This window comes from Edaphocola flava, assembly GCF_004118155.1.
Taxonomy (GTDB): Bacteria; Bacteroidota; Bacteroidia; order Chitinophagales; family Chitinophagaceae; genus Edaphocola; species Edaphocola flava.
In genome coordinates, this window is record NZ_SAIQ01000001.1 from 460,599 (window position 1) to 518,269 (window position 57,671).

Consider the following 57,671-nt stretch of genomic DNA (forward strand, 5'->3'; position numbering starts at 1 on the left):
CAAGTCATCCGGCATATTGACCCAGTTTGCCGAAAACACATCTGACAAGCAAATAGCTTTGTATCTATAAAAATAACTGTTATGAAAAAGATGATCCTTTGCGCCTGGACCGCGCTATATAGTATATCCTGCATTGGCGATGTTACTGCACAACAGCAGCAACGCAGACCGGTAAGCAGTTTTGACCGCCCGGTAGCTGCCCGTAAAACCAGGATACAGGTGGCTATTCTGCTCGACACCTCGGGCAGTATGGAGGGCCTTATTGAACAGGCTAAATCCCGTCTATGGAATATTATCAACAGCTTAAGCACCTTACGTTTCCAGGGGCAGCAACCGCAGATAGAGATTGCTTTGTACGAATATGGTAATGATGGTATCCCTGCCTCTAATCAATACGTGCGCATGATCAGTCCGCTGACAACAGATCTGGATCTGATCTCTGAAAAACTATTTGCCCTGCGCACTAATGGTGGTGAGGAATATTGCGGTGCCGTGATCCGTAAAGCAACCCAGCAACTGGCATGGTCGGACAGCCGTAATGATATACGCCTGATCTATATTGCCGGTAACGAACCTTTTACCCAAGGAGGTGTTTCGTATAAAGAAGCAATCGGTCTGAGCAACAGTAAAATGATCGGAACCAATACGATATACTGCGGCGATTATACGGAGGGCATCAACAGTTCATGGAAAGATGGTGCTTTAAGAGGCAACGGTGAATATTTCAACATCAACTCTAATGAAAAGATCCGTTTTGTGGCCACTCCTTATGATGATGAAATTGCACAATACAACGATCGCCTGAACAGTACTTATGTACAATATGGCGCATCCGGTGCGATGAAAAAAGATATGCAGATGAATCAGGATGTAAATGCCTACAACGTAAGCCAGTCCTTAAAAGTAGAACGCAGCATCAGTAAGTCCAAAGCGGCATATAACAACCAGTCATGGGACCTGGTAGACCGTATGAAAACGGACAAAGGAGCGGTTAAAACACTGGAGAAAAAATATCTGCCTAAAGAACTGGAAGGCAAATCAGAGGCGGAAATAGAAGCATACGTTGTGACCAAAACGAAAGAGCGCGAGGCCTACCAGGACAAGATCAATACGCTGGCGAAACAACGTCAGGCATACATCGATAAGAAGGCTGCAGAAAATACGGTGACCCAACAAGACGATCTGGGTACTGCTATCAACAATTCTATTATGAAACTGGCGAACAAGAAAGGCTATACGGTAGATAAAAACTAATAGCCGGAGCAGTGCGGGAGTGCGGGGCTATGTATTACAGCATACCGATTGTCTCCCGCATTATTATTCCCATTATACTTTAAACCCTTATTATTTATCTGCATGATCAAAATCAACTTATTACTACTCTTGTCCATTTGCTCGCTCGTATGCTTTGGGCAGCACAAAAACCACACGCAACAGCTGGATAGTATTTTCGCTACACTACATGCCCAGCATCAGTTTAACGGTTCGGTACTAATTGCGGAAAAAGGAAAGGTGATTTTGGAAAAAGGCTATGGCTATAGTAACGAACGGACAAAAGCACTGAATACTGCACAAACAATTTTTGAACTGGCTTCCTGCTCTAAACAATTTACCGCTACTGCCATTGTACTGCTGAAGCGGGAGGGCAAGCTAGACTATAAGGACCCGATCTCGAAATACCTGCCGGAACTGGGCTTCTGGAACAAGGTTACGATTGCAGACCTGCTCCGCCATACCAGTGGTCTGCCCGAATTTCTTGCAGATATGGATAATAATCAGGATAGCACTAAAATTGCGACCAATGCAGATGTGATCCGGTTTTATGCACAGCGAAAAGATACGCTCAGGTTTGAGCCCGGCAGCAGGCACCGTTACTGCAACACCAACTATGTACTGCTCGCCAGTATCGTAGAACGGTTATCAGGCAAGCCCTTTGCGGGTTTCCTTCAGCAGCGCATATTCAAGCCCCTGCACATGGACCACACATTTATTTACAACCGCAAACAGCGACCACGCACGATAAAGAATATTGCAACGGGCTATGCCTGGGCCACCGGCTCTTTCAGAAAAATATCTTCAGACCAAAGGGAGTCCGGAGACTATTTTGTACGCACAGTTGACGGTGTGACTGGTACGGCAAAAGTAAATTCGACGGTAGGCGATATCTATAAATGGATAACAGCGCTTAAAAACAATACCTTCCTCACCAAAAGTGAATTTGAAGAAATGACGGCAGTCACACAAACCAGCTCTGGACAGGATATTGCCTATGGATTCGGGTTTATGCTGTCTAAAGGAGCAAACAGATTTTCGTTCGGGCACAACGGCAGCTGGGATGGTTTTGCTACCCTCATCTTCCATAATATGCTGAAAGATCGCACCGTGATCATCCTGCAGAATTTCAAAATGGGAGCTTTCCCTTATAACAATATTGTGCAGGTATTGGAAGACAGTCCGCAGGAAATGGAGTTTCATAAAAAGATCACCCTACCGGCGGCTACGCTACAACAATATACGGGCGTATACCAAACGGCCGATACCAGTGCCGGCGCAGAAGCCCACTCCATTACATACCTGGATGGTCACTTGATATACAACACCACCAGGAATACCTGGGACATGCGCTTCTATCCCATTTCGGAAACAAAATTCCAGGGCATCCGCCAAGCCAGCAATGATAGCTATTTACAATTTACACCTATGGAAAACGGAGACCTGAAACTTGAATTATTACAAGGCGGTAAAGTCATTGACAGCGGTATCCGCAAAAAATAAAACCCCAATCCTACCACCATCAAAAGGGCGCTCACAGAGCGCTCTTTGCTTTTGTATATTGTACAATAAATAAGGGCTTTCCAGATCGGAAAGCCCTTATTTATTGTATTATATCAAATCTGATTAGATATCCAGTTTCGCATATTTAGCATTCGCTTCGATAAACTCGCGGCGTGGTGCTACTTCTTCACCCATCAGCATCGCAAATACGCTATCAGCTTCTGCGGCACTATCAATGGTTACCTGTTTCAGCGTACGGCTTGCAGGATTCATCGTTGTTTCCCAAAGCTGCTCTGCATTCATCTCACCAAGACCTTTGTATCGCTGAATGTTTACGCTGTCTTCTTTACCACCTGCGGCCAGTTTTATAACCGCTGCTTTACGTTGGTCTTCATTCCAGCTATACATCTGATCTTTACCTTTCTTCACTAAATACAGAGGTGGTTGCGCCAGGTATACATACCCCTGCTCTACCAGTTGCTTCATATAGCGGAAGAAGAACGTCAGGATCAGCGTAGCGATGTGTGAACCATCGACATCGGCATCCGTCATGATGATTACTTTATGGTAACGCAGTTTGGTCAGGTTCAGCGCTTTAGGATCTTCTTCAGTACCTACAGTTACACCAAGTGCTGAATACATATTCTTGATCTCCTCATTTTCGTAGATCTTATGTTCCTGCGCTTTTTCAACGTTCAGAATCTTACCTCTTAATGGCAGGATGGCCTGGAATGTACGGTCACGGCCTTGTTTGGCGGTACCACCTGCCGAGTCCCCTTCCACAAGGTATAACTCACAGCGTCCCGGATCTTTATCAGAACAGTCAGCCAGTTTGCCCGGCATACCACCGCCGGTCAGTACGCTTTTACGCTGTACCATTTCACGGGCTTTTTTGGCTGCGGCACGTGCCTGTGCGGCCAGGATCACTTTGTCAATGATCAGTTTGGCCTGCTTTGGATTTTCTTCCAGGTAATGCTCCAGTACTTTGCTTACTGCCCCATCCACGATGCCGCTCACTTCTGAGTTACCCAGCTTCGTTTTGGTCTGGCCTTCGAACTGTGGCTCCGGCACTTTCACCGAAATGATTGCACTTAAACCTTCACGGAAGTCATCGCCCAGGATTTCAACCTTTGCTTTTTCAAACAGTTTATTCTTATCACCATACGCCTTAAACACACGCGTAATGGCTCTTCTGAAGCCGGATACGTGGGTTCCGCCTTCAATAGTATTGATATTATTTACATAAGAGAAGAGATTCTCGCTGTAAGAGCTGTTATACTCCAAAGCGACTTCTACCGATACAAATGCTTCCTGGTCGAAGCCCTGCATATATACCGGCTCAGGAATCAGCACATCTCTTTTCGCATTTTTATCCAGCAATTGAATGAACTCTACAATACCACCCTCACTGAAAAATACTTCTGTCTGAGGGGTACCGTCGTCATCAACTTCCCGCTCATCGGTCAGCGTAATGCTGATGCCTTTGTTCAGGAAAGACAGCTCGCGTAAACGTGCTGCAAGGATATCTCTGCTATAAGTAGTGGTAGTGGTAAATATGGTAGGATCCGGCCAGAAATGCTGCTGGGTACCACGCTTGTCGGAAGTACCGATCTCCCGTACATCATATTGCGGAATACCGCATTTATACTCCTGCTCAAAAATTTTCCCTTCACGGAAAACCGTTGTATGCATGTGTGTACTTAATGCATTCACACAGCTTACCCCTACCCCGTGCAAACCACCGGATACTTTATAGGAGTCTTTGTCGAATTTACCCCCTGCGTGCAGTACGGTCATTACGATCTCCAGGGCAGATTTACCTTCTTTCGCATTAATGCCCGTAGGGATACCACGGCCATCATCTTCTACGGAAATAGAGTTGTCGGGATAGATAACGACTTTGATATTTTTACAGTGTCCTGCCAAAGCCTCATCGATGGAGTTATCCACGACCTCATAAACCAGGTGGTGTAAGCCTTTCACACCCGTGTCCCCGATATACATTGAAGGGCGCTTACGCACCGCTTCCAAACCTTCCAATACCTGTATGGAATTGGCATCATATCCGGGCTGAACGGTCACATTTTCGTTGTTTTCCAAGCTCATTTGTGTGTTTTATATTTCCTTAAAACCGGGCCGCAACGGCCCTTCTTTGCTAATATGCGAAGATACGATTTAAATAGCAAAAAAAGACCATACTTATCCCCAAAACAAGCATAAAATGTAGATAAGTCTTTATATGTAAATACGGCCTGCCCCGAAGCAAAAAATATGCCCGAAATTGTTGCGTTTACAGTACATTTGTCGCAATTATGCTATACATTTATAGCTACATTAGGTAAATATACATATATCAAAACGCGTAAACACGATGTCTATAACGATCAGACCGATACATACCAAAGCCGATATTAAGAAATTTGTGCAATTCCCCTTTGATCTTTATAAAAACAACCGCTATTGGGTTCCCCCGATAAAGGATGATGAAGTAAAATCGCTGATGCCGGAAACCAACCCTGCCATGAAGTACTGCAAAACGTCTTTCTGGCTGGCTGAAGACAATGGCAAAGTGGTAGGTCGTATAGGAGCAATCATTAATCCGGCTGCGAATGAAAAGTTCAATGAAAAGATGTGTCGCATTACCCGACTCGAATTCATTGACAATCCTGCTGTCTCTGCATTATTACTGAAAACAGCGGAGCAATGGGCTCTGGATCAGGGCATGGATGGTGTACACGGGCCACTGGGCTTTACCAACCTGGACCACCAGGCTATGCTGATCGAAGGATTTGATCAATTACCTTCTATTGCATCGGAATACCATATGGATTATTACAAAAAGCATATGGAGGCGCAGGGTTATGAGAAGGAAATAGACTGGGTCGAGTTTAAACTGAAAGTACTGGAAGCGATTCCGGAGAAGGCCGTGAAACTGAATGACCTGATCAAGAAAAGATATAACTTAACGGTAAGAAGCTTTAGCAATAAAGATGAGTTAAAAACCGTAGCATTGCAGGTGTTTCACCTGCTGAATACAGCTTTTGACGAACTGTTCAGCTTTGTACAAATGCCGGATGATGTACTGCAATTCTACATCGGTAAATACATCGAGGTACTGAATCCGAAATTCGTGAAAGTGGTAGAAGATCCTGATAAAAATATTATTGGTTTCATCGTAAGCTTACCCTCTTTAAGCGAAGCGATGCAGAAAGCAAAAGGAAAACTATTCCCGTTTGGCTTTGTGCATATCATGAAGGCTCTGAAAAAGCCTAAAGTTGCGGACCTGCTGCTGACGGGCATTCACCCGGACTGGCAGGCACAGGGCGTAAGCGCACTGCTGATTACAGAGCTGCAACAGATCATGATTGAACATGGTGTGGAGTGGGTAGAAACGACCGGTATGATTGAGACCAATGAAAAAGCAATCAATCACTGGAAAAACTATGAGCATGTGCAGCACAAACGCAAGCGATGCTTCAGAAAAATGTTACGCTAAACGAGAGCACGTCCAATGCCCAATTCTATAAAATACCTGTCTCCGAAGATGATCTGCCTGCTGGCAGCATTTATACTGGCTTCTTCCCTTTCGCTCCTGTCGCTGGCGATAGATGGTGAATGGACGCTGCCGGTCATTATTTTCGGAGTTACTTTTGTATTGTCCTACCTGGTGTATAATTACTTCCTGCAGATCTTTATCGGCAGGAGACTGAAGCTGATTTACAAATTCATCTACAATACCAAGGCGGGTAAAAAGGAACAGTTTTTCTACGATAAAATTCTGCCGCAAAAGACTATAGAGCAGGTAGAGCATGATGTAACCAAATGGGCGGAGAAAAAGAGTACCGAGATTGAGTTGCTGAAAGTAAATGAGCAGTTCCGTAAAGAATTCCTGAGTAATCTGACGCATGAACTGCGTACGCCTATTTTTACCGTACAGGGCTATGTCCATACCTTACTGGACGGGGCCATTGAAGATGAAAATGTAAACCGCAAATTTCTTAAAAATGCCAGCAAGGGCCTGGACCGCCTGGTGCAGCTGGCCAGTGACCTGGAGCAGATTTCTGCACTGGAAGCGGGTAATAATCCTTTGATTTATTCTAACTTTAAGATCATGAACCTCTTTAAGGACACTTACGAGGAGCTGATGCTGAAAGCCAAGGAGAAAAACATTCAACTGCTGTTTAAAGATGATGCGGATGAAAACCTGCTGGTGCATGCCGATCGGGAAAAGATACGCCAGGTGGTCGTGAACATTATTGAAAATGCGATCAAGTATGGCAATCAGAATGGCACCATCACAACCGGCTTCTGGGAGCTGGATCAGAAAAAAATTTATGTAGAGGTTTCGGATGATGGTGTGGGCATTGAGGAACAGCATTTAAACCGCATTTTCGAACGTTTTTACCGTACCGACAAAAGCCGTAGCAGTGCGATACCGGGAACAGGATTAGGACTGGCTATTGTAAAACATATTATTGAAGCACACAGACAGATTATTAATGTAAGAAGTAAAGTTGGTGTAGGCTCCTCCTTCGGGTTCAGCCTTGCCAAAGGCAAACATTAAACGCTATGCAAAATCCAAACATGAGACAGAAAGACATTATGCAGTTCCTGGCCTACCGCCTGGTGGTTATCAGCATTATTGTACTTATGCTCACCTTTGGCAAAAGTGTATTGCTGCCCCTGGCTATGGCCACTATTTTCGCCCTGGCTATGGCTACTCCTACAAGATACCTGGAAAAGAAGGGACTGAGCCGCTCCTGGGCTGCTACCATATGCCTGCTTCTTGCGTTACTGGTATTGAGTGGCGTATTCCTTTTCATCTCTGCACAGGTGATCAATTTCCGGAACGATTTTCCGCAGCTGGAGCATAAGTTTAACGAACTGATCGTCGATGCCCAGAACTTTATACAGGACCGTCTGCATGTTTCTCCAGCGGTGATACAGGAGAATATTGATCCCCTGCTGAAAAAATTACTGAATGAAACGCCTAATGTAGTTGGCAGTATGATTTCATTTTTCTCCAGCTCTATGCTGCTGGGTGTCTTTACCTTTATCTATACTTTAATGATACTGATCTATAAAGATAATATAGGCACCTTTCTGAATGTCAGTTTTCGTCATCTGGAAGGCGGTGCTGTAGCGCAGATCATCAATAAGACACAAAATGTAATCAAAGGCTACCTGAACGGTCTGCTGATCGAAATGCTCATTGTGGCTTCCTGCCTGGCCCTGGGCTTCTCAATTGTGGGGGCGAAGTATGCTATTTTACTGGCGGTGATTTCAGCGATGATGAATGTAGTGCCCTACCTCGGATTTATTACAGCAGCCATCATCAGTGTGATCATTACTTTTGCAACCAACTCTCCGCATGCGGCCATATGGGTCGGCATTATTTCTATTATTGTACACCTGATCGACAGCAATATCATCCTGCCGGTACTGGTAGGTAACAAAGTCAGCATTAATGCGCTGGCTACGATCGTCAGTGTATTTATCGGCAGCCTTATATGGGGCATTCCCGGCATGTTCCTGGCGGTACCAACAGTAGCTATTTTTAAAGTTATTTTCGACGAAATTCCCAATCTTCATCATTGGGGAGTCTTGCTGGGCGGACGCCCCAAGCCTCCTAAGCTCAAGAAGAAGCCCGTGGTGAAGGCTTAATTACAACATTCCCCTTACCCTTTAATTATCTCATTCATGGCTATACATAAGCCCGGGAAGAAAGATATTGACAATACCGGACTCAACAGCAGGGCTACGACCAAGTATGCCCGTTTTATCAATAAGGATGGTAGCCCCAATGTCGTATGGCGCGGCTCCGGCATCCTGGATCGATACAGCATTTATCACTACCTGATCAATATCCCTAACTGGAAGTTTATCCTGCTGATTTTCGGATACTATATGCTCATCAATCTGCTGTTTGCAGGCATATACTACGTAGGCTGCCAGAACCATCTTTTAGGGCTAATCAAAGGCACTCCTTTCGAGACCTTTGAAGAGGTATATTTCTTCAGCTCTCAGACGCTGACTACGGTAGGATACGGGCGCATAAGCCCGGAAGGCTTACTGACCAATACCATTGCCTCTACCGAGGCCCTGATCGGCATCCTGACCCTGGCGATTATAACCGGTCTTCTTTATGGCCGTTTTGTCAAGCCCAAGGCTTATATCCGTTACAGTGACAATGCCGTAATCGCTCCTTTCCAGGATGGCAAGGGACTGATGTTTCGCCTGCTGCCAATCAAGAATGCCCGACTGAGTGAGGTAATTGTAACCCTGACGGCGAGTATGATGATTGAGGAAAACGGCAAAACCATCAATAAGTATTACAGCCTGCCTATGCAGTTCAATACCATCAATTCTTTATACCTGAGCTGGACGATCGTGCATCCTATTAATGAAGACAGTCCGATCTGGGGTATGAGTATGCAGGAGCTGGAGGAAGCTGATTTTGAATTTATGGTCTATCTGAAAGCTTATGATGAAGATTTCTCCAACACGGTTATATCCCGCACCAGCTATACCTTTGATGAGATCCTGAATGGCTCAAAATTCATCCCGATGTATTATGATTCTGAAGAGGGAGAGGGAACGATTATAGATGCCAGCAAACTGAATGATTATACAGAGACCCCTGAAAGCAGGATATAAAGAGAATGATATACAAAACAAAAATTCGCGCTCCATGGAGCGCGAATTTCGTTTCCAATAAATGTGCTCATTTTTTGGATAAATTCAACCGATTATTATCACTCAAAACGAAAGAAACTGATGGCAAGAAGCCTGCATTGTTCTATTTAACTATAATCCATAGGTGTTGGAATATATGCGCAAAGACTTTACTTCATCAAACAAATAATCGAATGCAGCTACCATCACAGACTGCCTGAACAGGCGGTTATAAGACAAAGGATATAGCATCCATAAACTACAACTACTACCAAGCCGGACGCTATACCTTTATCTTGTTTCTTCTAATAATCATTCACTGCTATCATTTTTCACAGGTGCAGCTGACATTATAATACATACCTTAAACGATAAAATTTCTAAGCACCCGCACTCCTCAAAGCTTCGGCTTAAAAAGCTATATCATATACATTTCAATAGCGATCTTCTCTGTGTCAGGGATGTAAAAAACACAATCTATTCATGCACAAAAATCAGGTTATTATACTTTCTGTACAATAACCTGATCAGACTATTTTAAGTACTGAATCTGATAATGTCTCTAATATATTTATGGTAGTAGGGCTATGATAGAGGTTGCCCTGTTAGCGGGTAGCAGCAACCTTCTACAAGAGCTATCTTAATGATTGCAGAAGTGGTAAAGACTGGAATAAAAAAAGCTCCGGTAATATACCGAAGCTTTTTTGCTCTCCCTTCAGGACTTGAACCTGAGACCCCCTGATTAACAGTCAGGTGCTCTAACCAACTGAGCTAAGGAAGATTGTTTTCCCCTTTTGGGACTGCAAAGATAAAACAGTTTTTGAATTCTGCCAACAGATTTGAAAAGATTTTTAAAAAATATTTTCGTGTAAATCCAGGCCTGGCAATGGATTGGTCCAAAAATAAAAGGCTTCAACTTTCGTTGAAGCCTTTCGCTCTCCCTGCTGGACTTGAACCAGCGACCCCCTGATTAACAGTCAGGTGCTCTAACCAACTGAGCTAAGGAAGATTCTATTTCCCTGTTGGGATTGCAAAGGTAAAAAACGAATTTGATTCTGCAAAATTTTCTTTAAAAAATCTAAAAATTATTGCGGGTACTTATTCTTATAAAACTCCTGGTATTTAGCCCAATCTTTATCGGTAAATAATTTGATGATATTGTCCGCAGAAACCATAATTAATTCATACTCATTAACCGAAAAGTCACGGAACAGGTTAGACTGTTTTTTAAGATTGCTGATATATGCTTTTGCAGCTGCAGCATTCTTAAATTCTTTTACGACCAGGATATTTTTCTGCCCGTCAAGCGGGGTCAGAGAGGTGGCCAGTTCATTCAACCCTTTCTGAGACTTATGGTAATCTTTAAGTCCTGCACGCAGGCCCACCAGCCTGTTCTGGTCTCCTGTAGCGGCTATCAGTACATAATGCAGGTTAGCAGGTGCATAGCTGTATGCAGCAGGCACATTGTCTCCGGCCATCACCTGCGGGCCATTAGCACCAGCGCTTGCCGATGCTGCAGGTTGCTGCGACATTGTCTTCTTCACATACTGTTGGAGGGATTTAGCCCAGGCAGCGGTCTCATCGTTAGGATGCTGTGCAATAAATCCGGTCAGTAAAGAGTCGGCTGTCTTATAGTCCCCCTTACCGGCTATTGATGCGATACGCACCAGTGTATAACGGTTAGCAAATGGTGCATAAGCGTTGGGATAAAGGGATTGTGCACTGTCGGCATTGCTCATTGCCAGTTGGTAATCCTGGCTCATCAGTGCATTATAGGTACGCTCATAATGAGCAGCAATATCTTCCTGGCTGCTTTGCTCCTGTACCTGCGCAGCATTGGTGGTAATCAGCCCGGCCCATTTAGAGTCTGCGTATTTACTTTTCAGTGTTTGCGCATAAGCATCTGCATCGGTTACCGATGATTTGGCCAGTGCCATACGGTAACGGTTATATAACTCCTCTGCACGGTTAGGATGTTCCGGGAAGCGTTTGTCCAGGTCATCATATGTCTTAACTGCCATTGGAATATCTTCCATATTCTTGTAGTATGCTGTACCCAGCTCAAAGAGGTATTGTTGCAGTCTGCCTTTCATCTCCCTGATATCTTTCTCTGTCCTGGGTATTCTGGCCAGCAGATCTTCTTCTGTAGGCAGGCTTTTCAGCGGATCAGTTTCTTCCTCTTCTTCTTCGGTACCTGCAGTACTACCTCCACCGGATTTGAAGTTATTACTCCTGTTCCAACTGTCTTTTAAGGTTCGCTCACCCCATTTCTGTTTAAAGGTGTTGATACCCTGCTGCACCATAGAAGGATTGGCAAAGTAAAAAGTCGATCCTCCGCCTAAAGATACCGGTCCGGCAAGTACAGGGTTATTCCCTGCTGCTGAAGGATTTTTGGCCAGGTATATGCTGTCATTGATTCTTTTTTCCAGGTCTTTGATGTACCTGCGGGCTATGGCTCTTTGTTCTTTTTCGGAGAGGCCGCTGAGCGTCAGTAAACTATCCAGATATCTTACTTCATTACCAGGTGCTGCTACTTTGTCCAATGCCTGTGAGCGCTGCAATGCCACCGGATGTTCCGGCTTATTCGCTTCGGTGAGGAAGAGCAAGGCACTGTCATAAGATATTTTAGCTTCATTGTACTTATTCTGGTCATAATACAAGGCCCCCATTGCCGCAAAGGACAATCCTTTCTGCGTTGGGTTTGTGGTACTTTGCTGAATGCTCTTACGGTAATTGGCAATGGCTCCGGGTACATCTTTATTGCGCTCGGCCACTTTAGCCATCGTGAAATAGATCTTATCGTAAAACGATTTGTACTTCGCTTCGCGACTCATTGCACTGAGGCTCTGCATCAATTCTTTCGCATCACCCCTGCCGGCATTAATACTATTATTGACCAGGTGAATACGGGCATTAAAATCCATCTCCATAGCAGGCTTCAGGTCTACTACTTTGGCAAATGCAGAATCAGATGCAAGGAGGTTATTTTCTCTCTGCAGAATCTGCCCCCTAAGGTAGGCGGCCCGCTCTCTCAGCCATTTAGGCATCTTTTCATCATCGTATATTTTAGCCAGGTCGTCTGTAGACTCTGCGTATTCAAACTTTTTAAGGTCAACGAAAGCCTGGGCAGCAGAGAATCGACCTTGCAGGTCTTCATTAAACTGCTTGCTGCTGCGCACCATATTCAATACCGTCTGGGCCATATTGACCTGGCTGTCCTGTGCCAGCGTTCGGGCCAGCCAGAGCATCGCATCGTTCTTAGAAGACAGGTGGGTGAATATATTTTTCTTTTCTTCCTCTGCCAGGTCATTACCTTCTGCAGATTTAGTTTTGGTATTTCCTTTTTTCTGGCTCTTTTCTTTTTCTTTCTGACGCTTCTCTGCTTCTGCAGTAGCTACGATATATTTGAATGCATTTGCTGCATTGGTATAATCTCCTTTGTAGTAATATGCCTTACCCACCAGCAGATACATATTATCCTGCCATTTACTGCGCGGATCGTGAATCTGTATGCCTACTCCTGCTCTTCTGATGAGGGAGTCCATATCACTGGCAAACCTTGTGGAATCCTTATCGGGATCGAAAGGATATAAAGGCAACAGGGAATCGTAATTATTATTGGCCAGCTTGAGCATATTCTGCTCCATCTTATCCATATTCAGATTGGCATTATAATAGTAGTTATATCGTGTGGTGGTATTATGATATGCCTGTCGCACGAAACCCCATTTCTTTTTACGCATCTGCTCATTGGAATAGGCATCTCTTTTCTTCTGTTCTTTGGCCCTTTCCTTTGCATTCGCCTTTTTCTCCCTGTCTTTGGCTCTCTTCTTGCTTAAGGCCTCGCGCTCTACTTTCGCCTTCGCCAGACTATCGGTACGTACTGCTCTTACCGCAGCTATACTGTCTTTAATAACCTTGTTACGCGCCGTCTGGGCAGCTATAACTGCCTGCAGGCTATCGTTATACTGCTTCCGGACAGCCGCCAGGCTATCCTGCATACGCTTACGCTCTGCAGCCATCTGTTCATTGCGCTTTTCTCTTAAGGTAGCCAGACTATCCAGACGGGCCTGTTTCATCCGGGCCAGGCTGTCTTTATACGCCTTACTTTCCCGGTATGCTTTGGCTTTGATCAGGCTATCGGAGCGACGCTGCTGTATTACCTTCAAACTATCGGATATGCGCATACGGGCCGCACGCTGTGCTTCCAGTACGGTATTCAGGCTATCACGGTAATGTTTATTGGCAGCAGCTGTACTGTCTGTAATACGTTTCTGCGCTGCCCGCATGCTATCCAGCTCACGGGTGCGTGCAGCCTTCATACTATCTACATAGCGCTGCCGGGCCTGCTTCATACTGTCGATATACTCTTTAGAACCAGGCTTTAACTGGCTCGCTTCGTAGACAACCTTACGGGTTGTATCGGCAGGTGAAGTGGCTTTTTGAGGATTTTGCTGCCTTTGCTGTTGCTGTGCATACATTTGTTGTATACAAAATGCAACAAGCAGGAACAAAAAACTATATATATATCTGTATTTTTTCAATTTTCGGGTCTTAACTGTGCGATGTTACAAAAATAATAACTACTTTAATAATAAAATATTGCTCATTTTTCAATTTTTTTTGTGCTTTCTCTGCATTTTTGCAGTTAAAAACATCTAATCGTGCCCCATCATATTACTATTGTCTCTCCAAAAACACTACATTATATTACTGATATTGCCGCCCGTACCTGGAAGGTTGCTTATAAAGACATCCTGAGCCCGGAACAGATTAGCTATATGCTGGAAGAAATGTATGCGCCGGCTGTACTGCTGCAAAGACTCGAAAAGGGTAATTTATTCTACCTGATCTCTGATGAGCTGGAGGCACCTATGGGCTTTGCCGAAGTAGAACTGAATATAAACGGCGCTGAAGCTAAGCTGCATAAGATATATGTACTGCCAGAAGCCCAGGGCAAACATATGGGCCTGCAATTACTGAACCATATCAAATCGGTTGCCGCTGCCGGTGCGCAAACAGCACTTACCCTGAATGTAAACCGCTATAATCCGGCACTTAACTTTTACCAGAAGCATGGATTTACGGTGCTTCGTGAAGAAGATATCAATATCGGCAATGGCTACTATATGAATGATTATGTAATGCAGTACTTATTTTAGTGTATTTTTGTATACATACAATCACTATATATAAAAATTCAATATGCTAGTACATCTACATCCTGACAATCCGCAAGAACGTGTACTGAAGCAAATCGCCGATGTACTGAAAAAAGGTGGGGTTATTATCTACCCTACTGATACCATATACGGTATCGGCTGCGATATCAATAACCAGCAGGCTATTGAAAAGGTATGCCGTATCAAGAATATCAATCCCAAGCAGGCGCAATTCTCTTTTATCTGTAAAGATCTGAGCGAACTCAGTACCTATGCAGCCAATATGAGTAACCCGACATTCCGTTTTCTGAAAAGCTGTATTCCGGGACCATATACATTTATCCTGAATGCGACTAAACTGGTGCCCAAACTGCTGAAGACGAAAAAGGACACTGTGGGTATCCGTGTTCCGGACCATAAAATAACGCATGCTATAGCCGAGGCTTTAGGGAACCCGATCATGAGTACCTCTTTGCCACAGGAGGCTGATGTAGAGCACTACACAGATCCTGAGGTTATTCACGAGGATTTCGGCCACCTGGTAGACATGGTTATAGATGGCGGTATAGGTAATATACAGGTATCTACTGTAATCAGTCTGGTTGATGACTATCCTGAGCTGATCCGCCAGGGGGCAGGACCTTTCGAAATATAAAATTTACTTTTGCTTTATGAAAACGAATGAAGTACCCCAGGACAAGGGTAATTATAAAAACAGGGACCAGAGCCGGAAAGTGGTATATGCGACGGATGAAAAAGGCGAATATACTACGGTAAACAGTGATGGCTGGGAGGTAGAGCACCTGGCTACAATTCAGGCCTGGGACCAGGCGAAACTGGAACTGGAAGAGGTGCTGGATGGTATTCGTAAGGGAGCATTAAGTCCACTCGCCTATTTCATGAAGAAAAACCTGATGGATACCGGTATACTTGCCCGCCACGTTGGCAAATGGGGCTGGCAGGTAAAACGCCACCTGAAAGCCAAAGTATTTGCCGGACTACCGGAAAGTATGCTGCAACGATACGCAACCACATTCAATATAACGGTAGCAGACATCCGTAATTTCAATCCCGATACTGCTGAAAAGCACTAATTATCACTTATAATTCCAGATCATATTTTGCCTGTTATAGATTTTAAGCACCAGATGCATGCCCACTGTGAGAGTGGTGCAACAACCAATTTATTAAGACATTACGGTGTACCCATGACCGAGCCTCTGGCTTTCGGTATCGGCGCCGGACTGTTCTTCAGTCATATTCCTTTTATTAAAGTAAACGGTGTGCCCGGCACCAGCTACCGCAGCTACCCCGGCACCATCTTTAAAACCCTCATGAAGTCGCTGCATATTGATTATACCATGCAGCAATTCGGCAGCAATGAAGCCAAAGGGAAAGCGGCCCTGGACCAGCTGCTGGACCAGGGTATACCCGTAGGTATGCTCTCCGGCATCTTCTACCTTACATATATGCCCGAAGCCTATCGCTTCCAGTTCAATGCCCATAACCTGGTTGCCTATGGACGGAAAGAGGATGGTACTTACCTGATCAGTGACCCTACACTGGAAGGGCTGCACGAGATCGCTCCCGAGGATATGCAGAAAGCACGTTTCGCCAAGGGATTTCCCGAGCCTAAGGGCAAGCTATACTACATTACGGATGTACCCAAACAACTGGATATGGAGGAGGCCATCAAAAAAGGGATCAAAAAGAATATATGGCTGTATACATCTCCCCCAATCGGTATTTTCGGCAATAAAGCGATACATACCCTGGCGAGAAGGATCAAAACATACCCCGATAAACTTACCGACAGACAGGCTGTCCTGTATGTGGGTAATATAATACGTATGCAGGAGGAGATCGGTACCGGTGGCGGTGGTTTCCGTTTTCTGTATGCTGCGTTCTTACAGGAGGCAGCTGAGATACTGGGCAAACCAGAATTAAAAGAGTTTTCTCAGCGCATGACGGCTATTGGCGACCAATGGCGGAATTTTGCCTACAGTGCGGCCCGCATCTGCAAGGCCCGAAAATCTGACCTGGTCAGCTATAATGACCTCTCTGACATGCTGCACAAGATCGGACATGATGAATTGCGCCTGTTCAACGAGCTCAAAAAAGTAAATTTATAAGATATCAACTGATAAAAAAGCACCTGCAGGAATTCCTGCAGGTGCTTTTTATTAGGGTTAAATGGGTAAGCTAGACTTACTGCTTCACTACTTTAACCTGTGCAACCGGTGTGGTGCCGGTATAAACCGTGATGAAATAAACCGAAGGGGTCAGTGTTTCCAGTGACAGGGTCATTTGCGGACCATTACCTGTAGTCTCCAGTACTTTTCTACCATTCACATCGCTAACCGTAACTGTTGTCTGATTACCGATGCCCTGGATCATTACCTTATCCCTGGTTTCTGTAGGGAATACCTGAATATCAGCGGCACAGGATATAGCCACCAGCTGTACTCCGCTGTAACTATAACGTGTATCATGATCGTTAAATCTTAAACGGTAAGTATAACGTCCTTTTGCCAATGCCTGGTCGGTATAACTGTAAGCAAAGCCTGTACCACGTGCTGTGATGGAAGCTATCGGGCTAAATGCCCTGCCGTTCTCACTACGCTCTACCTGTATGTTTTTCAGTTGCTCTTCTTTCAATGTGGTCCAGTCCAGGCGTACTGCACAGTGGTTGTCTACTACCGCAGTGAATGCGCCTAAGGTTACCGGCAGGGGTTGACTGAAGTTCACTGTATAGCTCGCAGGGCTTGGATCTGCTTTACCCGCCAGATCTATTGAAGCAAACTGGAAGCTGGTTGTTATTGTACCTATAGGTGTACTTGCAGTTGGGGTTATCGTCAGTAAGGCCGGGTTATAGTTAGGAATAGTGTCTCCCGGATTGATTGTTACTCCATTATATTTCAACACAAAACCATTGGTCGGTGCTGCGGTTACAATAACCGGCTTGCCATTCAAAGGTGCTTGTACCCCGCCGTTATCTTCAGGATCGGAACCCTGCATCGGTACATCGGACAGCGTGATCGGTGTACCAATAACCGGAGGGCCAGTCACCGTCTTGGTCGCATTATAACTTTCCGGTAAGCGTTCGAAGCCAAAATTTACATTAGTAACATCACTTGAAGGAACTACAGGAAATACATTTACTGATGTGGCTGTGCCCGTTACATTCGTACCTGTAGTATTATTCTGGCCTGTATTGCTACCGGTCGGACTCCAACCAGTTGGCAACGCATTTGCAGGATTAAAGGTTGCTCCCGGATCTAACACCTGTGTACTTGGTGCTACCAGGTAATTTTTAAAATCAGGTGCAACGAGTGTATAAGAACCATCCGGGGCTACAGGGGAAACACCTACGATCTGATTCGTCACCGGATCGATCAGGTATACATATAGAGGTGTACTGCCCAGTGTATTTATTGGTGTACCGTCAACTGCATTATTCGTCAGACCATTTGCATCATTATATATTTTACCGCTGATCTGGTAAGATGCCTTGCGCAGGAAGAAATTGTCCAGGTAGGCGTCATTACCGGCTGTTCCATTAGCATAGGTCTGATAATAAACGCCGTAATCACCACTTGAAAGTACAGAGAAATTCGATACTACTTTATTCCAGCCCAGATTGATACTATCTGTAGCATCTCCAGTAGTAGGCTGTATAACCAGGTAGCCAGTAGCAGCCGTATCACCATTGCCGATATTCACTAATGTATATCGTAATTTTGTGGCAACAGCGTAAACGCTTCCCTGAAACCATTTATTTGCACCTTTTCCATACAGACCAAAAGAATAGTTGTTACCGGCAAGCAGGTTCACCGTGTCGGCAAAGATATTTACATTGGTCCCGATTCCAGCAGCATTATTTCCGTCAATGGCCATAAAACGGTCGTTCCAGGCTCCGGTAGTGGCACCGGCAGAATAGCGCCAGCCCCAGTTCGTAAAGTTAAGTGCAGAACTCTGTACCGTCAATCTTCCATTACCGTTATCACCTGTCTCGATCGTTGTTGTACCCAGCATACTCGTCACGGTGTAGGAAGAAGGTGAATACAATGGTCCCATATAGAATGCATAGCTGGATCCTACGGTATAATCGACTGTTGGACTATACAATTCAGGATGGCTTGCACTGAGCAGATAATCATACAGCCTTCCGTTAATATGCAGATTTGCGAAAGCATTTCCGGTAGAATCAATAGTACCGAAACTACCTCCGTTCTCATTCGTAATGAGATTGGGATTGCTGGCGATCGTATCTGTTACGTATGAGATGGACGCAGGTAAAAACCCGAAATTCAGCACACCGTTCTTTTGATAAGGACTGGTATTGAACTGTAATGGTGTTTCATTGGCAAATACAAATGCTCCGTCTGCCATAGTGCGCGGCCAGTCAAAAGCCAGAGGTTCCGTACGAGGAAGCAGGTTGCCCTGCGGTTGTACAATTACAGCAAAGCGCTCCAGTCCATCAAGTTGACTGCTGGTAAATTGGTATGCACCGTTGGCATCGGTAGATAAGGTCACTAAAGGACTGGCTGATGTTAATTGCTTGAGCCATACTTTGGTACCCACTACTGCAGGTTCTGCACCATCTTTAATGTTGTTCAGGTTAAAGTCCTGGAAGACTGTGCCGGTAATGCTGAAATCCTGAAACAGCTCTGCCTCTGCTATGTGTATGGCAGCACCACCGTTATTGACCAGGCGATAGTAGCGATAGGCAGTATTGTTACTAACTGCAAAGAACTTTCTTGAGCCCAGCATTTCCCAGGTATTACCCGTACGGGAATCCAGGTTTACATAACCGCTGCCTGCCGTATTGGAACCCTGTAAGGTCCAGTTGGTTGGGTTAAAAGCCGCATTAGAAGGGTCGTCGGTAAGGCTATAGCCTTTGATCACCTGTGCGCTACCCAGGTCAATAGTGGCCGTACCGTTGCTGTTCAGTAAAATAAAACTTGAAGGGTTATTATTGACCAGGTTGCTGCCTGATATACTGGTCCCCAAACCAGAAGTATCTACGGTAACGCTGGTACCGGAGCTGGTCGCATCCTGTAAGCTTTGCGCCCGGGCTGCATAATTTGATCCTGCGAGTAATACCAGTGCGCATAGTCCTGCCCTGGTGAATCTCTGTTGTAATTTTAAGCTCATGTCTGTTATTTTTAAGGTTAACTATTGTGTTTATTCACTATCGAGGATGCCACAAAATCATATGACATTGAATCCCAATGCAAAATTCCTACAATAGAAAATCCCAGTCAAAACCCAAGAGCTAACTTATGTACTGTTTTTGATTTACTAGGACAGGCATTTCTACTTAAGCCCATACTTTTGTATTGCATTTATACAAAATGCCCATATATTAACCACTGAATACCAAATATCAGAAAGCAAAATACCCTACCTAAATTCCAGCTTTCGCGCTTATAATATGCATAAAAAGGGCGCACCCGGTACTGGTTGCGCCCTTTTTATGCATATTATACTTACTATATAGGTTGTTTATTTCTTTATATATACCCTTACTCCAGGGCGTACAAACTTGTAAAAGTCCATGATATCATCTGTAGTCATCGATACACAGCCATCTGTCCAGCCCAGGCCCATTTCCACCATTTTTGCACCGGTTGGGTAGGTACCGTGAATACCTATTGCACTGCCCACACCTACCTGGGGTGAGATAAGCCCTTGTGCTTTTGCCGCCTGGTGCTTTTTATAGGACTCTTCGTTCGGGTAGTTCAGCTGGATAAATTTACCCCAGTTTGCATTGTCGCGCACACTGATAATCTTAAACCAACCTTCGGGTGTTGCACGATCGCCCTCACACAGCTTATCCTTAAGCCTGTCCGGACCGAATACGGCACGGTACTGACGAATGCGTTTCTTTTTGTAAATCAGGGCTACCAGGTAATTGGTCTTGTCAACATAGACCAACAGGGAGTCCCTGTTCATAGTATCCACATTAAAAGGTTTCCTATCCTTAAAACTGGGCATCGGCGGAGAAATCGTTGTTTGCGTCACGCGCATACCATCCTTAAAATACTGGATTTTACGGACGATATTGCCATGTGCATCTTTACGCTCTTCCAACACAGTTATTGTCTTTGGTACATCTTTCTCCTCAGTCTGTGCCCATACCCTTCCGCTGCCTGCAATGCCTAATATTGCAGTAAGTATAAGTAAGCTCTTTTTCAGTAACTTCATTGTACAAAACAGAATAATTGTTTTACAAAAAATAAGCAGCCAGCAAGGCTGCTTATTAAACAAATATACGAAAATTAATCTCTTCTTCCAAAAATGCGCAACAGCATCAGGAACAGGTTGATGAAATCGAGGTAGAGGGTCAATGCCCCCATAATAGCCCCTTTCTGGCGGGCTTCTTCACTGTCCAGCAATGCTAATGCTTTGATTTTCTGCGTGTCATATGCAATCAGGCCCACAAAAACTGCAACGCCTACATAGGAGATAATCCAGTACAGCATGCTGCTGCCCAGGAAAATATTTACAATAGAAGCAATAATCACGCCCACTAAGGCCATCAGCATAATGCGACCGAAAGAGGTCAGATCCTGCTTGGTAAAATAACCGATCAGGCTCATTACCCCAAAGGTAACTGCTGTAGTCCCAAAAGCAGACATCAGCGTAGCACCGCTGTATCGTAAAAATATGGTAGAGATTGTAAGGCCTGTAAGTGCTGCATAGGCAAGGAATATAAATGTTGCAGTACCTACGCTCATTTTTTGCACCCTCAGGCTCAGATAGCCTACCAGTAATATTTGTCCTAAAAAGAGTCCGAAGAAAATAAACGGATTTTTAATTAAGGCTGCTAAAATAGTAGGATTGGTAACGGTAAAGAAGGCAACGGCCGCCGTAATGGTCAGTGCCAGGAACATCCAGCCATATACTTTAGTAACATACTTGGCCACATACTGCTGGTCAATTACTTTATATTCTCCATCCATAAGAGAATCATTGTTGTAATCATTTTGATTGTAATCCATAATAATAGCTTTTGAATAATACAAATATAACGAATTCCCCGCGATTCTGATTGTAAGCGCGCTTAAAGCATAAAAGGAGCCGATGGCTCCTTTTATGCTTTAAGGCTTGTATATGTACATCCTTTTAGAACTTATAATTAAAGCTCAGTGAGAAAGATTGTTTGATCTGCCACCAGCCCAGTCCGCGCAAGGGATCCTGAGTCTGTTTGCCCATAGCATCTTTTGCAGGTACAAAGGGTACATCATTATCATATATCGCCGTCAGCCCGAAGTTGGCAGAAAAATACTTAAAGAACTTAAACGCGATAAAGTTATCTACCAGGATATCTATATTACCCGGGTTATCTTTTTTAATCAGGGTTCCTGATGCATCATAGGTATTTTTGGCCAGATAATTGGAGTATAAGTCCAACCTTCCCCTGTACGTTATTGTTTTGCTCAGATCCTTCTGAAAACGCGCTGACATGTATGCCCCTAACTCCATGCGCAGGGTCTTATTATAGGGCACACCAAAAGCGCCGACATCACTTCTGCTGGTGTACTCTTTAGACACAAAGGTCATACGCATGGCAGCCGGCGACACGAACACACTGAGCATAGACCCTTTACGGTATTCAATACCGGGAGATACAAGTACATACAGGGGTGATAGAAACCCGGAGGTACTGCTATCCCGCCAGTTAGGCAAGTCGTAATTATACCCTTTACTGAATTGTGTCTTTGCATTCAACAGGCCGGAAATATAAAAGTTTGCATTATGTCCTCCCAGCCTGTAACCATATTTGGAGGTATAATCCAGGCGGTCATCTGTTTTACGTGGCTGAAAACTATTGGAGTAGGCATAGAACAATCCATAGTTGGCATCCAGGGTATTGGTCCATATATGCCGGTTATAATAGCGGACAATATTGCCATTAAATACGCCATTGACGGTGAGAGATGCTAATTCACCCCCTGCAGCCCAGTTATGTAGCATGCCCTGATTTCCGCCAAGATATATATTGGCATTCCTGATCCAGGCTACGGTATCTATATTTTGATCTTCCATTCTTTGGGCTGAGATCTCGTCTACATTAGCAAGTTGTGCCTGGCTGCTTAAGGATAACAAAGTAGCCCCAAGTAACAGTAATCTTTTTTTCATTGTTTAGAATTGTAGTTGTTATTTAATAGTTGTAGTTTATTGTGCTTCAAAAACGGCAAAAGTAGTAACATCAATCAAGTAAGTACGACTCATTCCGGTTAATACCATGTTATACTTATTATTAAATCACAAATATCTTGAAACATAAAAAAGCCATGAAGTATAGGTATTACTTCATGGCTCTTTTATGTATTTATGTATCAGTATAATACGGCCAGGCTTTAAAACTTATAGGTAAATCCTACCGTAAAGGTCTGTTTTATCTGCCACCATCCCAGTCCGCCGATGGGTTCTTTAATCGGGTTGCCATTCGCATCTTTTGTGGGAATAAAAGGCACATCGTTATCATAAATTGCCGTCAACCCAAAATTGGCAGAGAAGTATTTAAAGAATTTAAAGGCAATAAAATGGTCGAAGAGGATATCAATATTACCCGGATTGTCTTTTTTAATCACATTTCCGTTAATGTCGTACGTATTTTTGGCCAGGTAGTTAGAATACAAATCTAAGCGGCTGCGGTAGGTAATGTTCTTCGTAATGTCTTTCTGGTACCTTGCCGACATATAAGCACCCATTTCCATACGCAGGTTTTTATTATAAGGCACACCAAAGGCACCCACATCGCTACGGCTGGTATAATCTTTAGATACAAAAGTCATACGCATGGCGGCCGGCGACAAGAATACGCTCAGCATAGAGCCTCTACGGTATTCTATACCCGGAGAAACCAGTACATATAAAGGTGAAAGAAAGCCGGAAGTGCTGCTGTCTCTCCAATTCGGAAGGTCATAGTTATATCCTTTACTGAACTGCGTTTTGGCATTCAGTAAGCCGGAAATATAAAAGTGCGAGTTTTTGTCCCCCAACCTGTAGCCATATTTGGACGTATAATCCAGGCGGTCATCCGTTTTACGCGGTTGGAAGCTATTAGAGTAGGCGTAAAACAGTGCATAATTAGCATCTACGGTATTGGTCCATACATGCCGGTTGTAATAACGAACGATATTACCGTTCAATACTGCATTGACAGCAAGTGAGGCCAATTCTCCTCCCGCGGACCAGTTATGCAGCAAACCCTGGTTACCCCCAAGGTAAAAATTGGCATTTTTAATCCATGCTATGGTGTCTACATTTTGACCCTCTACTCTCTGTGCATAGATTTCGTCTACTTTACTGAGTTGCGCCCGGCTGCTTAAGGATAGTACAGCAGCTCCGACTAACAGCAATACTTTTTTCATTGTACAATTAGAATTGTGAATTGTTGGTGCTTAAAATATTTAATAATGTCTGTATTAAGGTTTGTATTTTGACGCCTGGAAAATGGCGTTATTATCCTGCTCGTTCAGGATCTGCTGCAGGTCTTTGCCGCTTTTTTGCGCATAGGCCTCAATAATACGGTATCCGACAAAGGCACTAACATTGCCCGGAGCTTCGGCAGGGAAACCTGCAGAATTAGGCGCTGGTGTGGCATAGCGCATGATCTGCTGATAGTTCTTGCTATACAGCAGATTATCTTTCAGGAAGAAGTTATAAATCAGTGGTTCATTGGCCTCACACCACTTCATCTGTTCGGGAGTATAGCCCAATAGCAGGCTCAGCGGCATCTCCGGCAATACTTTATGCAGGTAATAAATCTCTTTACCATTCAGCATCATCAGGTCCAGCAGTGATTTATTGAAATTGTCATGCTCATACACACTGTTATACACTGCTTTGGCTGCCCACATCGGAATATTTTCAGGAGTGTGGTTGATGAGTGCATAATCTGGTATACCTATGGCCTGGTAAGGGAGAAAGCTTTTGCCCAGGAACATATCCAGACCAATACCTAATTGATCATTATGGGTAAAAGAAGTCCATTTGTTCAGGCAGGATGTAAAATAATATACCTTGGTCGGTAAGGGTACATTGGGCAGATAATACTTGATGTGTTTGAAGGCATCCAGTATAGCCTCGTTGTACTTACGGGTATCTGTAAATACTTTATTGACGGTATCGTTTAATGCTTTAAAATCAGGATGAACAAAAACCGTGCGTACCGGAACTATATGTTCTGCATTGGTATACGGCTGTTCTATATGACCAAAGGGCAGTAAGGTATCCAGGTAAAAGGGAAGGAAAGTCGGATATTTCTGCTGTAACTGCTGTAAGCCTTCCGGAACAGCATTACTGTCAATGGCAGAAAAATCTTTATAGAAGTCAACGTAATCCAGCTTTACAGCCACTTTACTGACATCAACATCTCCGGCACCAGGGCCGCAGGAAACAAATATGTTCAAAAGGATACAGGCCAGACCGGTTCCTATAGTAGAAAGTATACGCAATTTTATAGTTTTTTGCCTGCAAATGTATTAAATATTTTATACAACAGATAAGGCATATAACTTACAAATGCAGATAGTAGGGGTTTAATAAGTCAATAAACTCAGGGGTATAGGTACGGGAACCCGATTCGTAAATGCATAATTCGGTTGTTTCCGTTTGCGGATGTGCCTGCCTGCTCATCAGTCCTACGACCCTGTTGGGCGCTTTATGGAGATGCGGTCTGATCAGTAATTGGCTGTGTATATGCAGGCCGGCCTTGCGGGCAATACGTATCCAGGCATCCCATTCAGATGCAGGGTATAATATACCGGCTTTACCATCGGCAGACAGGAGCTGTGCTACTTTTTCGGCCAGCACTTCTTTGCTTAAAGTATGGCTGTGCCGTGCCATGCTCCGATGGCTATCCTGGCTCTCGAGATGGTTGTGAAAGAACGGCGGATTACAGATAATGGCATCATACAATGAAGTATCATCCATATCCTGCAAGGCTTTGCCACAGACCTGTACCCGCTCAGCCCAGGGGCTGTTGCGCACATTTTCGGCAGCCTGTGCACAGGCGTCTTCATTAATTTCAACAGCAGTAATCAGGGCATGGGGTACTTCCTGTGCCAGCATGAGGCTCAGCAATCCGGTACCGGCACCAATATCCAATATGGTCGCAGGATTGTTCTGACGGAATACAGTAGCCAGCCAGGCCCCTTGTATACAGGCATCTGTACTCACTTTCATCGCACAACGATCCTGTGCTATACGAAACTGTTTGAAGTCGAAATAAGCGTTAGGCATAGATAATTATTTCCAGGCGGCTCTTGCTGTAGGCACTGCCAGCAGATCGGTAAATTCTTTACGCTGCATTTTATAATGCGCTGTAATGGCGATCATGGCTGCATTATCGGTACAATATTCAAACTTGGGCAGGTATACTTCAATCCGCAGTTTCTTACCCAGTTCGGTCAAGGCCGTACGCAGGCCGCTATTGGCCGATACACCCCCGGCTACACCTATATGGCGTACCTTATATTGTTTAGCGGCTTTTTCAAACTTCTTCAGCAAAGCGGTTACAATGGTATATTGTACAGAAGCACAGATATCTGCCATATTTTTCTGTACAAAATCCGGATCTATTGCTTTTTGCTTCTGAAGGAAATATAAGACGGCGGTTTTGATTCCGCTGAAACTATAATTCAAGCCTTCCAGGCTGGGAATCGGGAACGGATATGCCTGAGGATTGCCCTGTTGTGCATAACGATCGATCAGCGGGCCACCCGGATAAGGCAGTTCGAGCATTTTGGCAATCTTGTCAAAAGCCTCTCCGGCTGCATCATCAATGGTCTCTCCCAGTATCTCCATATCCAGCGGACTATGGCAGAGCACGATCTGTGTATGGCCTCCCGAAACGGTAAGGCATAAAAAAGGAAATGCAGGTTTAGGGTCCTCAATAAAATGTGCCAGTACATGCGCCTGCATATGGTGTACCCCGATGAGGGGAATATTCAGGGCCTGCGCCATACCTTTGGCAAAACTGCTGCCCACCAGCAGGGAGCCGAGTAATCCCGGAGCCTGAGTGAATGCGATAGCCTGTAGGGCATCTTTGGAAATGCCAGCTGTTTTTAATGCCTGGTCCACGACAGGGACGATATGCTGCAGATGAGTTCTGGACGCAATTTCGGGTACAACACCCCCATACTGCTCATGCACTTTCTGCGTGGCAATAATATTGCTTAATACTTGTCCGTCTTTGATTACTGAAGCTGCGGTTTCATCGCAGGAGCTTTCAATAGCCAGGATTATCTGATGCTGTGGTACTTCCATTTCGCTGCAAAAATACGGGATTTATTCCTCGTCTTCATCTACAACTTTACCATCATCCTTCTCATAACCCTTACCCACTCCGATAACGATTTTGCCGGATGCATCAGAGTGCGCATTCAGGTTGATAACCAGCCCTTCGCCTTTTCTTCTGCTCAGCCCTCTTTCCTGGCGGTCTTTATCGACCTGAGGATTGCGCAGCGGTACACGGAAGTCTATATTGGTGGGCTTACCTGGTGCCAGTCCATACAACCCGGCAAAGGACAGGTTCAGCGCACTGGTATGCAGCTCTGTTTTAGGAATAAAAATACTTCCGCTGCGGATATCGAAGTTGCCGATAAACCGTTCTATCTCGATATTGTCCAGGCGCCGGTTTTTAAACCATTTCTGTACTTTATCGAACAAGGCAAAGTTCTTTAAGGATGCTTTATTCAGGTCGTATTTTATGATGCCGTTCAGGCGCTCGGCCAGCAGCACGCCTTTATCGGTTACATTCCCATTCAGGCTTCCGCTCAGGGACACATTACCACTCACATTTTTATCGGTCAGGCTTTTAAAGCCGAAATTGTTCATAGCATAAAACAGCTGACTGACCTGCACATTTGCCACGCTAAACTGCAGGTTGAACGGATTATTTACCACCTGCTGGTTTACTTTACCACTGAGGTCAATAGCCCCCTGGTCATGGTTGAGGTGAAGATTATGTATGGTAAGACCGGAATTGGCGAAGGACATAGAGGAAACTACATTTGTAGCCACCATCTTGCGGTACACCGCTTTATTGATGTGCATATCCATAGAAATATCACTATTGGTCAGGAAGGCATCCAGCCGATCAGAAGCGGAAACTTTACTGCGCTTACCTGCGCTCCTTTTCTGTACGAAATAGGTCATGAATGCGCCCAGGTCAATATTGTTACTGAGCAGATGCAGGTTCATAGAAGCCTTGCCGGGTATTTCCACGAAGCTTTTCAGGAAGTCTTTAGAGACCCCATTAATGGAGATATCGCTGTTCTGCGCAAATATCTGCACTTTATTCAGCAACAGATCCGGTCCGTTAAACCCGAGGCTGGCATTCCCATTATGGAATTTGAGGTTACGGGCATTATAGACAAAGTCAAAGTTCTTCAGGTCTATAGAGCCGTATATCTCATCCGGGATCAGGGAGTTGGCAAATAAATAGCCATTATACTTCAGGTCATAACTACAGGATCCTCTTGTAAAAGTAAACTGCTCACCGAATGTATTGTTCAGCGCTGTAGCATCAAACTGCTCTTTAAGAGACGCAATTACATAAGGACGAACAAAGTTCATGATCACCACATCGCGACCAGACACCGGCAGTCCGTTATACAAGGCATGCAGACTATCCAGTAAAACCACAGAGTTACTGTCATGACGGCCTTTGGTTTCGTTTACATGATTGAAAAATTTGCCTTTGAAATACACATCTGTAAATGTTGATCCAAGCAGACTTACCGTATTTTTCTCTGTGTTGAAACTGATATCCAGGTATGGATTGGTGCCGCGTTCGAGCATATCGCCACGAATGACCGCAGCCACTTCAAGTGTCTTGGCGAAATCGAATTTGGAGAGCTTCTCAAAGATGTTTTCAGAAAGCCATTTTACGGCCACATTATAGGTAATCTTCTTCCCCTCCAGGTTGATCTGGAATGGTAAAACCTTGGGTCCGCCAAAACGCATCCAGGCACTTAGCTTCAGCTTCTCATTATCTATTTCTATATCGCGCTCCTGCACCACGCCAAGCCGGGTTATGGTATTGTAATCAAAGTGCAGGGTTCCCTTGATCTCTGCATTTTTCAGGAAAGAACCTTTCGACAATTTAAAACCCAATCCACCCATCAGTATATTGACGTCAGCTTTAATTTTCATAAAACTATCTACACTGTGCACTTCCGCATTTATCTCTCGTAATTTCATGTGAAAGCGTTTGTTCATAGGAACATTGTCAATCACAAAAGTCACATTATTGACCTCTATATTTCCTACCTCCAGCTTACTCTTTTTGTTTTTCACTTTAAGCTCTTTGGGCTTAAGCAAATAGTTGTTGGAATAGCCGTTCTTATCAATAAAGATGTGAAAAGTACCTTCGTCTGCAATAATTTTAGAAATCCTGGTCTTACCGGTCAGCAAAGAAAAAACATTCAGGCGCACATAGGCATGCTTCAGATCGATCAGCTTCTGATGGTGCTGTTCGTAAAGACTGTCCTGTAGCGATATCCCATCCATGCGGATCGATATATTCGGGAAGGTACGAAACAGCTCCGGGCTGATATCTTCGATATGTAATTTCCCTTCGATACGCTCTCCGGCCGCTTTTTCCAGGCGGGAGAGCAGCTCTTTTTTATGGGTCTGTACATACCAGTATAGTACACCCCAGAGTATCAGCAACAGTAATAATAATGCTGCCAGTACATACAGTATTCTTTTAATCCATTTTTTGCGCATAGATAGGTGGGTACAGTTTGATTCTTATTGCTTTAAATATACTGTATATTTCTCTATTGCCCCTGAATTTTTTTCAGGTATTCCTCCGACATTTTCTGATAGAAGGGTTTTAGTACCGGTGCGGTTGTACGGTAACGCTCAAATAGCATCTGCTGTTGCTTCAGGTAATCAGAGAGTTCACCAGGCATTGGTCTCGGGGCATCTTTGCCAGCCTCTGCACTGCGTTTATTATCTTCTTCCTGCTCCTGTATCGCCTTTTCGGCTTCCAGCATGCGGGTAAGGATTTCTTTATTTCGTTGTATCAGTTGGCTAATATCTTTACGGAATACCAGATCAGTTTCCTGCTTATCCAGCTCTGCCTGTATGGCCCGTATTTCATTAGTCAGCTTACTACCACCCTGGCCGTTACTGTTCAGTACATCCAGCAATTCCTGCATCTGTTTACGCAACATCGCCTGCTGCTGCGCCAGGCGCGCAACCTGCTCTGCATTGCCCTGGCTGCCTCCATTTTGCTGCCCGCCAGAGTTCTGTCCACCCTGTCCGCTCTGTCCTTGACCCGATTGACCAGGTTTATTTCCGGACTGGCCTTCCTTCATCTGCTGCATGCCCTGCCCCATCTGCTGCTGGCCGGTAATAATATCTTTCATCATGCCTGATCCACTGCCCTGCCCTTTACCTTTTTTAGGTTTGCTTTGCCCACTGCCACTGGCGCCGCCTTGCTGAGATTGCATAAGGTTGCTCAGCAACTCATTCAGCAGTAATGCCAGGTTATTGGCTGCGGTCATTGCATATTGCTGACGGGGCAGAATCTCACCAATATTGCGCTGTTCAAAAGCATCTAAAGTGCGTGCAATATTCTGGTCCAGATCCGAGGTTTCTTTGTTCACCGTCGCGGCAATACTGAAGATTCTTTTGCTCAGCACATACAGGCTGTCCTTGATCATTTTAGTATTATTCTTCAGTCTGTTCTGCTCTTTAGTCAGCAGCAGGTAGGCCGGACTGCTCACACTGGTCGTACGCAGTGCATTCATCAGCTTTTCCTGATCGAATGAGAAACGGATAAGATTGGTCAGCAACTGTCTTGTAGCCTTGATATCAATATCCAACTGCTCCATATCCATACCGGAAGCCATCTGCTTCAGGCTCTGACTCATTTCCTGCAATTTGTTTTTCGCATTCTGTTGCGATTGCTTTGCACTCTTCTGGTTATTCTGTTGTAGCTGATCGCTACTTTTATTCATTTCCGATTCCGCCTCTTTACCGGCATCCTGGGCTTTATCCAGTTGCTGCGGTTGTTGCAGCTGATTATTCTGCTGTTCAATGGCTTTCATGTCTTCCTTCATCGCCTTGTCCAGCTCCTGTTTGATCTGCTCCTGTTCTTTACGCAGCGCTTCATTACTTTGTGCGCCTGCTTCTGTTTTCTGTTCCAGGGCAGCTTCCTTCTTCGACAGTTCTTCCATTTTCTGCGCCAGGCCCTCCATTTTCATCTGCATTTCCAGGCGCTTCATCAGTTCCTGCATCCGCTCCATATCCATATTGAACAGCTTGTTATTCTGTTCCATCTGCTGCAATTGTTCCATTGCATTGCGCTGATCTCTTTTCTCCAGCAACTCCTGCAGTTTTTTGATCTGTTCTTCCAGCTGCTTATCTTTCAGGTTATCGATCTGATCCTTTATCGCCTCTTGTTTCTCTTTCAGTTCAGGGCTCAGGCTTTTGGCATCACTTTGCTTGCGTTGTTCTTCAAATCTCTTTTTAAGGTTCTCCAGGTTAGCTTTCAATTGCAGGTTCTTGTCCAGCAGCGATTGCATTTTCTGATTGCGCTCCCAGCTGCTCTCTCCCGACTCCATCATTTCTTTCTGCATGTTCTTAAACTCTTCGTTCAACTGCTCTGCCTGTGCGGCACTGCTGCTCATACTGGAGTTCATTTTTTCGGCATTCTCCTCCATCACTTTATCCAGCTGCTTCATATCCGGTGCCTTCCAGAACATCACCGTGCTTTTACTACTCTTGCTTCCATTCACGGCATCATTATCCCAGGCTTCAACGTAATAATTTACCTGGTAGCCCGGCTGTAATTTTAATGTAGCAATATCAAAATAATGGGAGAATTGTACTACCTGTCCTCCACTCTTCAGCGGTACCGCCTTTATGCTGACCACTTTATTCTGCGGATCGAGTACCTGGTATACAAATGACACCTGGCGCAAAGCGTAATCATCGCCGGCGGTACCGGTCACCAGCACCTGCTGGGCAAATGTGGTATCCTTATGTGCATCTATACTTACCTGTGGATACTGATCGTCTATAACCTGTACCTGGTATTGAAGCGTATCGGTTGTAGCCTGTACATTATTTTTAAGCCATAACTGGTAAGGCATAGAGGCCATGAAGCGAACGGCGGTGCTGAAGCGTTTGCCCTCGCGGCTCATAGGCTGCTGCACATTACCGGCTTGTACCTGTATCTCATCTGTATGGGCTGCACCCAGCTCCCAATGTATGGTGGTACCTACGGGCACCGTAACATCCGATAAACCCTGCATGGTCTCACTTTTCTTTCCCGTATATGCAGGATAAGTCAGGGTCATGCGCATCTGCTCCAGCTCCGGCTGAAATAATACAGATAGCTTATAGGGCTGCGAATAGTAATCGACCGCGGTGAGGCGGAAAGACAAGGCATCGCTGACTTTAGGAAAGGTATAGGTAAATTTATGATTGCCGATAGATTTCATTTCGACCTGCTCGCTACCCAATACGAGGAAAAGGCGCTCCGGCAGTTTCTCTCCCTGCACAGAAGCGGTAAGGGTAAACGGTTGTCCTTGTACTACCTTCAATTGTTTGGGGTCGACATAAAAAGTAAAGGGAGCCGGCTTCGCAAAGAAAACAGATGGTTGCGATAAACGATAACCGCCTTCGGTAAATACCTTTGGGGCAATGACAAAAATAAGGGCGGCGGCAATAACCGGCAAAAACAGGAATGGTAAATACCGTTTGTTCTTGCGCATATCTATCGCAGCACCAAAAGGCAGTACACTTATTTTACCCGCTTTCTGGTCTATGCTTGCGGCAATCAGTTCATTACTGACCTCGCTTTCGCTGCTTTGCTCTTTCAGCTGCAATACATTCAGCAATTTGTCCTTTACTTCAGGAAAGAAATTACCGACAATGGTTGCTGCCTGCTCATGATTAATCACCTTGCCCAGCTGCTGCATTTTCAGCAAGGGTATAATAACCCAGAACACCAGGGAGAGCAGGCCCACACTGAGCAGGAAGACCAGTAGGGTCCATTTTACCTGTATCGAAAAGTAGAAAAAATATTCACCAATAGTGATCAGTAAAAGATAGATCAGTAAACAGGCTGCAAAGATGAGCCCTCCGCGCAATAGTTGATTGGCGTAGTACTTACGAATGAATGCATCCAGCTTCTTCAGTAGCAGATCGTAATGGCTCATTGTCTGGTATTCCTATTTAATTTGTTTGCGCACCCGTTTCAATGCTGAAAGATAGGCGGTATTGTTACTTACGGTATTGGCAGCCTTTTGATACTGTTGTGCAGCATCGCGGTATTGTCCCATTTTTTCATAGGCCATGCCTGCGTTGTAATGGGCATTGGCTTTTTCCTGGCTGGTCACTCCGGGAAAGGTGGTTACCTTATTGCTCGCTTCGATGCATTCTGCATATTTGCCCATACGCAGTGCGGCCAGCGCAATGTTATTCACAATATGCGGTTGCTCCGGAGCAGCACTCTGTCTCAGGGCCTGCATATACAGACGTACTGCGGCTTCATAATCTTTGCGGGCATAAGCTTCCTCGCCCTGTTGCAGGTAATCCGGAGCAGCCGAGGCCGCAGCGACGTCAGCAACAGCTTCCACCTCAGTAGCTGCAGAGATATCATCATAATCAGTGCCGAAATAGCCGGTATAGCTTAATTCATTATAGTCCATAATACGGTTACTGCGGTCTATGCTGAAGACTTTCCAGAGATTGCCTTCCTGCTGTCCGGGCAGATAATAGGTTTTTACCAGCTCATCGCCACGGTATACAAATACTTTTGCATTGCTGCGGCTCAGCTCATCGGTGCGGTATTTTTTATTGGTATAATCCCTTACCCAGAAGGTATACTCATCGGCATCCCTTTCTGCAACAGTAATTGTTTCCGGGCCATAGCCGTTACGGTCATCTACATCCAGGTTAGCTCCTGGTCCGTTTTGCTTCCCGTAATAGACATGGTTTGTGCCATAGATCGCATGTATGTCCAGATCTGCCGGCTTCCAGCCCCAGCTAAGTACTACCCTTATCGCCTGATTGTCTTTCAAAGAAGGACTAAGGGCATAGGTATATCCCTGACAGGGACATTTTACCACCAGTGTGGAATAACCGTTTTTCTTGATGATGAGCATCGTTTGTTCATCATCATCAAAGTTGCGGTCAGTCTGTATCTCCCCATTGCTATTGGTCGTACCGACAACGCTCTGGCGGCCATTTTTCTGTATATAGATTTCTGCACCACTTACTACGGCATCTTTTACGGTAGCATCAAGCACTTTTATGGTTTTGCTATTTTGTGTCCAACCAGTATAGCCGGTCAGTAATAAAAGCGGCAACAGGTATGGTTTAATATTAATCATCTAAAACGCAGATTTTTTTATTCCAAAGTCAAATATAATTGTTTTACATCTTAATGCCGGGAAATAGCCAGGCTATTTACAATAAGAACTTATCCAGTACGGACTGGTATTGTGTACGCCCTTCTTCCCGCATCATATTTGCAACAAAATCGGTAATCCATAATGGACCCGCACTGAATCCTTTTGTGCCCAATCCGTTACAGATCCCAATCCTTTTATATAACGGATGCCAACCGATAAAGGGTATCTGCCCTACTGTCGTGGGGCGTTCTGCACAGGTATGCTCCAGCACCTCGAATGGCAGTTTCATCCAGGATTGCAGCAAAGCAATCGTTTCTGCTTTCCAGTGTTCATCAGGAATCATATCTTCAAAGTCCCAGTTATAATTACTGCCACACCAGTAGAGGCCATTGCCTTTCGGAATAAGGCGTGTTTTGCCTTTATTAAAAATGACCTGTTCCGGCAGGCCGTTTATGTGCAGGTATAACACTTCTCCGCGGTTACGGGTAAAGCGCAAGGGACTGAAATAGTTCGAATCTCTTGCGGCTACACCATTACAGTACACTACCGCATGCCAGTATGCTCCTTTATAGGCCACAGCATCCTCTCCCGGAATCAATAATTGCTCCTCAAAAACGGCTTCCATCAAAATCTCTTTTTCTTTGAGGAAGGCGTTCCATGCCTTCAGCAGTACTTCATTGTGCACCATGGCCACCGGATCACAAACATGTACTGTTTCAAAATGCTGAAAAAAGTCGCGAAACGACTCAACCTGATCTGGCTGTGGCTCTCGGTCTGAATCAAAAAATACCAGGCTGCCATCACTAACCAGGGGTATGCCCAAAAAAGATTCCATCTCCTGGTATATCCCGATAGCGGTATCATACATAACACTCCGGCGCTGGACACCGGGTTTTGTTTTACCGGAATAGGGATTCAATACCGCTCCGGAAGTATAACTTGTCGGGTTAGATGCCGGCATGTCTATTACCATAAAAGGAATATTCCTGCGGTATAACATAAAACTCAGCAAAGTTCCTGCGATACCTTGTCCGACAATAAGCACGGGATGATGAATATGCATAAAAAAGCCAGCGATTGTTACGCTGGCAAATGTAGTTGTTTACTTCCACTTGGTCTGGAGTACTACCGGCTTTCCCGATATATAGTTTTTATGTTGCTGGTAACGGACCAGTTCTTTCTCCAGAAATTTTGAAGCATAAGAAAAAAGAATCAGGTCATCTATCCAGCCCAATACCACAATCCAGTCCGGTATGATATCTACCGGTGAAAGGATGTACAGAAAGGATAAGATAAATAACAATAAAGTCAGTACCGGCATCTTATATGTTCCGGCAAAAACTTCACGGAACATCGGCAGAATGATATTACGCTTTTTAAATAAGCCGTAAAATCTGCGTAAACGTGCCCCTGGCATAAAACTTCCTTTGTTTTTCAATTGCGAATTTGTGAATTTGGTTAAATTATAAATTAATTAGATGTAAAAATAACCCTTAAGTTTAAAACACATTCTTAATATATTACAATTGTATTGTTAAGAATCCGGCAGTATATTATTATGGCCGGTGCATGCACCGGCCATAATAATATACTGAATAAATGATAAGAATGTTTATTTTTTGACCAGCTTCAGCTGCTGTATTGGCCCCTTTCCGGACACTTTCAACAGATACCATCCAGCAGTCCAGTCAGTCGTATTGACCTGTATCTGCGCTGCTGTAGCGGTTTGCCGCAATAGTGTTTTTCCGGTAATATCATAAATTGCTATCTCCGCCCCTTCACTGATACCGGCAATCGTCAATTCACCGGATACAGGGTTAGGAAATGCGTTCAATTGCCGGCCGGCAGCACGCTCTATCCTGCGCACCGGGCTATATTCAAAGCTATTGTCTGCATCTACCAGTTTAAGACGGTAGTAGGCAGATCCGGCGGCAACATATGGATCATGGTAACGATATTGCTCTGCCTCATTACTGTTTGCCTTGTATACGGGTACAACATTTATAGTATTCCAGCTTTTGCCATCAGCACTGCGCTCGATTTCAAAACCTTTGGCCTGTTTCACCATACGGGTTTCCCATTGCAGGTCTGCACCTTCTGCTGCAATACCGGCATTAAAGTAGCTCAGGGTAATGGGTAAAGCGGCTTGAAATTCTTCCAGCTTAATATCATCCAGGCCAAAATCATTTCCGTTGACAGCAGTCTGGGCATTATTGATCGCCAGGGTATGGCTCGTTGCGGTAGCTACAAAAGTTACTGTGGCCGTGGCCCAGTTGGTGGTTGCTGAGGTCACACTCTGACTATTCCCTCCATCGCGTAGAATAGTAAAAGTCGGCACACCAGATACGGAACCACCCGTTTGCAACAAGAAGCCGTATTTAAAAGAAAAGCGGTACGTACGGCCAATCGTAAGACCAGCGTATGTTTTGCTGAAGACGATGCCTACAGGTGCGGATGCAGAAAACACATTATCTGTCCAATACATCAGGAAACGGCCTCCGGAAGCATTATTCGGGCTTTGGGTTGCTCCTATATTAGTATTGCTAACCTCCCAGCTCCCATTAATCAGGCCATTTCTAGGGCCGGAGGCAGGAGACGCTGCATTTTCATAATAGGCACTGCCATTGTCCGTATAATCACTTTCATAAGTAAGATTATTGAAATCGATCAGGTCTATCTGGTTCCATGTTTGTGCCCGGGCATCGGCAGTCGCACTCAATGTAAATATGGTCAATATGGAAAATAGTTTCCATTTCCGGGACATAGGAATCCCACTAAGGTTTGGTAATGCTCTCTTCATAACATCTTATAAATTAAAAATGGGTAATACAACTCTTTCATCCCGACAGCCCAAAAGGCTTCAGGAATCATTATTTATCTATAGGGTATGTGGTTGTATCCAATTGCCGGCAAATACAGTTAGCTCAGGAAAATCCTACTGTCTTGATCGGAATTACATATTTTAAAAATAGATATACTTAGTATACAGGTACTAAATTATAATACCCTTCTCGCGTGAAAAAATATAACCAATCCAATAACCAGACCTTAACAGCTCAATTGCCTGCCCGGAAATGACAAAAAAACGCAGAATCAATACAGGCAATACTAACAGCTACACACTCGTGGTTTTCCTTGTTTTACAGAAAGTTTATGAAACATATTAAACTGAAAAGAACTATCTTTGCGCGCTCAAAAAGTACATCTTGGTGCTTTATCGTATTCCAGATCGACAAAACACTTTACTAGATTCACTTTGCTGGCAAAAAACAGTTTTTTACGGTATCTCCCGGCGGAACTCTATTACGGGTTTCGCTTTTTTATCGCTGTTGATTTTTAGCAAATTGATTAGTAAAAATTCCGGGAAAAAGTTTATATTTATATACCCTTTACCGGACAACAATCGATAAAATGCGTTCATAATATTATTGTAGAAATGGCTGTAAAAAATAAAAGAAACTTAAAAAAAGAATTACAGAAGTACTTTGGTTTCGATAATTTTAAGGGAGAACAGGAGGCGATTATCAACAGCATTCTGGGCGGCAAAGACACCTTTGTAATTATGCCTACCGGCGGTGGTAAATCGCTGTGTTACCAGTTACCGGCACTGCTGAGTGAAGGGGTGGCACTTGTGGTTTCTCCGTTGATCGCTTTAATGAAAAACCAGGTAGACCTGATCAGGGGATATAGTGATGATGATAATGTGGCACACTTCCTGAACTCGAGCCTGAGCAAAGTACAACAACGTAAAGTAAAGGAAGATCTGGTATCGGGCAAGACTAAGCTATTGTATGTAGCACCGGAAACACTGACCAAACAGGAGAATATTGATTTCTTTTCCGATATTACTATTTCATTTGTAGCAGTGGATGAAGCGCACTGTATTTCTGAGTGGGGACATGATTTCCGCCCGGAATACCGTAAACTCAGCGCTATGATCAAAGAGATCAACCCTGATCTGCCGATTATTGCCCTGACCGCTACCGCTACTCCTAAAGTACAGGACGATATCGTCAAAAACCTGGAGCTGAGAGGCCCTGAGGTATTTATTTCTTCCTTTAACAGACCAAACCTCTATTATGAAGTAGTACCTAAGGGTTCCAAAAATCAGGTATTGAAACATATTGTACGGTTTATCTCTCAGCATAAAGGTAAGAGCGGTATTATTTATACCCTTAACCGTAAGACGACCGAAGAGCTGGCCAGTACACTGGTGGCTAATGGTATCAAATCGGTAGCCTATCATGCTGGTCTGGATGCGGCGACCCGTGCGCAGCGACAGGATATGTTCCTGCATGAAGAGGTGGAGGTTATTGTAGCCACTATCGCTTTCGGTATGGGTATCGACAAACCGGATGTGCGTTTTGTAATGCACTACAACATTCCTAAATCAATCGAAAACTACTACCAGGAAACCGGGCGTGCCGGAAGGGACGGACTGGAAGGAAGGTGTATTTTATACTACTCTCATAAGGATGTTCAGAAACTGGAGCACCTGATGAGGGACAAGCCTTTGAGTGAACGTGAAATGGGCGCTCAGCTTATTGCTGAAACGGTTGCTTATGTAGAAAGCGGGGCCTGTCGCAGAAGACAATTGCTACACTATTTCGGTGAGATTGATCGTATCGAGAATTGCGGCAACTGTGACAACTGTTGTAATCCTAAAGAGAAGCTGGATGTAAAAGACAGCGTTAAGATCATACTGGATGCGATCGACCAATTGGACGAACGCTTTGGTATTGATTATGTGGTGGACCTGGTACTGGGTAAGAAAAACCCTCAGATCACTACATTCAAACATAACAAATTATCGTCTTACGGTGCCGGTCTGATCATGGAGATGGATGATAACTTCTGGTACTCCCTGATTCGCCAGATGATGCTGGAGGACTTTATCCGTAAAGACATTGAGGAATACGGCTTGCTGAAGATTACAGAAAACGGCCGTAAATTCCTGAAGAAAATATTCCCGATCAAAGTTCCATTGAACCATCGTTTTGAGGATATGGAGGAAGAGGAAGAGGATACACAATCCGGAGGTACCGGTGCTGCTGACACGGTACTGCTGGAAATGCTGATGGACCTGCGCAAGCAGGTGGCTAAAGAGAAAAAATTACCTCCATTCGTGATCTTCCTGGAGAACTCTCTGGAAGATATGGCACTGAGCTACCCTACTACTATGGCAGAACTGGAGAAAATCCAGGGTGTAAGTAAAGGGAAGGCCCTGAAGTTCGGTAAGAAATTTATTGAACTGATTGCGGCTTACGTTGAGGAGCATGAAATCGAAAAGCCGGACGACTTTGTGATGAAAAACGTGGTGAACAAGAGTGGTCTTAAGGTGTTTATCATCCAGAATATCGATAAAAAGATTCCGCTGGAAACGATTGCCAAAAATAAAGACCTGTCGGTTCACGAACTGTTGCATGCGATGGAAACCATCGTAGCCAGCGGTACCCGTTTGAATATCGGTTATTGTATAGATGAGGAACTGGATGATAATGAGCAGGCAGAGATCTTTGATTATTTTAAAGAGGCGGAAGATGATGATCTGAACGCAGCTTATGAAGAATTCAGAGACAGTGACGTATCTATTGAACAATTACAGCTGATGCGCATTAAGTTTATGAGCGATTACGCCAACTAATTATAGATATACAAAAAGATCAGGCGGCTGGAAACGGCTGCCTGATCTTTTTAGTAGTGTACTGTACCTGATCATTAAACCAAAATCCCTGCATCTGGTCAAATGATTAAGTGTAGTAATACACCGCTGACACATATACAATACATTAAATATAAAAAATCACATTCTAATTCTCAAAATGTTTAATATTTAATAAAATAATTGTAGTTTTGCGACCGATTTTTGAGCCTCTCAGGAGGTTCCCCGAACCCAAAAATCCCTAATAAAGTAATGGAAAAAGCAGAAATGATTGCCAAAATCAACCACTTTTTGGTTGAAGATTTTGAAGTTGAGGCAGAAGACATTCAGCCGGAGTCTAAGCTGAAAGAAACCCTGGACCTGGATAGCCTTGACTATATTGACTTAATTGTTGTGATTGAAAATAATTTCGGATTTAAAGTAAAGCCGGAAGATTTCCAGACCATGGAGACAATCGAAGATTTTTACAATTATGTTGAAAAGCGTCTGGTAGCCGCTTAGTACCAGAACTATTGCCCTTATTATGGCTCAGTGGAGTGGAAAATCTCAAGGATCCGCATTAGGATATAAAATATTTATCTTCCTGTTACGCATAGGTGGTCTCAAACCAGCCTATGCGTTACTGTATATAGTAGGCTGGTATTACATTTTCTTTGTACCGGCCGCTACCCTACCCCTAAAATACCTGTACCAGGAACGTCTGGGCATGGACTCCCGTACCGCCCGTAAACTGATCCGTAAGAACATTATCCGTTTTGGGCAGACCATTCTCGATAAGATATACCTGTTCAGTACGCGCAAAAATCCGTTTACCATTACACGGGAAGGAGAGCGCAACCTGAATGATATGGTTGATGCCGGTAAAGGCGGCATTATCGTGAGTGCACATCTGGGTAATTATGAACTGGCCGGACAGTTGCTGGAGCGACTGGAAACGGTGATCAATATCGTCATGTACGATGGCGAAGACACCCAGATCAAACAATACCTGGATAAGGTCGCGGATAAGAAAACCTTCAACATTATTTTTATCAAGGAGGACATGTCGCATATATATGAGATGTCAGCAGCCCTTAGCCGCAATGAACTGATATGCCTCCATGCCGACCGTTATATGCCTGGCACCCGTACAATTAAGCATGATTTCCTGGGCAAGGAAGCCCTGTTCCCTTTAGGCCCGTTTATACTCGCCAGCAAGCTGCGCGCACCGGTAAGTATCGTATTTACGTTGAAACTGACCGATCTTCATTATCATTTTACGGCAACAGTACCACAGGTCTACGAGGGCCGTGGTATGCAGGGTGCCGAACGTATGCTGGAAGATTATGTGGCTGCGCTGGAAGAAAAAGTAAAACAATACCCGGATCAGTGGTTTAACTACTTCGATTTTTGGGAAGAGCAGAAAGCGTAAATTATCGTAACTTCACGCCTTAAGTATCAACAGCAAACGATTGTGCAATATATACCTCAGGCTGCTCCTTTTGTCATGATCGACGAGATCACAGAAGCAAATGAGCAGCAGACTACTACTACTTTTCGCATACCTGAAGAGCATCTGTTTGTATCGGAAGGATATTTTACGGAACCCGGCCTTATTGAAAATATGGCCCAGACCGCTGCTGCGGGTACGGGATATATGGCGGCACAGCATCATGCAGCTCCGCCTGTGGGTTTTATCGGGCAGGTAAAACAACTGGAGATACATGCATTGCCTAAGGTGGGTGAGCAGATCACCACGACTACAACCAATGTACAGCAGGTGATGAATGCCTTTATCGTTAACGGGATCATTCATTCGGGAGATAAACTGATTGCCCGCGCAGAATACAAAATATTTTTACAGGAGGAAAACAAGTAAATATGATTTACCATGTTTCCGACGCTATAATCAGCCCCCTGGGCTTTGATACCGACTCGGTATACGAGGCGGTACTGAGAGGCGCAAGTGCCATTCGCCCGGTGTCTTTTCCCGACGGCAATACTTTTATGCTGGGCAAAATGCAGGAGGCACAATATGATGCACTCAACACCGCAGCACTAAACGGTTACAGCCGTTTTGAGCAGATGTGTATTGCGGTGATACAACAGGCATTATCTGCAACAGATATCAGCCTGACCAATCCTGATACCGTACTGATTTTATCTACGACCAAAGGAAATATAGAATGGATCAATGATCCGGAGCGCAAAGCACTGGCATCGATTCCCGCTGCGGCTCAACGCATTGCTGCTTTTTTCAAACACCCCAACCCGGTTATTAATGTATCGGTAGCCTGCATCTCCGGAGCAGCTGCCCAGATCACGGCCAGACGTATGCTGGAGGCTGGTCTGTACAAACATGCTGTTGTAGCAGGTTGTGATGTAATCAGCGATTTCGTACTCGCCGGTTTTAATTCTTTCCAGGCACTTTCAGATGAGCAGTGCCGCCCCTTCGATGCGGAAAGAAAAGGATTGAACCTGGGTGAAGCTGCTGCCTGTATTGTATTGAGTACTGATATACAATATAGCAGCCAGACAGCGGTACTCAGCGGCGGTAGCATCAGCAATGATGCCAATCACCTCTCCGGCCCGTCCAAAACGGGAGCAGAACTGGGCTTGGCCATCAGCCAGAGCCTTGCTGAAGCACAGCTTGAACCACAGGATATCGGTTTCATCTCTGCACACGGAACGGCAACTAATTATAATGATGAAATGGAGGCTAAGGCCATTGGTCATGCTGCGCTGTCGGCAGTACCGGTACACAGCCTTAAACCCTATTTCGGGCATACACTGGGTGCTTCGGGCCTGCTGGAAAGTATCATCAGCCTTAAAGCTATGGAACAGGATACCCTGATTCCCGTACCAGGCTTCCGGGAAAGCAATACCAGCATACCTTTACACGTTATTACCTCGATCGGCCATCAGCCTGTCGCGCATTTTGTAAAAACTGCTGCCGGATTCGGTGGCTGTAATGCGGCACTGGTATGGTCTAAAAAAGTAACACAATGACCTCTTCAATTCAAGCAATACTTCAACGTTCTATAGACGTAAAGCAACAAATCCTGGAAGACCAGGAACTGATTGCCCGTGTACAATCATTGACAGAACAGATCACAGAAACCTTCCGTAATGGAGGTAAAGTCCTGTTCTGCGGTAATGGCGGCTCGGCTGCAGATGCACAGCACCTGGCAGCAGAGTTTTCCGGTCGTTTCTACACAGACCGCGATCCCCTGCCCAGCGAAGCACTGCACTGCAATACGTCTTACCTGACAGCTGTAGCCAATGATTATGGGTATGATATGGTATATAGTCGCTTACTGAAAGGCTCAGGCAAGAAGGGCGATGTCCTTATAGGGCTGAGTACTTCCGGCAATTCTACCAATATAGTAAAAGCATTTGAACAGGCACGGGAAATGGGCATCACTACTGTAGCCTTTACCGGCAGTACCGGCGGGGCAATGAAAGATCTCTCCGATATACTGATCAATATTCCTTCTGATGATACGCCGCGTATACAGGAGTGCCATATTACCCTGGGGCATATCGCCTGTCAGTTGGTTGAAGCAGCATTATTCAAAGGCTAAAAAGATATGAGTATGGAATGTATCGTACTGGCGGGCGGCTTGGGCACCCGTTTACAACACATCGTACCGGATGTACCCAAATGCCTGGCACCAGTCAACGGCCAGCCTTTCCTCGCACACCTGTTTCACTACCTGGAGCAGCAATATTGCGATCATGTGATCTTATCTCTGGGTTATAAATATGAGATGGTACTGGAATGGCTCAAAACCAAAGCCTTTACGTTCAAGATCAGTTGGGTGATTGAGAAAGAGCCCCTGGGTACGGGCGGCGGACTGAAGAGAGCTTTGCTGAAATGCCATTCTGATCAATGTTTTGTACTCAATGGTGATACTTTGTTTGACATTCCCCTGAGGGAAATGAGCGAAGGACTCAGCGATGAGGTCAAAGCTGTGATTGCCTTAAAGCCGATGCAACAATTTGAGCGTTATGGTACCGTTATCCTGGACGAAGACCAGTACATTACCGGCTTCCGCGAAAAGCAGGCCTGCGATAATGGCCTGATTAATGGTGGCATTTACCTGCTGAACCATGCTAAGACCCTGCTACAAGACATGCCGGACCACTTCTCTCTGGAAAAAGATTTCTTTGAACCGGAAGCAGATCAGCATAGCCTGAAGGGATATATTAATGAAGGATATTTTATAGACATTGGCGTGGAGGAAGATTACTTACGGGCGCAAAAAGAGATCGGACAGTAACACATGAGAGCATTATTCCTGGATCGCGATGGGGTGATCAATATTGAAAAAGAGGGTAGTTATATTTTCAACCCTACTGAACTGCATTTTTACGATGGCGCGCTGGAAGCCATTGCTCATGCCCGCAAATACTTTGACCTGGTGCTGGTGGTAACTAACCAGAGGGGTATCGGCAAAGGCTTGATGACCACTCAGGACCTTGAAGAGATACACCAATGTATACAAGAGGCATTAACACAACACCAGGGCCACATCGACTGCTTTTATCATGCTCCGGCATTGCATAGTGATGACCTGATGCGCAAACCGAATACCGGTATGGCCTTGAAGGCACAGGAGGATTTTAAAGATATAGATTTTGCCCGGTCGGTTATGATCGGCAATAATTACAGTGATATGAAATTTGGCAGAAGCATGGGTATGAAAACGGTATTCCTGCATACTACCCAGCCGGCACAGGAACTGCCTAATGAATGGATCGATGAGCAATACGATAGCCTGGCATCCTGGATAAAGACTTTAGACTAAAACTTTTCCCAAGGTTCTAAAAGAAACCTTAAACATAAAAAAGGAACGGGCCGATATATATCGGCCCGTTCCTTTTTTTATCAAATGCAGTAACAGATTACCTGTGCTGTAGTATTATTTCCATTGATTACCGGCAAAGCTGTCGCTTACCACCAGTTCTTTGCTACCTGAAGTGTATTTGTAGAAACCTTCTCCGGATTTAGCACCCAGACGGCCCGCCTGTACCATATTGGTCAGTAAAGCAGCAGGAGCATATTTAGGATTACCGAAACCGTTATGCAGTACGTTCAGGATAGACAGGCAGGTATCCAGACCGATAAAGTCTGCCAGTTGCAATGGTCCCATCGGATGAGCCATACCTAATTTCATAATCGTATCGATCTCTTCTACACCAGCTACACCTTCCTGCAGGCTGATGATCGCTTCATTGATCATTGGCATCAGGATACGGTTAGCGATAAAACCAGGATAGTCATTTACTACGCAAGGTACTTTACCAATGTGTACAGACAGATCATAAATTACTTGTGTAACTTCTTTTGTAGTCGCGTAACCATTGATGATTTCTACCAGTTTCATTACCGGAACCGGGTTCATGAAGTGCATACCTACAACCTGTGCCGGTCTTGACGTTACGGCAGCGATGCGGGTAATAGAGATAGAAGAAGTATTGGTCGCCAGGATCGCATGAGCCGGAGCTAAACGATCGATGTCTTTAAAGATTTTCAGTTTCAGGTCTACATTTTCTGTAGCGGCTTCCACTACCAGGTCAGCACCGCTCAGGCCGCCTTCCATATCGATATGGGTAGTGATATTTGCCAGGGCGGTATTTTTCTGCTCTTCGGTAAGGCTGCCTTTAGTGATCTGGCGGTCCATATTTTTACCGATATTGGCCAGTGCCTTATCCAGGGCCGGCTGAGCGATATCGATCATTTGTACTTTATAGCCGTTTTGGGCAAATACATGCACGATACCATTTCCCATAGTACCTGCACCGATTACAGATACTGTTTTAATTTGCTGAATATTGCTGATAACTGTGGTTGCTTCTGCCATATCCTTAATTGCTGTTTCTGACATTATTAATTTTTTTGAGAACATACAAAAATACAACAATTTCATAATGTTTGCTTCAAGCTGTTAATAATGTGGCGTTAAATATATTAGCAGCTGCAAAACCGTCAAATAACTTTATCTTCGCAGCCAAATTTATTGCCTTTTATGCCTCAATCGCATTTAAAAATCAATACACTCGACCATAAGAAACCATTGCGCGTACTGGCCAATATCGTTTCTGTTGTGTGCCACCCGGTCTTTATGCCGGTTATTATGACCTTCGTGCTGTATGGCATCAATAGGGTAAGTTTTGGTAACATTACCATGAAAACGATGTATAGCTGGACGGGTATTCTCGCACTGAATACAATCTTTTTTCCCCTGGTCACTATTTTCCTGCTGAAGCGCTTAAACTTCATTGAAAGCATCAAACTGAATAATTCCAAAGACAGAATTATTCCCCTGATCGCCACCATGATCTTCTATTTCTGGGCGTACATGGTGTTCAAGAACATGAAACAACCGGAAGTAGCACCGCAGGTACTGCGCATTTTCCTGCTGGGTAATTTCTGGGGTATCATTGCCATTTTCATGGTCAATATCTTTAAAAAAGTGAGCATGCATGCGGCTGCCGCAGGTGGTATGATCGGTATCCTGATCGTTGCCATGATCGTAAGCCGTGTCAACCTGTTTATGCCGCTGATGATCTCTCTGCTGATCGCTGGTATCATCGGTTCTGCAAGACTGGTTTTACGGGCACATACCAATGGAGAGATAGGCCTGGGGTACATTCTGGGTATTCTGGCACAGCTGGCATCTTATTTCTACATCACCCGCCTGATCAATATTTTTGATTAATTTCACTAGGTAATTTACATAAGAAAGCCTGCACATTTTGTGCAGGCTTTCTTATGTATAATCACTTTAAACTTATCTCTTTCCTATACGGTATCCTTTCAATGCGAAGTACAGGATAAACAGATATGCAGGAATCATCATATAGTAAGCGGTCTGCACAGTGATGCCATTCAGTTCAGATATGCGGCCATACAATGGTGGTAAAATTGCCCCGCCTACAATGGCCATAATCAGCAATGCAGAACCCATTTTTGTAAAACGGCCCAGGCCATCTATCGCCATAGGGAAGATTGCAGGCCACATCACGGAATTGGAAAAGCCTAACAAAGCAAAGAACCATACCGCAGGATGCGTTGGAATGCTCAGCTCCTGCCCCATAAGGGTGAAGGTTTTCAGGCCAGCTTCTCCATTAGTGGTTACCGATAGTACTACCAGTAACATACTTAATATACAGGCAACCACAAGTGCTTTGCGCTGACTGATATATTTGGGAATAGCCCAGATACCGATCCCATAACCCAGTAATAAGGTATAGCCAGTATAGGTCGCCAGGTGTTTGGATACATCCAGAGAATAACCGAGGTATTTACCAAAGCCGGTAAAGGTATCATAGCTGATTACCTCTACCCCTACATAGAGGAATAAGGCCAGCACACCGATCACCAGGTGCGGGAACTCCAGTACGCTTGATTTCTGAACTGCAGTAGCATTTTGCACTTCTGGTGCATTATCCTCATCCGGAATTTCAGGAAGGTGGGTAAAAAACAGGAGTAGACCCACAAGGGCAAAGGCAATAGCAATCCAGGTGTATGGGGTAATTACTTTCTGCGCCAGGGCATCCAGCGTTTGCGCCTTCATTACCGGATCCATTGTAGTCAGTTGTTGTTCCAGGGCATCTCCGTCTTTCAGAATGATGCCGCCCAATGTGTATATGGCTATAATTCCCGCAATTTTATTACATACCCCCATAATGCTGATTCTACGGGCAGCACTTTCCTTAGGTCCGATCGCTGCAGCATAAGGGTTGGAAGCGGTTTGCAGCAGTGCCAGTCCCGTGCCAATGATAAACAGGCCGGTCAGGAACAGCGGGAAACTACGGGCATTGGCTGCAGGAATAAATATAAGAGCGCCAATAGCCATGATGAACAGACCCAGAGACATTCCTTTCTTGAAACCGGTAGCTTTTAGTACGTAGGATGAAGGGATGGACATGACAAAGTATGCCGCAAAGAATGCAGTGGCTACATAATATGATTGGGTAGTCGTCAGCTGACAGGCAAGCTTCAGGTAAGGAATCAGCTGGCTGTTGGCCCAGGTGATAAAACCGAAGATGAAAAAGAGCAGCCCGATAATCAACAATGCAAAGCCGTAATTATTTTTATTATTATCCTGCATTTATATATATTTTTGGCGTCTAAAGTACAATTATTGTTGTTAAGTTAAGATATGAACGATAAAAAATATGCCATCGGAGTAGATATTGGCGGCACCTATACCAAATTCGCGCTTGTTGATGAAGCAGGTAATATCACCAGAGAACAAAGAATCCGTACAGACAGTTTTCCCACACCGGAAGATTTTGTACAGGGCCTTTGCCTGCATCTGCAATCGATCCTGGATCAGCATAATGAAAGAAGCCCGATACGGGGTATCGGCATCGGTGCGCCGAGTGCCAATTACCATACCGGGGTGATTAACGGTTCTGCTAACCTGCCCTGGCGCACTTACATTCCCCTGAGGGATATGGTTGCGGCACAAATGGTGGGCATGCATACCGTCGTAACCAATGATGCCAAGGCTGCTGCTTTGGGCGAAATGCAGTTTGGCGTGGCCAAAGGCATGAAGGACTTTATGGTCATTACCCTGGGTACCGGTATCGGTAGTGGTATCGTATCTAACGGGCAACTGATCTATGGACATGATGGTATGGCGGGTGAGGTAGGTCATATTATAGCCAAGCCTAATGGTCGTCCCTGTGGCTGCGGCCGTAAAGGCTGCCTGGAGACGTATGCCTCTGCGACTGGTATATTGGTGACTGCTCAGAAAATTATGCTGGCTAACAGGCTGATCCCTTTTGAAACCTCGCAGGAGATTACAGATGCAGCCATGATGGGCAACCCTATGGCGATGGAGATCTTTAACCAGACCGGTAAAGTGCTGGGTAAGATACTGGCTCATGTGCATACAGTCATCTCTCCGGAAGCGATTATTTTCTTCGGCGGACTGGCCAATGCCCGGGAGTACTTGCTGGTACCTACACAAAAGGCATTTGAGGAAGAATTATTATTTGTTTACAAAGAACGCAAACCACAATTCCTGGTATCGGCGCTGCAACATAAAAACGCAGCAATACTGGGGGCCGCAGCTTTAGTTTTTTAATTCACTTATTACCAAAAGGTTTATCTTTGCGCATTATGTCATCCGTTCTTATCAAAAACATTCAGGTTGCCGATGCGACCTCTGCGCACAACGGCAAAACTGTAGATATACTCATTGAAAAGGGCCAGGTTACCCAGATTGGGAAATCGCTTAAAGTAACGGCCAAACAGACCATCGAAGGAAAGGGCAGATTTATAGCCCCGGGATGGATCAGCTTAATGACTGATTTTGCCGAACCGGGATATGAGCATAAAGAAACGATTGAAAGTGGCCTTAATGCTGCTGCACAAGGTGGTTTTACACAAGTTATCGTTGTGCCGAATACCAATCCGGCACTGGCTACAAAAAGTTCTGTGAGCTTCGTACAGCAGAGCGCCAAAGGGCATCGTGTTCAATTGAAAGTAATGGGTGCTGTATCGCAGCAGCTGGAAGGTAAAAATCTGGCTGAAATGCTGGAGATGTATCATGGAGGGGCTATTGCCTTTACCGACGGCTGGAAACCGCTACAGCATGCAGGACTGATGCAGAAAGCACTGGAGTATGTGAAAGCATTTAACGGTACAGTAGTACAGATTCCGGTTATGGCCGAACTTTCGGACGGACTGATGAACGAAGGACCTAATTCTGTACAGCTGGGCATGCCGGGCATACCGGTTATCGCAGAGACTTTACTGGTAAACCGCGACATTGAACTGGCCCGCTATACAGGTTCTAAACTGCACCTCTCCGGTGTAAGTACTGCTGAAAGCCTGAACCTGATCAAAAAAGCTAAAAAAGATGGTGTAGCCGTAACCTGTTCGGTAACGCCATATCACCTGCTGTTTACAGACGACAGCCTGTCGACCTACAACAGCTTATACAAAGTAAATCCCCCGCTGAGAAGCGAAAAAGACCGCAAAGCGCTGATCAAGGCGCTGGAAGATGGTACTATTGATGCTATTGCAACACACCATAAGCCGCAGGACTGGGATTCGAAAGTTAAAGAATTCGAATACACCCAATCCGGTATGGCTACTCTGGAGAGCTGCTGGCCTATGCTGCGTAAAGCGGCTCCGCATGTTACTGCAGCACGCTGGGCTGCCCTGCTATCTCAGAACATCGCAACCATATTCGGACTGGAAACTACTTCTGTTGCAGAAGGTTCCATTGCGGACTTCACCCTGTTTGACTATGATACGGAATGGATGCTGACACCGGAAAATAAAGCCAGCCTTGCCTTTAACACGCCATTGCTGAACGAAACACTTACCGGTAAAGCTCAAATTCTCTAGTTTATTATGAAGAAAAAAAATATTGCCTTCGGTATCAAAGCCGGATTGATTATTGCAGCGCTGTATGTGCTGATGTTGTGGATCAAATTTAGCTTCCTGAGCTATAATCCTTTTGCATTTTACCTGGGTAGCTTTATTTCTTACTTTATTATTATCGCTGCATTGGTCATCACCGGTACGCAAAAGCGCAGCAGTTTAGGCGGATATGCAGAGATTAAAGATCTGTTCCAGCCTATATTTATCGCGATCATCTTTGCAGAGGTAGCATATCTTTTATTTACTTATTTTTACCTGAATTATTTCAACCCTACATTCTTCCAGACCTACGAGCAGTCGATGGATGCTTTTGCGCATAAGAATAAAATGAGTGCGGAAAAGATCAAGGAGCAGATAGAAATGGTGCGGGGTCAGGCCAAATCCAGTAAGGATTTCTGGGGATTAGCCAAGAACCTGCTGGCCCGCTGGGTAGTGGTAGATAGTATTTTCGGACTGATGATTGCCTTCCTGTTGCGTAAAAAAACACCGCAGCAACTGATGGATATGCATATGTCCAAACAAGAACTTTAAACCCGACAAACAAGTGTTAGATTTATCTGTAGTAGTACCTTTATTGAACGAAGAAGAATCGCTGCCGGAACTGGCTGCGTGGATAGATCGTGTCGCACAGGCACATCAGTACAGCTATGAAATCATCTTTGTGGATGATGGTAGTACAGATGACAGCTGGGATGTAATACAAAAATTACGCAGCGCCAATCCAAATATCAAAGGCATTAAATTCCAGCGTAACTATGGCAAGAGTGCCGCACTGAATGAAGGCTTTAAAGCGACTAACGGATATGTTGTGATCACTATGGATGCTGACCTTCAGGATAGTCCTGATGAAATCCCTGAATTGATGCACATGATCCGTGAAGAAAAATTCAATCTGGTGAGTGGCTGGAAAAAGAAGCGTTTTGATAATAGAATTACTAAAAACCTGCCTTCTAAATTCTTCAATGGCGTAACCAGCCGCATGTCTGGTATCAAACTGCATGACTTTAACTGCGGACTGAAAGCCTATAATTATAAAGTAGTCAAGAGTGTGGAGATATATGGTGAAATGCACCGCTATATTCCTGTTCTGGCTAAGAATGCCGGATTTAAAAAGATCGGCGAGAAAGTGGTACAGCACCAGGCCCGTAAATATGGGGTATCCAAGTTTGGCTGGAACCGCTTTGTGAATGGATTTCTGGATCTGCTCACCGTACAGTTCATCGGGCAATTTGCCAAAAGACCTATGCACTTCTTCGGACTACTGGGTGCCTTCCTGTTTTTTATCGGTTTTATTTTTGTGTCTTACATGGTTATCTGTAAGCTGATCTGGTGGGATGCTTATGGTATTGTCAACAGACCACCATTCTATATCTCATTGACGCTCATACTGATGGGAACGATGTTCTTCCTCTCTGGTTACCTTGCCGAACTCATTGTTCGTAACGCGCCGGAGCGTAATCATTATTATATTGACGAAAAATTAGGACTTTAACATCCTTTTAGATCATTATATTTGCGAACATCCCCCAAAAGCAGACAAAATGGCTCAGAAAAGGTTAGCAATACTTGGCTCAACAGGCTCTATAGGTACACAGGCATTGGCTATCGTCGATGCTCATCCGCAATTATTTTCGGTAGAGATACTGAGTGCCCATTCCAATGCAGCGCTGCTGATCGAACAGGCCGGTAAGTACCAGCCCAATGCAGTAGTGGTTACGGATGCGAAGGCATACGAAACGGTAAAGCAGGCTTTATCCGGATCGAATGTAAAAGTATTTGAGGGACATAATGCCCTGAACGAGGTGGTACAATGGGATACCGTAGATTTTGTACTCGGTGCTATTGTTGGCTATGCGGGCCTCCACTCTACCCTCTCTGCCATTGAAGCGGGCAAAACCATTGGTCTGGCCAATAAGGAAACCCTTGTGGTAGCGGGCGAACTGGTGATGCAGAAAGCAGCTGAGAAAAGGGTACCGATTATTCCGGTTGACAGTGAGCATTCTGCTATATTCCAGTGTCTTGCAGGCGAACGTATGGATACGATCGAAAAGATCATTCTTACGGCCAGCGGCGGACCTTTCCTGGGCAAGAAACCTAACTTCCTGGTTAATGTTAAGAAAGCGCATGCATTGCAACATCCTAACTGGTCTATGGGTGCTAAAATCTCGATTGACTCTGCTACGCTGATGAATAAAGGCCTGGAGATGATAGAAGCGAAATGGCTTTTCGGATTGCAGAATGAGCAGATCGAAGTGGTGATACACCCGCAATCTATCGTTCACTCCCTGGTACAGTTTACCGACGGCTCTATCAAAGCACAGATGGGCCTGCCGGATATGAAACTGCCTATACAATACGCGATGGCATTCCCGCATCGTATCCAGAACGACTTCCCGAGGTTTCAGTTCAAGAACTATGGTACACTGAACTTTGAAGATCCCGATATCAAAACTTTCCGCAATCTGCAACTGGCTACACAGGCAATGTACAAAAGCGGCAATATGCCTTGCGTAATGAATGCCGCCAATGAAGTAGTAGTAAACGCATTTATCAACAATAAAGTAGGCTTCCTGGAAATGAGCGATATTATCGAGCAGACCATGGAACAGCTTCCGTTTATCGAAAAACCGAATATGGAAGAACTGATAGCCTCTGATACGGAAGCCCGTGCTTACGCAGAGCAGTTATTACATAACAATGATTACTAAAAACCTATTAATACATCAGAATTTCTCATGAGTGGACTTTGGGTGCAGATTGCACAATTTTTCGTAGCACTTTCCTTGCTGATCGTTTTACACGAGGGAGGGCACTTTTTCTTTGCACGCCTGTTCAAAACAAGGGTAGAAAAGTTCTATCTTTTCTTTGACTTTCTCTTCCCTTTCAGCAATATCCTGCCTTTCTCTTTATGGAAAAAGAAAAAAGGTGATACAGAATATGGTATCGGCTGGTTCCCCTTAGGTGGTTATGTAAAGATCGCTGGTATGGTGGACGAGAGCATGGATAAAGAGCAACTGGCCAAGCCACCGGAGCCGTGGGAATTCCGCAGCAAGAAGCCCTGGCAGCGCCTGCTGATTATGCTGGGCGGGATTATCATTAATATCCTTACTGCATTTGTAATTTATGCTATGATCCTCTTTGTATGGGGAGAAAAGAAATTACCGATGGCTGAGCTGAAATCGGGTATCGAAGTGGCTGATAGTCTTGGTTATAAGCTGGGCTTTAAAGACGGCGACCAGGTAAAAAAGGTGAACGGTGAAACACTGGTTTACTATAACGATCTGATGCCGAAAATGCTCTATGCACAAAATGTTACCGTGACTCGCAACGGCAAAGACACCACATTTACCCTGCCGGTTAACTTTGTAGAGCAACTGGTAGACAATAAGAATAAGACATTATTTACCGTACCATTCCCTGCTGTAATAAGAGGGGTGACCAAAGATAAACCTGCTGCACAAGCCGGTATCATGGCCAAAGATGTGATCGTGGCAGTAAACGGCCAACCTGCATCAACTTTAATGCAATTCAAAAATGCATTATTGCTGCACAAAGGTACTACCATACCTGTATCGGTATCCCGCAATGGTACACTGACTACAGTAAACACTGCAGTATTAGAAGACGGTACTATCGGTATTGAATTAAAACTGCCTGAAAATAATGATGAGCTGGCTGAAATGGCTAAGGTCAATATGGAAGTAAAAAAATACACTTTCTTCCAGGCAATACCTGCTGGTATGACTATGGCCAAAGATAAAATTGGTCAGTACTTAGGCCAGTTTAAACTGATATTTAATCCTAAAACCGGTGCCTATAAAGGTGTGGGTGGTTTCGATTCCATGCGTAAGATCTTCCCTGAAGAGTGGCACTGGCAGTCGTTCTGGAATATCACAGCCTTTATCTCCCTGGCATTGGCGGTGATGAACCTGTTGCCTATCCCGGGATTAGATGGTGGCTATGTAATGTTTACCTTATGGGAAATGATTACGGGTCGCAAACCGAATGAGAAGTTTATGGAGATCGTCACGACCATAGGCCTGGTGCTCCTGCTGATCCTTATGGTAGCGGTCAACGCCAATGACATTCTGAAATACTTTAAATAATACATGATAAAGGGCTGCTGCAGAAGCGGCCCTTTTCTTTTGAATTACCTATTTTTGCAATCCAGGAAAAACAGATCGCACGTGAATACCGTATTAACTCTTATCAAGAAAGACATCCTGCTGGAATGGCGTCAGAAACATACATTCTTCAGTGTATTGCTGTATGTCAGCTGTACGGTGTTTGTGATCTATATGATGGCGGCACAACCCGAGACTAAAATCTGGAATGCTTTATTCTGGATTGCACAGCTGTTCATCACGGTAAATACGGTAGCTAAAAGCTTCCTGCAAGAGAATGCAGCCCGTAACCGTTACTACTTTACCATTGTGCCCCCGGTACAATACCTGCTGGCAAAAATGATCTATAGTGTAGTGCTTATGCTGATCATCTCTCTGCTTACCCTGGGCTTATTTTCCTTATTGCTGGGCTACCCCCTGCTGCGTCCCGGAATGTTCATATCCGTCGTATGTCTGGGTGCAAGTTGTATGGCAGTACTCTTTACCTTCTTGTCTGCTATCGCTGCACAGGCCAGGCAGAATGCGGCACTGATGGCTATTATGGGCTTCCCTATTGCTATTGTGATGCTGATGATGCTGAGCAAGCTGTCGAATGCAGCGTTGTCGAATGTACTTCAGGAGGGCTGGATGATGCTATTAGCAGTCATGCTGGGCATGAACTTCCTTATTCTGGGGATCGGGGTGATCCTGTTTCCTTTCCTCTGGAAAGAATAATAAGTACAAAAATCTATTACATAAAAAAGAGTGCTGTATCATAACAGCACTCTTTTTGTATCTGGTTTTGCTTCAAATTAGAATGCGAAACCTAATCTGATACCAGTAACGATACCAGGCGTAAATGTAGCTGATTTACCAGCAGATTTGTTAGTAACTGTAGTAGTTACGTTGTTGAATGTTTGCGTCAATTCAGTTTCGCCCATTGTAGTAGAAGTGTAACCTAAACCAGCTTCAACACCCAGGTATACATTCTTAGCAATGTAGTAATCAGCACCAACCATAGCACGTACACCCCATACAGTGTTGTTCATGCTTTTAGAATCGAAAGAGTAACCAGTCGTGTAAGTACCGCCCTGAGTAGCATTTTCGCCGTTAGCGTGTGCACTCATGTTACCAATGATGAAATCAGCAGCTACATAAGGAGACAGTCTTCTTGTACCCATGAAGTGTTTTTCAGCACCGATGTTGAACAATACAGTTGTGTTACTCTCTTTTACGAAACCTTCTTCGCTACCAGTACCGTAAGCATTAGTTCTTTCGAACTCGTTAGTGATGTTAGCACCCAGTCTTACAGCCCAGTCGTTAGTAACGAAATAACGAAAACGCAGCATACCAGCATTGTTGTTCAGGCTTAAACCTGTATTACCTAAACCACCTGTTAAACCTAACTCAGCAGTTACATTGCCAGCGTGTGGTTTCAGGAAGTCATGCTCAGCATTTTCGCCGCCCATGTTTCTGAAGCGTTTTCCATCACGACCAGAGTAAATACCTCTTTCTTCTTGTGCGTTAGCAGCCAGTGCAAATACAGACAGACCAACAATTGTCATTAATTTTTTCATAAAACAAAGTGATTATTTGATTGTAAAAAGTGGCGCAAATTACTCATTAATTTCAATATTTTGACATTTTTCGACAATTTGTCGAACTAATATATTGTTAAAGTCTGACCATCACAAAACATTGCTACCCTTTAATTTAGGGGAAAAATCCCCTTTTTTTACAATTAAATAGCAGTGAATTATATGAATAGAAGAAAAAACATTTAGCTTTACATTAACGTATTCAACTACACAACTTTAACACAATCAACTATATATAAAACATTTCTATTCACTCCTCAAAATTACTGTACTACATGAAACAATTTTACTCCGGATGGTGTAAGGCGATTGCCGTCTGTACATTCATCTTTGGTTGTCATACCCTGACCGCCCAGAATAACCTCGGTATAGGTACTGCCAGTCCCAGCGCCAGTGCAAAACTGGATGTAAGCAGTACCACACAAGGCTTGCTTATGCCCAGAATGACACAGGGCGAGCGTGATGCCATCAGTAGCCCTGCTACTGGTCTTATGATCTTCCAGACCAACAATACTCCTGGCTTCTATTACTACACGGGCTCTGCCTGGCAGGCGGTAAGCTCATCTGGCAGCAGCAGCTCTGGTGCTGATATCTATGGCAATGGTGCAGCAGGTGCGCTTAATGTAACGGTAGGTAACACTGTTGACTGGTCTGCATCACCTCCTTCAGATCTGAATTTTCAATTTTCCAGTATTACGATTGCCGGTACCCTGATTGTACCCAGCGGCACCAAAATACGCTGCAGCGGCAACGTTTCTATTACCGGAACCATTACGGTATTACCTGCAGGCAATACAAACTTTGCCACTGTTGGTGACAAAGGTATTGCACATACAATAGCTGTATTCAGCACTAATACCTATGTACCACAGGCAGTACGTACTGCATCTATTCCCAGCCTGATCAATATCCCTGTATACGGCGGCGGTAGCGGTGCCGGTGCCAGTAGTGGTACCAGTACTGGTGGTGGCGGTGGCGGATCCTTTGCGATCTATGCCAAAGGAACCTTAACCGTAAGTGTCGGTGCAGTAGTTGCGGCTAATGGAGCCAATGCCGTACTTGCTGATGCGGCCGCCAATAATGCCGGTGCCGGTGGTGGTGGTGGCGGACTGATTGTATTAATGTCCAAAGGCGCTATGAGTATAGCCGGAACAGTAAGAGCCAACGGAGGTAACGGAAGTGATGCTGCTACTGTATCGGGTAGTTACCGTGCCGGCGGCGGCGGAGGAGGTGGTGGTGTCATTATCATGGCAACTTCTGCTACGCCTAGTATAACCGGAACCTTACAGGTAAACGGCGGAGCTATCGGAGCTAATACTACTACTGGTACCTCTGCTGGCAGCTTCGGAGGTGCCGGTGGAGCATCTGGTGGTAATGGCGGTGTAGGTGGTGTTGCCAATACAAATGCCGCATCGGCCGGATCTTCAGGAATCGTCAAAACTATTGTTTCTGCCAACCCGGAAAATCTATATTAATCCAGGATTATAATCAATTCTTCTCACTAATTAAACATAAAAACAAAATGACAAAAACATCTACGCTCATCAAACAGATGATCTGCACCCTGGTATTAATGCTGAGCGCATGGACCATTCAGGCACAAAACAATGTGGGTATCGGTACTACCAGCCCAGCCAGCAGTGCTAAACTGGAAGTAAACAGTACCACACAAGGTATGCTGATTCCACGCATGACTTCTGCGCAAAGAATCACTATCAGCAGTCCGGCAACCGGCCTGATGGTGTACCAGACCGACGGTGCCGCAGGATTTTATTTCTACAACGGTGGTGGCTGGGTTTCTCTGAGTAGCTATACCTTACCATCACAATCTGGCAATTCCGGAAAGGTACTTAAAACCGATGGTTCTAATGCTACCTGGCAGGATGCTGTAACTACAGAAGCAGTGCGA

At 44.7% G+C, this 57,671-nt stretch carries 47 protein-coding genes and 2 tRNA genes (1 of these 49 only partly in view); 28 read left to right on the forward strand and 21 right to left on the reverse strand.

Annotated features, from left to right (window positions below; translation table 11 throughout):
• Window positions 1–81: 81 nt before the first annotated feature.
• Entirely contained in the window at window positions 82–1,254 is a 1,173-nt protein-coding gene (locus EMP01_RS02120; RefSeq protein WP_129019844.1) for a vWA domain-containing protein, read from the forward strand.
• A 102-nt stretch (window positions 1,255–1,356) separates the two neighbouring features.
• Window positions 1,357–2,775 (forward strand): serine hydrolase domain-containing protein, encoded by a 1,419-nt coding sequence (locus EMP01_RS02125; protein ID WP_129019845.1) that lies wholly within the window; start codon window positions 1,357–1,359, stop codon window positions 2,773–2,775.
• A gap of 123 nt (window positions 2,776–2,898) precedes the next feature.
• Here the strand turns inward: EMP01_RS02125 and gyrB are convergent, their stop codons facing one another.
• Window positions 2,899–4,875 (reverse strand): DNA topoisomerase (ATP-hydrolyzing) subunit B, encoded by a 1,977-nt coding sequence (gene gyrB / locus EMP01_RS02130; protein ID WP_237559446.1) that lies wholly within the window; start codon window positions 4,873–4,875, stop codon window positions 2,899–2,901.
• A gap of 271 nt (window positions 4,876–5,146) precedes the next feature.
• Between gyrB and EMP01_RS02135 the strand changes: the two genes are divergently transcribed.
• From EMP01_RS02135 to EMP01_RS02150, 4 genes are read left to right on the forward strand one after another with little or no spacing between them, the layout of a single operon-like run.
• The gene (locus EMP01_RS02135; RefSeq protein WP_129019847.1) at window positions 5,147–6,271 is read left to right on the forward strand and encodes a GNAT family N-acetyltransferase; all 1,125 of its coding nucleotides are present in this window, start codon (window positions 5,147–5,149) and stop codon (window positions 6,269–6,271) included.
• Window positions 6,272–6,286: 15 nt separating this feature from the next.
• Window positions 6,287–7,339 (forward strand): sensor histidine kinase, encoded by a 1,053-nt coding sequence (locus tag EMP01_RS02140; protein ID WP_129019848.1) that lies wholly within the window; start codon window positions 6,287–6,289, stop codon window positions 7,337–7,339.
• Between the two features lie 20 nt (window positions 7,340–7,359).
• The gene (locus tag EMP01_RS02145; RefSeq protein ID WP_237559447.1) at window positions 7,360–8,439 is read left to right on the forward strand and encodes an AI-2E family transporter; all 1,080 of its coding nucleotides are present in this window, start codon (window positions 7,360–7,362) and stop codon (window positions 8,437–8,439) included.
• Window positions 8,440–8,475: 36 nt separating this feature from the next.
• Complete coding sequence (locus tag EMP01_RS02150; protein WP_129019850.1) at window positions 8,476–9,432, forward strand: ion channel; 957 nt, start codon at window positions 8,476–8,478, stop codon at window positions 9,430–9,432.
• A gap of 725 nt (window positions 9,433–10,157) precedes the next feature.
• Here the strand turns inward: EMP01_RS02150 and EMP01_RS02155 are convergent.
• The 3 genes from EMP01_RS02155 to porW form a co-directional block, all read right to left on the reverse strand.
• A tRNA-Asn gene (locus tag EMP01_RS02155) sits at window positions 10,158–10,231 on the reverse strand.
• A 154-nt stretch (window positions 10,232–10,385) separates the two neighbouring features.
• Window positions 10,386–10,459 (reverse strand) — tRNA-Asn (locus EMP01_RS02160).
• Window positions 10,460–10,535: 76 nt separating this feature from the next.
• Window positions 10,536–13,931: a type IX secretion system periplasmic lipoprotein PorW/SprE gene (gene porW, locus EMP01_RS02165; protein ID WP_129019851.1), complete on the reverse strand. Its 3,396-nt coding sequence runs from the start codon at window positions 13,929–13,931 to the stop codon at window positions 10,536–10,538.
• 183 nt (window positions 13,932–14,114) lie between these two features.
• Here porW and EMP01_RS02170 point away from each other — a divergent pair, with 183 nt between their 5' ends.
• From EMP01_RS02170 to EMP01_RS02185, 4 genes are read left to right on the forward strand one after another with little or no spacing between them, the layout of a single operon-like run.
• Window positions 14,115–14,612, forward strand: a complete 498-nt coding sequence (locus EMP01_RS02170; RefSeq protein WP_129019852.1) for a GNAT family N-acetyltransferase — start codon at window positions 14,115–14,117, stop codon at window positions 14,610–14,612.
• A 43-nt stretch (window positions 14,613–14,655) separates the two neighbouring features.
• The gene (locus EMP01_RS02175; protein ID WP_129019853.1) at window positions 14,656–15,267 is read left to right on the forward strand and encodes an L-threonylcarbamoyladenylate synthase; all 612 of its coding nucleotides are present in this window, start codon (window positions 14,656–14,658) and stop codon (window positions 15,265–15,267) included.
• Between the two features lie 16 nt (window positions 15,268–15,283).
• Window positions 15,284–15,706: a hypothetical protein gene (locus EMP01_RS02180; RefSeq protein WP_129019854.1), complete on the forward strand. Its 423-nt coding sequence runs from the start codon at window positions 15,284–15,286 to the stop codon at window positions 15,704–15,706.
• A 27-nt stretch (window positions 15,707–15,733) separates the two neighbouring features.
• On the forward strand, window positions 15,734–16,744 hold the full coding sequence (locus EMP01_RS02185; protein ID WP_237559448.1) for a BtrH N-terminal domain-containing protein: 1,011 nt from the start codon (window positions 15,734–15,736) through the stop codon (window positions 16,742–16,744).
• Between the two features lie 76 nt (window positions 16,745–16,820).
• On the opposite strand, the gene EMP01_RS02190 is transcribed toward EMP01_RS02185, so the two are convergent.
• The 14 genes from EMP01_RS02190 to EMP01_RS02255 form a co-directional block, all read right to left on the reverse strand.
• Window positions 16,821–19,769, reverse strand: coding sequence for a T9SS type A sorting domain-containing protein (locus tag EMP01_RS02190; RefSeq protein WP_129019855.1), 2,949 nt, complete (start codon window positions 19,767–19,769; stop codon window positions 16,821–16,823).
• Window positions 19,770–20,120: 351 nt separating this feature from the next.
• A complete protein-coding gene (locus EMP01_RS02195; RefSeq protein ID WP_129019856.1) occupies window positions 20,121–20,822 on the reverse strand; it encodes a L,D-transpeptidase family protein in 702 nt (233 codons plus the stop codon).
• A gap of 74 nt (window positions 20,823–20,896) precedes the next feature.
• A complete protein-coding gene (locus EMP01_RS02200; RefSeq protein ID WP_394345057.1) occupies window positions 20,897–21,619 on the reverse strand; it encodes a Bax inhibitor-1/YccA family protein in 723 nt (240 codons plus the stop codon).
• 124 nt (window positions 21,620–21,743) lie between these two features.
• The gene (locus tag EMP01_RS02205; protein ID WP_129019857.1) at window positions 21,744–22,760 is read right to left on the reverse strand and encodes a DUF3078 domain-containing protein; all 1,017 of its coding nucleotides are present in this window, start codon (window positions 22,758–22,760) and stop codon (window positions 21,744–21,746) included.
• Between the two features lie 221 nt (window positions 22,761–22,981).
• Window positions 22,982–23,998 carry a DUF3078 domain-containing protein gene (locus tag EMP01_RS02210; RefSeq protein WP_129019858.1) on the reverse strand — a complete coding sequence of 339 codons (1,017 nt, stop codon included), beginning with the start codon at window positions 23,996–23,998 and terminating at the stop codon, window positions 22,982–22,984.
• Window positions 23,999–24,052: 54 nt separating this feature from the next.
• Window positions 24,053–25,084: a gliding motility lipoprotein GldB gene (gene gldB / locus EMP01_RS02215; protein ID WP_129019859.1), complete on the reverse strand. Its 1,032-nt coding sequence runs from the start codon at window positions 25,082–25,084 to the stop codon at window positions 24,053–24,055.
• 61 nt (window positions 25,085–25,145) lie between these two features.
• Window positions 25,146–25,871 carry a tRNA1(Val) (adenine(37)-N6)-methyltransferase gene (locus EMP01_RS02220; protein WP_129019860.1) on the reverse strand — a complete coding sequence of 242 codons (726 nt, stop codon included), beginning with the start codon at window positions 25,869–25,871 and terminating at the stop codon, window positions 25,146–25,148.
• Between the two features lie 6 nt (window positions 25,872–25,877).
• Window positions 25,878–26,897 (reverse strand): tRNA (adenosine(37)-N6)-threonylcarbamoyltransferase complex transferase subunit TsaD, encoded by a 1,020-nt coding sequence (gene tsaD / locus EMP01_RS02225; protein ID WP_129019861.1) that lies wholly within the window; start codon window positions 26,895–26,897, stop codon window positions 25,878–25,880.
• A 21-nt stretch (window positions 26,898–26,918) separates the two neighbouring features.
• The gene (locus EMP01_RS02230; protein ID WP_129019862.1) at window positions 26,919–29,363 is read right to left on the reverse strand and encodes an AsmA family protein; all 2,445 of its coding nucleotides are present in this window, start codon (window positions 29,361–29,363) and stop codon (window positions 26,919–26,921) included.
• Window positions 29,364–29,416: 53 nt separating this feature from the next.
• A complete protein-coding gene (locus EMP01_RS02235) occupies window positions 29,417–32,812 on the reverse strand; it encodes a DUF4175 family protein (RefSeq protein ID WP_129019863.1) in 3,396 nt (1,131 codons plus the stop codon).
• 12 nt (window positions 32,813–32,824) lie between these two features.
• Complete coding sequence (locus tag EMP01_RS02240) at window positions 32,825–33,988, reverse strand: tetratricopeptide repeat protein (RefSeq protein ID WP_129019864.1); 1,164 nt, start codon at window positions 33,986–33,988, stop codon at window positions 32,825–32,827.
• Window positions 33,989–34,064: 76 nt separating this feature from the next.
• Window positions 34,065–35,072 carry an FAD-binding oxidoreductase/lyase gene (locus tag EMP01_RS02245; RefSeq protein WP_129019865.1) on the reverse strand — a complete coding sequence of 336 codons (1,008 nt, stop codon included), beginning with the start codon at window positions 35,070–35,072 and terminating at the stop codon, window positions 34,065–34,067.
• Between the two features lie 39 nt (window positions 35,073–35,111).
• Complete coding sequence (locus EMP01_RS02250) at window positions 35,112–35,426, reverse strand: YkvA family protein (RefSeq protein ID WP_129019866.1); 315 nt, start codon at window positions 35,424–35,426, stop codon at window positions 35,112–35,114.
• Window positions 35,427–35,621: 195 nt separating this feature from the next.
• Window positions 35,622–36,809 carry a T9SS type A sorting domain-containing protein gene (locus tag EMP01_RS02255; protein ID WP_129019867.1) on the reverse strand — a complete coding sequence of 396 codons (1,188 nt, stop codon included), beginning with the start codon at window positions 36,807–36,809 and terminating at the stop codon, window positions 35,622–35,624.
• A gap of 636 nt (window positions 36,810–37,445) precedes the next feature.
• On the opposite strand from EMP01_RS02255, the gene recQ reads away from it, so the two are divergent.
• The 8 genes from recQ (at window position 37,446) to EMP01_RS02295 (ending at window position 44,461) form a co-directional block, all read left to right on the forward strand.
• Window positions 37,446–39,653, forward strand: a complete 2,208-nt coding sequence (gene recQ, locus EMP01_RS02260) for a DNA helicase RecQ (RefSeq protein WP_129019868.1) — start codon at window positions 37,446–37,448, stop codon at window positions 39,651–39,653.
• A 270-nt stretch (window positions 39,654–39,923) separates the two neighbouring features.
• Window positions 39,924–40,172: an acyl carrier protein gene (locus EMP01_RS02265; protein ID WP_129019869.1), complete on the forward strand. Its 249-nt coding sequence runs from the start codon at window positions 39,924–39,926 to the stop codon at window positions 40,170–40,172.
• Window positions 40,173–40,194: 22 nt separating this feature from the next.
• Window positions 40,195–41,082 (forward strand): LpxL/LpxP family acyltransferase, encoded by an 888-nt coding sequence (locus tag EMP01_RS02270; protein WP_129019870.1) that lies wholly within the window; start codon window positions 40,195–40,197, stop codon window positions 41,080–41,082.
• Window positions 41,083–41,124: 42 nt separating this feature from the next.
• Window positions 41,125–41,529 carry a 3-hydroxyacyl-ACP dehydratase gene (locus EMP01_RS02275; RefSeq protein WP_237559449.1) on the forward strand — a complete coding sequence of 135 codons (405 nt, stop codon included), beginning with the start codon at window positions 41,125–41,127 and terminating at the stop codon, window positions 41,527–41,529.
• A gap of 2 nt (window positions 41,530–41,531) precedes the next feature.
• Window positions 41,532–42,659, forward strand: coding sequence for a beta-ketoacyl-[acyl-carrier-protein] synthase family protein (locus EMP01_RS02280; protein ID WP_129019871.1), 1,128 nt, complete (start codon window positions 41,532–41,534; stop codon window positions 42,657–42,659).
• Entirely contained in the window at window positions 42,656–43,234 is a 579-nt protein-coding gene (locus EMP01_RS02285; RefSeq protein WP_129019872.1) for a D-sedoheptulose-7-phosphate isomerase, read from the forward strand. The genes EMP01_RS02280 and EMP01_RS02285 overlap by 4 nt, the downstream gene beginning before the upstream one ends.
• Before the next feature lie 12 nt (window positions 43,235–43,246).
• Window positions 43,247–43,933: a nucleotidyltransferase family protein gene (locus EMP01_RS02290; RefSeq protein ID WP_129019873.1), complete on the forward strand. Its 687-nt coding sequence runs from the start codon at window positions 43,247–43,249 to the stop codon at window positions 43,931–43,933.
• A 3-nt stretch (window positions 43,934–43,936) separates the two neighbouring features.
• The gene (locus EMP01_RS02295) at window positions 43,937–44,461 is read left to right on the forward strand and encodes a D-glycero-alpha-D-manno-heptose-1,7-bisphosphate 7-phosphatase (protein WP_129019874.1); all 525 of its coding nucleotides are present in this window, start codon (window positions 43,937–43,939) and stop codon (window positions 44,459–44,461) included.
• Window positions 44,462–44,575: 114 nt separating this feature from the next.
• Here the strand turns inward: EMP01_RS02295 and EMP01_RS02300 are convergent, their stop codons facing one another.
• The gene (locus EMP01_RS02300; RefSeq protein ID WP_317125587.1) at window positions 44,576–45,541 is read right to left on the reverse strand and encodes a 3-hydroxybutyryl-CoA dehydrogenase; all 966 of its coding nucleotides are present in this window, start codon (window positions 45,539–45,541) and stop codon (window positions 44,576–44,578) included.
• A gap of 141 nt (window positions 45,542–45,682) precedes the next feature.
• Between EMP01_RS02300 and EMP01_RS02305 the strand changes: the two genes are divergently transcribed.
• The gene (locus EMP01_RS02305; protein ID WP_129019875.1) at window positions 45,683–46,375 is read left to right on the forward strand and encodes a hypothetical protein; all 693 of its coding nucleotides are present in this window, start codon (window positions 45,683–45,685) and stop codon (window positions 46,373–46,375) included.
• Between the two features lie 72 nt (window positions 46,376–46,447).
• On the opposite strand, the gene EMP01_RS02310 is transcribed toward EMP01_RS02305, so the two are convergent.
• Entirely contained in the window at window positions 46,448–47,770 is a 1,323-nt protein-coding gene (locus EMP01_RS02310; protein ID WP_129019876.1) for a sugar MFS transporter, read from the reverse strand.
• A 51-nt stretch (window positions 47,771–47,821) separates the two neighbouring features.
• On the opposite strand from EMP01_RS02310, the gene EMP01_RS02315 reads away from it, so the two are divergent.
• The 7 genes from EMP01_RS02315 (at window position 47,822) to EMP01_RS02345 (ending at window position 54,899) form a co-directional block, all read left to right on the forward strand.
• The gene (locus EMP01_RS02315) at window positions 47,822–48,754 is read left to right on the forward strand and encodes an ROK family protein (RefSeq protein WP_129019877.1); all 933 of its coding nucleotides are present in this window, start codon (window positions 47,822–47,824) and stop codon (window positions 48,752–48,754) included.
• Window positions 48,755–48,789: 35 nt separating this feature from the next.
• Window positions 48,790–50,025, forward strand: coding sequence for a dihydroorotase (locus EMP01_RS02320; protein WP_129019878.1), 1,236 nt, complete (start codon window positions 48,790–48,792; stop codon window positions 50,023–50,025).
• Window positions 50,026–50,031: 6 nt separating this feature from the next.
• Window positions 50,032–50,592 carry a DUF4199 domain-containing protein gene (locus EMP01_RS02325; RefSeq protein WP_129019879.1) on the forward strand — a complete coding sequence of 187 codons (561 nt, stop codon included), beginning with the start codon at window positions 50,032–50,034 and terminating at the stop codon, window positions 50,590–50,592.
• A gap of 13 nt (window positions 50,593–50,605) precedes the next feature.
• Window positions 50,606–51,553 carry a glycosyltransferase family 2 protein gene (locus EMP01_RS02330; RefSeq protein ID WP_129019880.1) on the forward strand — a complete coding sequence of 316 codons (948 nt, stop codon included), beginning with the start codon at window positions 50,606–50,608 and terminating at the stop codon, window positions 51,551–51,553.
• Window positions 51,554–51,602: 49 nt separating this feature from the next.
• Entirely contained in the window at window positions 51,603–52,769 is a 1,167-nt protein-coding gene (locus EMP01_RS02335) for a 1-deoxy-D-xylulose-5-phosphate reductoisomerase (RefSeq protein WP_129019881.1), read from the forward strand.
• Between the two features lie 27 nt (window positions 52,770–52,796).
• Window positions 52,797–54,167, forward strand: coding sequence for an RIP metalloprotease RseP (rseP, locus tag EMP01_RS02340; protein ID WP_129019882.1), 1,371 nt, complete (start codon window positions 52,797–52,799; stop codon window positions 54,165–54,167).
• A gap of 81 nt (window positions 54,168–54,248) precedes the next feature.
• A complete protein-coding gene (locus tag EMP01_RS02345; RefSeq protein ID WP_237559450.1) occupies window positions 54,249–54,899 on the forward strand; it encodes a heme exporter protein CcmB in 651 nt (216 codons plus the stop codon).
• Window positions 54,900–54,976: 77 nt separating this feature from the next.
• On the opposite strand, the gene EMP01_RS02350 is transcribed toward EMP01_RS02345, so the two are convergent.
• Entirely contained in the window at window positions 54,977–55,741 is a 765-nt protein-coding gene (locus EMP01_RS02350) for a hypothetical protein (RefSeq protein WP_129019884.1), read from the reverse strand.
• A gap of 296 nt (window positions 55,742–56,037) precedes the next feature.
• Between EMP01_RS02350 and EMP01_RS02355 the strand changes: the two genes are divergently transcribed.
• The gene (locus EMP01_RS02355) at window positions 56,038–57,237 is read left to right on the forward strand and encodes a hypothetical protein (RefSeq protein ID WP_129019885.1); all 1,200 of its coding nucleotides are present in this window, start codon (window positions 56,038–56,040) and stop codon (window positions 57,235–57,237) included.
• A gap of 47 nt (window positions 57,238–57,284) precedes the next feature.
• Window positions 57,285–57,671: the 5' portion of a phage tail protein gene (locus EMP01_RS15650; protein ID WP_237559451.1), read on the forward strand. 258 nt of this gene lie beyond the right edge of the window; 387 of the gene's 645 nt are visible here — the first part of the coding sequence; its start codon is at window positions 57,285–57,287; its stop codon lies beyond the right edge, outside the window.

What these genes read in the sequence shown, in the direction of transcription:
- EMP01_RS02320 (WP_129019878.1), top strand. Translation starts at nt 48,790, where the DNA reads ATGTCATCCGTTCTTATCAAAAACATTCAGGTTGCCGATGCGACCTCT.
- EMP01_RS02175 (WP_129019853.1), top strand. Translation starts at nt 14,656, where the DNA reads ATGCTAGTACATCTACATCCTGACAATCCGCAAGAACGTGTACTGAAG.
- EMP01_RS02265 (WP_129019869.1), top strand. Translation starts at nt 39,924, where the DNA reads ATGGAAAAAGCAGAAATGATTGCCAAAATCAACCACTTTTTGGTTGAA.
- tsaD (WP_129019861.1), bottom strand. Translation starts at nt 26,897, where the DNA reads ATGGAAGTACCACAGCATCAGATAATCCTGGCTATTGAAAGCTCCTGC.
- EMP01_RS02285 (WP_129019872.1), top strand. Translation starts at nt 42,656, where the DNA reads ATGACCTCTTCAATTCAAGCAATACTTCAACGTTCTATAGACGTAAAG.
- EMP01_RS02195 (WP_129019856.1), bottom strand. Translation starts at nt 20,822, where the DNA reads ATGAAGTTACTGAAAAAGAGCTTACTTATACTTACTGCAATATTAGGC.
- EMP01_RS02280 (WP_129019871.1), top strand. Translation starts at nt 41,532, where the DNA reads ATGATTTACCATGTTTCCGACGCTATAATCAGCCCCCTGGGCTTTGAT.
- EMP01_RS02140 (WP_129019848.1), top strand. Translation starts at nt 6,287, where the DNA reads ATGCCCAATTCTATAAAATACCTGTCTCCGAAGATGATCTGCCTGCTG.
- EMP01_RS02305 (WP_129019875.1), top strand. Translation starts at nt 45,683, where the DNA reads ATGCCTCAATCGCATTTAAAAATCAATACACTCGACCATAAGAAACCA.
- EMP01_RS02180 (WP_129019854.1), top strand. Translation starts at nt 15,284, where the DNA reads ATGAAAACGAATGAAGTACCCCAGGACAAGGGTAATTATAAAAACAGG.
- EMP01_RS02335 (WP_129019881.1), top strand. Translation starts at nt 51,603, where the DNA reads ATGGCTCAGAAAAGGTTAGCAATACTTGGCTCAACAGGCTCTATAGGT.
- EMP01_RS02355 (WP_129019885.1), top strand. Translation starts at nt 56,038, where the DNA reads ATGAAACAATTTTACTCCGGATGGTGTAAGGCGATTGCCGTCTGTACA.
- EMP01_RS02325 (WP_129019879.1), top strand. Translation starts at nt 50,032, where the DNA reads ATGAAGAAAAAAAATATTGCCTTCGGTATCAAAGCCGGATTGATTATT.
- EMP01_RS02315 (WP_129019877.1), top strand. Translation starts at nt 47,822, where the DNA reads ATGAACGATAAAAAATATGCCATCGGAGTAGATATTGGCGGCACCTAT.
- EMP01_RS02270 (WP_129019870.1), top strand. Translation starts at nt 40,195, where the DNA reads ATGGCTCAGTGGAGTGGAAAATCTCAAGGATCCGCATTAGGATATAAA.
- EMP01_RS02300 (WP_317125587.1), bottom strand. Translation starts at nt 45,541, where the DNA reads ATGTCAGAAACAGCAATTAAGGATATGGCAGAAGCAACCACAGTTATC.
- EMP01_RS02290 (WP_129019873.1), top strand. Translation starts at nt 43,247, where the DNA reads ATGGAATGTATCGTACTGGCGGGCGGCTTGGGCACCCGTTTACAACAC.
- EMP01_RS02250 (WP_129019866.1), bottom strand. Translation starts at nt 35,426, where the DNA reads ATGCCAGGGGCACGTTTACGCAGATTTTACGGCTTATTTAAAAAGCGT.
- EMP01_RS02210 (WP_129019858.1), bottom strand. Translation starts at nt 23,998, where the DNA reads ATGAAAAAAGTATTGCTGTTAGTCGGAGCTGCTGTACTATCCTTAAGC.
- EMP01_RS02135 (WP_129019847.1), top strand. Translation starts at nt 5,147, where the DNA reads ATGTCTATAACGATCAGACCGATACATACCAAAGCCGATATTAAGAAA.
- EMP01_RS02235 (WP_129019863.1), bottom strand. Translation starts at nt 32,812, where the DNA reads ATGAGCCATTACGATCTGCTACTGAAGAAGCTGGATGCATTCATTCGT.
- EMP01_RS02255 (WP_129019867.1), bottom strand. Translation starts at nt 36,809, where the DNA reads ATGAAGAGAGCATTACCAAACCTTAGTGGGATTCCTATGTCCCGGAAA.
- EMP01_RS02230 (WP_129019862.1), bottom strand. Translation starts at nt 29,363, where the DNA reads ATGCGCAAAAAATGGATTAAAAGAATACTGTATGTACTGGCAGCATTA.
- recQ (WP_129019868.1), top strand. Translation starts at nt 37,446, where the DNA reads ATGGCTGTAAAAAATAAAAGAAACTTAAAAAAAGAATTACAGAAGTAC.
- EMP01_RS02350 (WP_129019884.1), bottom strand. Translation starts at nt 55,741, where the DNA reads ATGAAAAAATTAATGACAATTGTTGGTCTGTCTGTATTTGCACTGGCT.
- EMP01_RS02205 (WP_129019857.1), bottom strand. Translation starts at nt 22,760, where the DNA reads ATGAAAAAAAGATTACTGTTACTTGGGGCTACTTTGTTATCCTTAAGC.
- EMP01_RS02200 (WP_394345057.1), bottom strand. Translation starts at nt 21,619, where the DNA reads ATGGATTACAATCAAAATGATTACAACAATGATTCTCTTATGGATGGA.
- EMP01_RS02240 (WP_129019864.1), bottom strand. Translation starts at nt 33,988, where the DNA reads ATGATTAATATTAAACCATACCTGTTGCCGCTTTTATTACTGACCGGC.
- EMP01_RS02220 (WP_129019860.1), bottom strand. Translation starts at nt 25,871, where the DNA reads ATGCCTAACGCTTATTTCGACTTCAAACAGTTTCGTATAGCACAGGAT.
- EMP01_RS02190 (WP_129019855.1), bottom strand. Translation starts at nt 19,769, where the DNA reads ATGAGCTTAAAATTACAACAGAGATTCACCAGGGCAGGACTATGCGCA.
- EMP01_RS02125 (WP_129019845.1), top strand. Translation starts at nt 1,357, where the DNA reads ATGATCAAAATCAACTTATTACTACTCTTGTCCATTTGCTCGCTCGTA.
- rseP (WP_129019882.1), top strand. Translation starts at nt 52,797, where the DNA reads ATGAGTGGACTTTGGGTGCAGATTGCACAATTTTTCGTAGCACTTTCC.
- EMP01_RS02310 (WP_129019876.1), bottom strand. Translation starts at nt 47,770, where the DNA reads ATGCAGGATAATAATAAAAATAATTACGGCTTTGCATTGTTGATTATC.
- EMP01_RS02245 (WP_129019865.1), bottom strand. Translation starts at nt 35,072, where the DNA reads ATGCATATTCATCATCCCGTGCTTATTGTCGGACAAGGTATCGCAGGA.
- EMP01_RS02145 (WP_237559447.1), top strand. Translation starts at nt 7,360, where the DNA reads ATGAGACAGAAAGACATTATGCAGTTCCTGGCCTACCGCCTGGTGGTT.
- porW (WP_129019851.1), bottom strand. Translation starts at nt 13,931, where the DNA reads ATGTATGCACAGCAACAGCAAAGGCAGCAAAATCCTCAAAAAGCCACT.
- EMP01_RS02120 (WP_129019844.1), top strand. Translation starts at nt 82, where the DNA reads ATGAAAAAGATGATCCTTTGCGCCTGGACCGCGCTATATAGTATATCC.
- EMP01_RS02295 (WP_129019874.1), top strand. Translation starts at nt 43,937, where the DNA reads ATGAGAGCATTATTCCTGGATCGCGATGGGGTGATCAATATTGAAAAA.
- EMP01_RS02150 (WP_129019850.1), top strand. Translation starts at nt 8,476, where the DNA reads ATGGCTATACATAAGCCCGGGAAGAAAGATATTGACAATACCGGACTC.